This is a genomic window from Alloprevotella sp. OH1205_COT-284 (assembly GCF_003859795.1).
In the GTDB taxonomy this organism is placed as follows: domain Bacteria; phylum Bacteroidota; class Bacteroidia; order Bacteroidales; family Bacteroidaceae; genus Alloprevotella.
Map to the genome: position 1 here is coordinate 1 of NZ_RQYI01000017.1, position 48,782 is coordinate 48,782.

30 protein-coding genes, 1 tRNA gene, 2 pseudogenes and 1 riboswitch are annotated in these 48,782 nt (G+C 51.5%); of the genes and pseudogenes, 13 read left to right on the forward strand and 20 right to left on the reverse strand.

Translation table 11 applies throughout. The annotated features are described in order from the left end of the window. From EII14_RS05460 to ychF, 14 genes and pseudogenes are all read right to left on the reverse strand, one after another. Positions 1-1,869, reverse strand: a pseudogene (locus EII14_RS05460) (hypothetical protein); the annotation flags it as partial. Between the two features lie 339 nt (positions 1,870-2,208). Next, the gene (locus tag EII14_RS05465) at positions 2,209-3,276 is read right to left on the reverse strand and encodes a YncE family protein (RefSeq protein ID WP_124931551.1); all 1,068 of its coding nucleotides are present in this window, start codon (positions 3,274-3,276) and stop codon (positions 2,209-2,211) included. A 22-nt stretch (positions 3,277-3,298) separates the two neighbouring features. Then, a complete protein-coding gene (locus EII14_RS05470) occupies positions 3,299-5,308 on the reverse strand; it encodes a TonB-dependent receptor domain-containing protein (protein ID WP_124931552.1) in 2,010 nt (669 codons plus the stop codon). A 34-nt stretch (positions 5,309-5,342) separates the two neighbouring features. Then, a riboswitch (cobalamin riboswitch) is annotated at positions 5,343-5,642 on the reverse strand. A gap of 968 nt (positions 5,643-6,610) precedes the next feature. Beyond that, positions 6,611-8,434 (reverse strand): aminopeptidase P family protein, encoded by a 1,824-nt coding sequence (locus EII14_RS05475; RefSeq protein WP_124931553.1) that lies wholly within the window; start codon positions 8,432-8,434, stop codon positions 6,611-6,613. Further along, the gene (locus EII14_RS05480; protein WP_124931554.1) at positions 8,431-9,471 is read right to left on the reverse strand and encodes a tRNA-dihydrouridine synthase; all 1,041 of its coding nucleotides are present in this window, start codon (positions 9,469-9,471) and stop codon (positions 8,431-8,433) included. The genes EII14_RS05475 and EII14_RS05480 overlap by 4 nt, the downstream gene beginning before the upstream one ends. Next, positions 9,468-10,238, reverse strand: coding sequence for a CPBP family intramembrane glutamic endopeptidase (locus EII14_RS05485; RefSeq protein ID WP_124931555.1), 771 nt, complete (start codon positions 10,236-10,238; stop codon positions 9,468-9,470). Before EII14_RS05485 ends, EII14_RS05480 begins: the two co-directional genes overlap by 4 nt. Before the next feature lie 29 nt (positions 10,239-10,267). Next, positions 10,268-11,215, reverse strand: coding sequence for a riboflavin biosynthesis protein RibF (gene ribF / locus EII14_RS05490; RefSeq protein ID WP_124931556.1), 948 nt, complete (start codon positions 11,213-11,215; stop codon positions 10,268-10,270). Continuing rightward, positions 11,208-11,831 (reverse strand): HAD family phosphatase, encoded by a 624-nt coding sequence (locus EII14_RS05495; RefSeq protein WP_124931557.1) that lies wholly within the window; start codon positions 11,829-11,831, stop codon positions 11,208-11,210. Before EII14_RS05495 ends, ribF begins: the two co-directional genes overlap by 8 nt. After that, positions 11,815-13,107, reverse strand: coding sequence for a peptidase U32 family protein (locus tag EII14_RS05500; protein WP_233569387.1), 1,293 nt, complete (start codon positions 13,105-13,107; stop codon positions 11,815-11,817). The genes EII14_RS05495 and EII14_RS05500 overlap by 17 nt, the downstream gene beginning before the upstream one ends. Before the next feature lie 825 nt (positions 13,108-13,932). Further along, positions 13,933-16,011: a helix-hairpin-helix domain-containing protein gene (locus EII14_RS05505; RefSeq protein WP_158608333.1), complete on the reverse strand. Its 2,079-nt coding sequence runs from the start codon at positions 16,009-16,011 to the stop codon at positions 13,933-13,935. A gap of 56 nt (positions 16,012-16,067) precedes the next feature. Next, positions 16,068-17,078 (reverse strand): DUF4369 domain-containing protein, encoded by a 1,011-nt coding sequence (locus tag EII14_RS05510; protein WP_124931559.1) that lies wholly within the window; start codon positions 17,076-17,078, stop codon positions 16,068-16,070. A gap of 157 nt (positions 17,079-17,235) precedes the next feature. Next, entirely contained in the window at positions 17,236-18,927 is a 1,692-nt protein-coding gene (locus tag EII14_RS05515) for a lipopolysaccharide assembly protein LapB (RefSeq protein WP_124931560.1), read from the reverse strand. A gap of 68 nt (positions 18,928-18,995) precedes the next feature. Continuing rightward, positions 18,996-19,844: a prolipoprotein diacylglyceryl transferase gene (lgt, locus tag EII14_RS05520; RefSeq protein WP_124931561.1), complete on the reverse strand. Its 849-nt coding sequence runs from the start codon at positions 19,842-19,844 to the stop codon at positions 18,996-18,998. Positions 19,845-19,978: 134 nt separating this feature from the next. After that, positions 19,979-21,082: a redox-regulated ATPase YchF gene (gene ychF, locus EII14_RS05525; protein WP_124931562.1), complete on the reverse strand. Its 1,104-nt coding sequence runs from the start codon at positions 21,080-21,082 to the stop codon at positions 19,979-19,981. Positions 21,083-21,243: 161 nt separating this feature from the next. Between ychF and dapB the strand changes: the two genes are divergently transcribed. The 13 genes from dapB (at position 21,244) to EII14_RS05595 (ending at position 41,793) form a co-directional block, all read left to right on the forward strand. Further along, positions 21,244-21,999 (forward strand): 4-hydroxy-tetrahydrodipicolinate reductase, encoded by a 756-nt coding sequence (gene dapB, locus EII14_RS05530; protein ID WP_124931563.1) that lies wholly within the window; start codon positions 21,244-21,246, stop codon positions 21,997-21,999. Positions 22,000-22,098: 99 nt separating this feature from the next. Continuing rightward, positions 22,099-23,529: a S26 family signal peptidase gene (locus EII14_RS05535; RefSeq protein ID WP_124931564.1), complete on the forward strand. Its 1,431-nt coding sequence runs from the start codon at positions 22,099-22,101 to the stop codon at positions 23,527-23,529. 74 nt (positions 23,530-23,603) lie between these two features. After that, positions 23,604-24,299, forward strand: coding sequence for a WbqC family protein (locus tag EII14_RS05540; RefSeq protein WP_199733878.1), 696 nt, complete (start codon positions 23,604-23,606; stop codon positions 24,297-24,299). Positions 24,300-25,416: 1,117 nt separating this feature from the next. Then, a complete protein-coding gene (locus tag EII14_RS05545; RefSeq protein ID WP_158608334.1) occupies positions 25,417-29,943 on the forward strand; it encodes a LamG-like jellyroll fold domain-containing protein in 4,527 nt (1,508 codons plus the stop codon). A gap of 441 nt (positions 29,944-30,384) precedes the next feature. Further along, positions 30,385-32,622: a formate C-acetyltransferase gene (gene pflB / locus EII14_RS05550; RefSeq protein WP_124931567.1), complete on the forward strand. Its 2,238-nt coding sequence runs from the start codon at positions 30,385-30,387 to the stop codon at positions 32,620-32,622. Positions 32,623-32,812: 190 nt separating this feature from the next. Continuing rightward, a complete protein-coding gene (pflA, locus tag EII14_RS05555) occupies positions 32,813-33,562 on the forward strand; it encodes a pyruvate formate-lyase-activating protein (RefSeq protein WP_124931568.1) in 750 nt (249 codons plus the stop codon). Positions 33,563-33,719: 157 nt separating this feature from the next. After that, positions 33,720-35,306 (forward strand): L-aspartate oxidase, encoded by a 1,587-nt coding sequence (nadB, locus tag EII14_RS05560; RefSeq protein WP_124931569.1) that lies wholly within the window; start codon positions 33,720-33,722, stop codon positions 35,304-35,306. 194 nt (positions 35,307-35,500) lie between these two features. After that, entirely contained in the window at positions 35,501-37,054 is a 1,554-nt protein-coding gene (locus tag EII14_RS05565; RefSeq protein ID WP_124931570.1) for an acyl-CoA carboxylase subunit beta, read from the forward strand. Between the two features lie 12 nt (positions 37,055-37,066). Further along, positions 37,067-37,345 (forward strand): hypothetical protein, encoded by a 279-nt coding sequence (locus EII14_RS05570; RefSeq protein WP_124931571.1) that lies wholly within the window; start codon positions 37,067-37,069, stop codon positions 37,343-37,345. A 6-nt stretch (positions 37,346-37,351) separates the two neighbouring features. Next, positions 37,352-37,810, forward strand: a complete 459-nt coding sequence (locus EII14_RS05575; RefSeq protein ID WP_124931572.1) for a biotin/lipoyl-containing protein — start codon at positions 37,352-37,354, stop codon at positions 37,808-37,810. 1,109 nt (positions 37,811-38,919) lie between these two features. Continuing rightward, entirely contained in the window at positions 38,920-40,461 is a 1,542-nt protein-coding gene (locus EII14_RS05585; protein WP_124931573.1) for a glycine--tRNA ligase, read from the forward strand. Between the two features lie 33 nt (positions 40,462-40,494). Continuing rightward, positions 40,495-41,142: an FKBP-type peptidyl-prolyl cis-trans isomerase gene (locus tag EII14_RS05590; RefSeq protein ID WP_124931574.1), complete on the forward strand. Its 648-nt coding sequence runs from the start codon at positions 40,495-40,497 to the stop codon at positions 41,140-41,142. Between the two features lie 318 nt (positions 41,143-41,460). After that, a complete protein-coding gene (locus EII14_RS05595; RefSeq protein WP_124931575.1) occupies positions 41,461-41,793 on the forward strand; it encodes a Bor family protein in 333 nt (110 codons plus the stop codon). Positions 41,794-42,107: 314 nt separating this feature from the next. On the opposite strand, the gene pnp is transcribed toward EII14_RS05595, so the two are convergent. The 6 genes and pseudogenes from pnp to EII14_RS05625 form a co-directional block, all read right to left on the reverse strand. Further along, entirely contained in the window at positions 42,108-44,318 is a 2,211-nt protein-coding gene (pnp, locus tag EII14_RS05600; protein WP_124931576.1) for a polyribonucleotide nucleotidyltransferase, read from the reverse strand. A gap of 158 nt (positions 44,319-44,476) precedes the next feature. Then, positions 44,477-44,995 (reverse strand): NUDIX domain-containing protein, encoded by a 519-nt coding sequence (locus EII14_RS05605; protein ID WP_124931577.1) that lies wholly within the window; start codon positions 44,993-44,995, stop codon positions 44,477-44,479. A 145-nt stretch (positions 44,996-45,140) separates the two neighbouring features. Then, positions 45,141-46,385, reverse strand: coding sequence for a pitrilysin family protein (locus EII14_RS05610; protein WP_199733879.1), 1,245 nt, complete (start codon positions 46,383-46,385; stop codon positions 45,141-45,143). Between the two features lie 31 nt (positions 46,386-46,416). Next, complete coding sequence (locus tag EII14_RS05615; RefSeq protein WP_124931579.1) at positions 46,417-47,895, reverse strand: lipopolysaccharide biosynthesis protein; 1,479 nt, start codon at positions 47,893-47,895, stop codon at positions 46,417-46,419. A gap of 111 nt (positions 47,896-48,006) precedes the next feature. Beyond that, a tRNA-Gln gene (locus EII14_RS05620) sits at positions 48,007-48,077 on the reverse strand. 425 nt (positions 48,078-48,502) lie between these two features. Further along, positions 48,503-48,782, reverse strand: a pseudogene (locus tag EII14_RS05625) (transposase); the annotation flags it as partial.

Sequence of the window (48,782 nt, forward strand, 5' to 3'; positions counted from 1 at the left end):
CCACTTGAAGAAGAGATCGGTTTCGGGATTGTCGAGTTTGATTTGGAGATAGTGTCCTCCTTTCCAAGCTCCTTCGCCACCGCGCCATGTGGAGTGGAAATAGGTGCTGACGTCGCCATCCAAAAGAGTTCCGATGTTTGCACCTTCGTCGGGGTCGGGCATGGGGCATGCCAATTGGTCGGCTCTGGTCACGAGGCCGTCGACTTCGTAAACATCTCCGCTGGTTGCTCTTTCGATTTTCTTTCCGTCATTGTCAACGGCCATGTAGGCCTTTCCGTCTACAAAAACAGTTTCGGCTTTTTCCACAAGCTTTTTCATGGCTTCGTTGCGCTTGGGTTGCTCCATGTTGGCACGGAGGTTGTCCAACTCCTCTTGGGTAATGGTGCGAACGTGCCATGAAGAGCCGCCCGATCGCCAATCCCATGCCACTACGTTTTCATAGTCGCCGGCACAGTGGATTCCGCCGTATTGAGCACCTGCATTTTTGAAGAGCTTGGGAGAGTAGAAGCTGAAGAATCCGGGGTTTTCGGGGTTGGCTACGATGTTGTAAGATGCTTCCGGCTCTTCGGTCATGGGAATGGCCGTGTTTTGCTTGTCAGTATATCCGATGTATTTTTCGGTTTCAAAGTTTTTGAAGAAGAACAAGCCGGGATTGCTGGGGTCTACAATCACCTGCCAAATGAACTTGGCGGAGTTGTAGTCGAGAGGTGCACTTTTGTCGTAAGTTACTTTTCCGGGACGGCGGTAACGATCGCCTCCGTTCCATGTCCATAACAGGGATTTGTCGGTGGAGATAACCGCAGAACCATCATAAACGGCACCATCGTCGTAGCTGTCGGGGGATGTTTCCGAACGCCAAGAGGTGAGGATGTAGTAGCCTTCTTCCAAACCTTTACCGGAAGTGACAAATGCTTCATAAGCAGGAACGAGTCCTTCTGCCAACTGATCCATTTCCTCGTCGGTGGCTGTTGCTCCATCGTTGAGAATTTGTTGGATACGAGTCCACATGGCGATCAAAGCATCATATTTCTCTTTGGAATATTCGCCGGCCCCGGTTCCAAGTCGATAGTTTTTGAACTTTTCGACGAGATCCACATCGTTGGTCAGTTCTTTCACCACGGCTGCCAAACCTTCTTTTGCAGCAAGCTCGGAAGTGGTGTAAACGTACCATGCATTGCGCATGTAGTGGGTGTCGCGAGCGGCTTTTCCCTGATTGGCTTGTCCATCGGGATAGGTCAGCAGGAAATTATAGTAGCTGTATGGGTTTTCGGCGTCTTTCGGAGTGGCCGAAACGATCACCACAGCCTTTTCTTCGTTTGCAACAGGGTTGAAGCTTAATGCTCCGAAATCGTGAAGATTGGGGTCGTTAGCGTCTTTGGCTTCCCAAAGGTAAGCTTCGAGGCCGGTGTATGTATAGGTGGAATCTTCCGTATTGGCCTTGTTGCGACCGATGTGATCATAGGACTTTTCCCGATCGCCGGCTACGGCAGCTTTCACAACGACTTTCCATGCACGCTCCAATTGGTTGGTGTAGAATTGTCCGTTTTCGGGAACAGCGACATAGCCGAACTTACTTTTAAGATAATAAATCTGGTTGTCGTTCTTGTCTTTTTGTCCTTCCAATGCCTCAAAGGTGTAGACATTGTCGAGGGTCAGATTGGAGGAATGACTAAACGTGCTGCCCGAAAGGAAATGATAATCTCCTGCCGTCACAGAGAACCCTGCCTGCAAGGCATAGTTCGTGCCCGGCTGAATCTGATCCGCTGTGATGGGCGTCGTGTAATCATAAGTCCAATGGCGGGCAAAAGTGCCCACTGCGCCGGAAAAGAACAAAAGTCCGGCCGCAAGCATTTTGTAAACCTTCTTCATTGTGATGTGATATATAAAAGTTAAACATAGAATGATGGGCACAAAGGTAAAGAAAAATACGATAATACAATATTTTTATCTTAATTTATTTTGTTAAAACTGCTTTTTGCTAACTTTGTTCTCCGAAATTGACGATTAAAGAGGTAGATTTTTTAAAAATTGAGCCCGATGTTTGGCAACAATGTGACAACGAATAGGATTCCGTCGCTCTTCCTTCGGACGGAGGAGAGCGTGTCGCTCCGAAGCTGCATTTCGGAAAAGGAGGAAAACATGATGCCGGCGAGAGCTTCCGCAGGGGAAAACTCTCGCCGGATATTTTGCGTATGAGTGTCGGGGAGATCAGAAAAAGAGGATGGCGTAAGGCTCGATGCCGACGTCGTAGCGACGAACGAAGTTGCCGTCTTTGTCGTATTGCAAAACGTGTCCCGGATGGGTGAAGCGGATTTTGGGGTCGAGCGATCCGCGAGAGGTTACAAAGATTTCACCGGTGGAGGGGCGGACGGCCATGGCGACGGGGTCGAGCGGTGTGTGGCCTTTGCCGAAAAGAGTGGTGACGGCTTTTCCGCTGCGGCTGTCGAATACGGCATAGACATCGCTTTGCGAAGAACCGATGACGTAGAGCCGGTCGGCATGTGCTTGTGCGAAAGAGCCGTCAATAAATTCCGAAGCGTGGTTTTGTGCGTCCAATTTCCAGATTTTAGGTTTGACGTCGTTGTAGTCGCCCATGCAGGTCACAAAAATATTGCCATGAGCATCTTGCGTCATCTTTGAGGGGTTCATGCCCACGCGGATGTCGGCCGTTTTTTTGAAAGTGGCCAGATCGATGCAAGCCACTTTGAAGCCGTTTACATATTTGTTGAGGTAATTGTAGCCGTCGCTCACGGTGGCATAGAGGCGTCCGTTGCGCACTTCCATGTCTACGGGGTTGGGGCCGACTTCGATTTTTTCCACAACGGTGTAGGCGAGGGTGTCGATTTTAGACACGAAGCCGTCGTTGTTGGTCACGTAGACGTACCCTCCGTGAGCCGTGATGCCTTCGGGAGAGGAGGTGGAAACGGAGGCCGTTTTTTTGCCCGTTTTGCGATCGATGACCCACACGAGGTTACTTCCGTGCATGGCGAGATAGAGTTTCGAGCCGTGAATCACGCCGTCTTGCACGCCGTGTCCCATTTCGATGCCATTGGTCGTGGAGAAGAAATTGTTTTGCTGCGTGTTGTTTTTGAAATCAAGCAACGTGCAGCTGCTCGAAATAGCGGCATACTGATTGCCTTGGTTGAGGACGAAGGCTCCGTTTTGTCCGACAGGCTCGACGGCGGTGGCGGGCGAGTAGTTGTCTTCGTCGTCGGAACAGGTCGCAAAAGCGAGGGCGGCAAAGAGGAGCAAAGATAGATGTTTTAGGTGTTTCATTGCGGTAAATAAAAATTGAGGATTAGAAATGATAAATCAGAACGTATTGCCAAGCGCGTCCGGGCATGGGGTAACGCCGCAGAATTTCATATTGACGGTCGAAAACGTTGGTGATGTCAAGCCGAAGGTCTGCCCGACGGCGCAAGAAGCGCAGACTCTTGGATAGGGACAGGTTGGTTTCCCAATAAGGCGGCAGCCGTGTGGAAAAAGCGTGCTGATGAGTTGCCCAACGCTCGGAAGCTCCAGAAGTCGAAACGACAATCGGCAACCACGGGTTTTCCCAAGCCAAAGAGAGCGAAGCCGTGTGGCGCGGCGTGTAGGCAAGTTGCAGTCCGTAGGTGGCACCTTCGGGGTGGCTGCGATCGGTCACGTTTTGCAGCGAATAGTGCCCGCGAACGACCAACTGCTGTTGCGCCGAAAATCGAAACCGGCCGTGGGCGGTGAGGTCAAAGCCCAAAGCGCGAACGCGATCGAGATTGACCGTTTGCCAAACGACGGGGTTGAGAGGAATGGCCGTGATGCGGTCGGAAACGCGGTTGGAGTAGGCGTCGAGCGTGATGTCGAAATCGGTGAGGAGGGTTTGTTGCGGAAGCAGACGAAAGGTTGTGCCGATGCCCAGTTGGCGTGTCAGTTCGGGGCGAAGCAGACGGTTTCCGTAGTTGAAATAATAGTTTTCGACAAACGTGGGCATTCTGAATATCTCCTTGTAAAACGTGCGCAAGCGCAGCAGCGAGTGTTGCCGCCGAATGAGCGAGCAGGCTGCGGACAAGGAGGGGGTGAGCCGTCGGACATCGGGAGCGGGAGGGGCTGATGTCCCCGGGAAAAAGAGAGGATGGGGCGCGCCTTTTTCAAGCCGATTGCGGTGGAGGTGGAGCAGCAGGCGGCCGGTGATGTCCCACCGCGAGTGGCGATAGCGCGCCGAAAGACCTTGCTGCCAAGAGTGCCGATGCACCCGTCGATCCACCGAGAGGTCGGAGTTGAGGCCGGCGTGGGTGTAGTCGGTGGCGTAGGCCGCTTGCCATGTCTTGCCGAAATCGCGTTGCACCCCAAGGGTGAGATAGGTTTCCCGTTGCCAATATTGTTGCCGAAACTCTCCGCCGGGATACTGTCGGTCGCGATTGACGTAGCGGCTCTCCTGCCAAGCATGTTTGGCGGCGGCCATCCAAGATACGCGCTCGCTTCGGTGGCGATAGGCGCACTGGGCAAACAGCTGTTGTTCGTCCGAAAATTCCGTTCCGAGTTGTGTGTAGAGGGTGACGGGGCCGGGGAGGTGTCGGTGGTTGGCGCGATAAGCCGCTCTGCCCGACAGTTCGTTGCCGCCGTCAAGATACCGGCCTGCCAATTCGCCGTTCCACGTCTGCATGCGGCTGTGTGATCGCCGCTCGCGTGTGGCAGTTCTGCCGTTTTTGAGCAAAAAGGGATAGTCATTGTCGCCGTGCAGAAAGTCTCCCGACGCCGAAATCGTGGTTTTGCCCCATTGCTCCGCCCACGACACAGACGGATTTAACAGTCCGAATGCCCCCATACGCCAACCGATTTGACGAGGCGAAGCGGTGGGAAGGAGGCTCACGGTGGCTGCGCCGAGTGTCCTGACGGGCACAAGAAGTTCGGGGTTTTCCCCCACGGAGAGAGAGAGCGTTTTGATGCGGGACAAAGTGAAGCGTCCGAAGTCGATTTGGCCGTTTTGGGCATCGCCCACGGGCAGACCGTCGTAGAGCACGACGGTGTGGGGAGATCCGAGACCGCGGACGCTCACCGTTTTCAAACCGCCCGCACCGCCGTAGTCGCGAAGGTTGATGCCCGGCAGGCGGCGCAGAGCGTCGGCCGTGGAAACCGCACCGCTTCCGAGCAGTGTGATGCTGTCCAGCTGCCACAGCGGAGCGGCAGCGGTAAGCGTGCGTTTGGGAGCGACGATCTCGACTTCTCCCGGCGTGCGAAGAACCTCGACGGATTGGGCGGCGGCGGAAACCGACAGAACAGCCGCAACGCCCCACAGCCCGATGCGACGAACCGTAAGACTTGCTGAAATCATGAAAATGGCTTTTCGGGCTCTTTCCTCGAAGAGTGACGAAAACGACGAATGTGGCAGGTCTTCTGACTCGTACCCGATTGCAAACGGCCTTCCCGTCGCGACGAATGTTGGCGACAGTGGCGGAAATCGGTGATTTAACCGCAGGATTTCGAGCATGTCCGCAATGCCGCTCACGGCATTGGGAACATTGCACCGTGGGTTAAAACCGATGGTTTGCAATGCGAAGGGGTACACACAGCAGCGGGACTGTACCCGATTTTCACGGGTTTCCCTTTTCATCGCGACCCGACGCCCGAAGAAGACGCCTCGCGACACCGCATTCCGTATTTTCGGGCGAAAGTACAAAAAAAAACAAAACCGACAAAGTCGGTTGAGGGTTTTGCGTTGATCGAAAAGAAAAGGTTGCCCAAACCCGAACCGTGATGTCTGCTCTGTTTTTTTCATGACCTGTGAGGCTTCTCAAAAATAGCCTCCGTTTGTTCCGTGATGTGCCCGAATGCACCTTTGGGTGCGTAGCAAACGCGGTTTTATGGGAGGAATCGCTCGTTGATGCGGGCTTTCCCGATGATTATTTTGAAAATCGTCGAAAACCTACACTTTTCTTTGAAAATCACTGATTTTCAGAAAAATGGAAGTGTATGTAGCGTTTTTTTATCTACACAGCGGAAAGTTAAGTCGATGATATACAGATGAAAACGAATGTAGACGGTTCTTTTCAAAACCTACACTGCCTACATGGTTGCGGTTTCGGACATCCGCACCCTTTCCCGAAGCAGCGTGTAGGTTGTAGAAACGAATGTAGTTAATCGGTCATGTTGTCTACATTCGCATTAGACTGTATTTCTGTGGTTTAATCAAGAAAGTGCAGACAATGTAGATAAAAAGAAGAAAAACTCCCGGTAGAGGCTGGAAGTTGTGCGTTTTTACGAAAAATGCCCTCACTTTCTTTTCGATTTCTCCGGATAGACTTTAATGCGTCGGAATGCATCTTACCTAAGGAGTAGAAAAAACGGAGTAACGAGTAGAAAATTCTATCACGGACCTAAATTTCACCGGCTCCTGCTCGTTTCTCTTCCCGGTGATTTGAACCTCCCATAATTGTCCGAAAGGTCTTTTATCGTATATGGGTGCCCTTTGCGGCCAAGAAACGGACGGAGCTTGTGCAGGAGGCCGTTTGTTTCGGTTTCATCGGGCTTTAAGCCAAAAAGAGAACGCCTCAAACGTAAGCGTTCTCTTTCGGAGGGCATCAGGTTTCGATGAAATCGTCTTGACGCGATATTTCGCACGGTTTTATCGAAAGGCTCAAATCTCTTTTGTGGCTGCGATGAGCCAATTTCTGTCGGTTTCATCGTTGAGGAGCGGAAGCAAGCGTTCCCGAACCCGTTTATGATAGTCGTTGAGCCAAATTCGCTCGCTTTCTTCGAGCATTTCCCGATGAATGGGGGCAATGTCGATCGGGCAGAGGGTGAGGGTTTCGAAGCGGTGGAAAGTTCCGAAATCGGTGGTTTCGCTTGCACCGACCAGTAAAACGTTTTCGATGCGTACACCGAACTTTCCGGCCACATAAATGCCCGGTTCGTTCGTAATGGTCATGCCGGTTTCAAAAGCAATTCGGGTGGCTTCGCGAAGGTCTTTGCGAATTTGTTGCGGCCCTTCGTGTACGCAGAGATGACTGCCCACGCCGTGTCCGGTGCCATGTCCGAAATCGTAGCCTTCGTGCCACATGGCCATTCGTGCTGCCGTGTCGAGTTGCAGGCCGGTCGTGCCTTTCGGGAAACGTGCGCGCGAGAGCGCGATGTGGCCTTTGAGCACGAGCGTATAAACCTTTTTCTCTTCTTCCGTGAGCCGTCCGAGCGGAATGGTGCGTGTGATGTCGGTCGTTCCGCAGAGGTATTGCGCACCACTGTCGAGCAACAGCAAACCGTGGCTTTGAAGTCGGGCGGCGTGTTCGGCCGTGGCTTCGTAGTGAACGATTGCGCCATTCGCGCCATATCCGGCGATAGTAGCAAAAGAAGAGTCGATGAAATCGTGGTTTTGAGCGCGAAAGTCTTTCAGACGTTGTGCAAGGGAGTGTTCGGTTTCATCGGCGATTGTTCCGTTTTCGATTTTCTCGTCGAGCCATCGATGAAAGCGCACCAATGCAACGCCGTCTTGAAGCATGGCTTGTCGAAATCCCTCTTTTTCGGCTTCGTTCTTGATCGACCGCAGGAGCGGCAGGGGATTGTGAAGATAAACGTGCGGGATATGGAGTTTGTCGGCAAGTGTCGAGCAAATCCACTGAGGGGTTTGGGGCGTGATACCGATTGTGGCGGATTCATCGGTGAGCCTTCCGATGAAATCGATCAAACCGTCGTAAGCAGCCACCTCTGTGTGTTGAGCATAGAGATAGGATTTGATTTCTTCGGAAACACGCGAAAGATCGGTGAAAAGGATTGATTTGTTGCGCCCGATCAGCAAATAGGAGATGAAGACGGGGTTGTATTCCACGTCTGAGGCGCGGAGATTGAGCACCCAGGCTATTTCCGACAAATCACTGACCAAAAAATAGTCTGCACAGGTTGTTTCTCCGGTGAAATCGGACATATTTTCGAGTTTGCTCCATATCTTCTCGATTTTCTCCGCAACACTCTCGCCCGTGAACCTTTCCGGCTGTCGATAGACGGGGGTGGAGGGTATGGCGGGGCGGTCTTTCCACAGTTCGGCAAATGGATCGCAACTTTCTGCGAAACGGTAGGAACAGGCCTCATTGTTGAAACTGTCGTAGGCGGATTTGGTGAAAACCTCTTCGTTGCAGGCCACAAATCCTGTGCCGACTTCTTTTTCGAGCCATTCTTGCGGCGTCGGAGTTTCGGGCAATCCTTCGCGCATGAGCACGAAAGGGGTGTTGTTTAATTGCTGTTCGGCCTGCAAGAAGTAGCGTGAGTCCGTCCAAAGCGCGGCGGCGTTGAGCGTCACGACGGCCAAGCCTGCCGACCCGTCGAAGCCGGAAATCCATTCCCGGCATTTCCAATGTTCGGCGGTGTATTCGCTGTTGTGCGGATCACTGCTCGGAATGATGAAAGCGGCGATTTCGCGTTGTTTCATCCACTCCCGAAGGGCGCGGACACGTTCCGTAATGTTTTTCATGACGTTTGATGTTGGGCGTTGGCGTTGATGAGCGGCCGTGTGGTTTCCATGATGGCATACAGCTCTTCGAGGGTTTCGGCTCGAAGCATGTCGATGCGTGTTTGTCGGAAGTTGGGCAGTCCTTTGAAAATCGGCGTTGCCGCGAGGTGTCGTCGCACGTGCAATATGCCGCGATATTCGTCGATGTGTTCCACGCTTTGGCGCACCTGTTCTTTCAAAACGTCGAGCATCCAGTCGGGCGACATGGGGGCGTGTTGCGAAGGAATGATCCGATCGACCGAAAAAGGAACGGCATCGAGCACATCGCGTATTTCTTTGAAAATCCACGGACGGCCGAAAGTGGCGCGTCCCACCATAACGGCATCCACACCGAAGTGCTCGAAAGCGCGTGCCGCATCTTCTCCCGAAGCGATGTCGCCGTTTCCGATAATCGGAATACGGATGCGCGGATTTCTTTTCACGGCTCCAATGAGTGACCAGTCGGCCGTGCCGGTGTACATCTGGCAGCGCGTTCGGCCGTGGATGGTGAGTGCTTCCGCTCCTGCGTCTTGAATCCGCTCGGCCAAATCGGAGATGATGAGGTTTCGTTCATCCCATCCCAATCTCGTTTTGACCGTGACGGGGGTTGTGTGGCCGACCCGATCTGCCACGGCGCGGACGATGTCGATGAGCAGGTCGGGGGTTTGGAGCATGCCCGAACCAGCACCTTTTCCGGCCACTTTTTTCACCGGGCACCCGAAGTTGAGATCCAACACGTCGGGGCGGGCTTTTTCTACCACGATTTCCGCCGCTTCGGCCACGGCACCCGGATCGCGCCCGTAGATTTGAATGACCACGGGGCGTTCGTCGTCGCAAACGGTGAGCTTCTGCAAACTTTTATTGACCATGCGCACAAGTGCGTCGGCGGCCACAAATTCGGAGTACACCATTGATGCCCCCAAACGGCGACAGAGCAGTCGAAACCCGATGTCGGTCACGTCTTCCATGGGAGCCAGCAGGACGGGGCGTTCTCCCAAATCGATATTTCTGATTTTCATTTTTGAATACTGCGATAAAATGCCGCGCCGCCTCCCAACAGAAAAAGAAGCCCGACGGTGAGGCTGAACCACAAGGAGAAACCCGACATCGTTTCTTGCATTTCGGGGAGATGGAAAAGCAACATTCCCAAAGAATTGTTGATGATGTGAGCCGGCAGGCAGAGGCGGAGGTCGCCTGTTTTATGGTAGAGCAATCCGAGGAGAATGCCGAGCAAAAAGGCCGGAACGGCTTGCGCGGCATTCATGTGGACAATGGCGAAAACGGCCGAGCTCGTCGGGATGGCCAACCATGGCGAAAGACCGGAGCGCATGAGGTGTCTTTGGATGCCGTCGCGGAAAATCACTTCTTCCAAGAAAGGGCCGATGACACACACCGCACTCACCGCAATGATGTTGCCTTGCATCTTTTCAAACAATCGCATCATTTGTCCGTCTTCCAAATGGAGCGGTTCGAGCAGGAAGGAAAGCCCGAAACCGATGAAGATAAAGCTAATGACAGCCATGCCGCCGCCCGTGGGAATGCCTTTGGCGAATTTGCCCAACAGATGCTTGCTCGTCAAACGCAGTCGCCAAAGCACGAAAAATATAAAAAGGTTGGCGATCCAAAGCCCCAAACCGATACCGGTGGGAGTGAACGAGGAGAGAGACAGCGAGCCGAGCGAGCCGCCTTGAAAAAGAAAGTCGGAGTTGTCCCACAGCAGAGTGATGACGGAACTGAGCACTTGCGCGCAGAGGAAAAGAAGAAAAATAACAATAGCTTTCAGCATGAGAAGGGGGATGGGTGATTTTCGAGGGTTTATTGGGGCGAACGGCCGCCAAGCAGACGACGTGCTTCCGCTTCGTCCTGTCGCAGTTGGTTTTGCAGTGCTTCGATCGACGGAAAGCGCATTTCCGATCGCAACCGTTCCACAAATTGCAACTCCAAGGTCTGTCCGTAGAGGTTTTGGTTGAAATCAAACAAGTGTGTTTCAATCGTAATGTCCGTTCCGTTGTCAAGGGTCGGTCTTTCTCCGATGTTGGTCATGGCGGCATAGCTTTGGTTGCCGATGCCCACGCGTGTGGCATAAACCCCTTTTGAGGGAACGAGCTTCTCGGTTGCCAAAGGGCGAATGTTGGCCGTCGGAAATCCCAACTTTCTGCCGTTTTTTCGGCCTTCGACAACGATGCCCGACAATCCATAAGGGTGCGTGAGCAACCGCGCTGCCGCTGCCACGTTGCCCTTTTCGAGCAACTCGCGCACGGCCGAAGAAGACAACCGCTCCTCCATGGGATACCGATCGGCATTGAGCACATCGATCCCCAGCGCACGGCCGTATTCGGCATATTGCGCAAAACCCTCGTTCGGATCGGGGCGGCCGAAACGATGATCGTAGCCGATGAGCAGGGTGCGAATGTGCAAACGCTCATATAGGCAGGACTCCATGAATTGGCGCGCGGTGAGGGCGGCCGTTTCGCAAGAAAATCGGAGCATCACGCAAGCATCTATACCACATTCGGCCAGAAGCGCGAGTTTTTCCTCGTTGGTATTGAGCAGCTTCGGCGCATGGTCGTGGCCGAGCACGTGTCGCGGATGTCGCTCGAAAGTCACGACCATGGTGTTTTGTTCCCGTTTCGCGGCCTCTTGTTTGAGCAGGGACAAAACGTGGCGATGTCCGAGGTGGACACCGTCGAAAAAGCCGATGGTGGCAGCAAAGGGCTTGTGCTGCGCATGAGGTTGGAGGGAGATGAGGGTAAAGTCAGTCATTGGTCAGTCGTCCGTCGGCGTCAAAGAATTTCGTCCAACTGCCGCCTGCCGGAGCGAGTCGGGCTTGCAAACCGCATTGGCGCGCAGCTTCGCAATTGGCTTCGGAATCGTCGAAAAACAAGATTTCCTCCGCCGCACAGTCCATGCCTCCGACCACGGCTTTGAAGATGTCAGGGTCGGGCTTTTGCAAGTGCATTTCAAAGGAAAGGAAACATCCGTCGAAAAAGTCTTCGAGGCGATGTCCCTGCCAAGAGAAAAAGTCGCGTTTGCCTTGCTCCCAGTGTACGACGTTTGTGTTCGACAGTACATAGGTGGGATAATGCCGCCGGATGTTGAGCAGCAGTTGCAGCCGTTCTGCGGGGATGCCGACGAGAAAGGCCTCCCAAGCTGCGATGATTTCGGCGTTTTCGAGTTCCGGCCGTCCGGCCAACTTGCGCACCTCGTGGCAGAAACGATCGAGCGAGATGTCGCCGTTTTCGAGTGCCGAAAAAATGCCGCTTTGTCGGAACGTGCCCAAAAAGGGGCGAATGTCCAACCCCAAATTTTCAAAAGCGGCAATGGCGGCATCTTTTCGGAGGTCGACGATGACGCCGCCGAAGTCAAAGAGTAGTTTCATTGCTCACGAGTTTGTAGAGTTTGTCGCTCGGACGCACTTTGTCGGTCACGGGAATGGATACGTACATGCCTTTTTCGGCCGTTTCGATGGCTCCGTTGTTGCCGTGGATGCTGTCGGCTCGGAGATACATGGCACCCGTCGTGGGGCCGATGACCACCAGTTTGTCGCCCACGGAGATTGTGCCGGCTTCGATGAGAAATTCCGCCACGCCGAGTTTTGAAAAATACTTCATGCCCTTGCCCACATAGACTTTTTTCTCCGTGGCCGACGATCCGTATTTTTTGCTCCACTCACCCAGTTTTTGCCCTTGATAGTAGCCGTCCCAGAAACCTCGGTTGAAGACCGTGGCCAATCGTTTGTTCCAATTTTCAACCATTTCATCGCAAAAAGTGCCGTTTTCCACGGCGCGTATGGCCTCTTTGTAGCACTGCACGACGGTATAGACGTATTCGGCCGAACGAGCGCGTCCTTCGATTTTGAACACTGTGACGCCGGCCTTGATCATTTTGTCGATGAAACCGATGGTTTTCAAATCCTTCGGGCTCATGATATATTGGTTGTCGATGTCCAGTTCGACGCCCGTTTCCTTGTCTTTCACGGTGTAGCTTCTGCGACATTGCTGCATGCACTCGCCGCGGTTGGCCGATCGGCCTTGGTTGTCGAGCGAGAGATAGCATTTTCCGCTGACGGCCATGCAGAGTGCGCCGTGGCAGAACATTTCAATGCGCACCTTCTCGCTCGAAGGGCCGTAAATGTTGTTTTTGTCGATGAAATCGGCAATTCGGCGCACCTGTTGCAGGTTGAGTTCGCGCGCCAAAACCACCACGTCGGCAAATCGGGCGTAGAAGCGCAGGGCTTCTTCGTTGGAAATATTGAGTTGCGTGGAGAGATGCACCTCCTGCCCGATCGTGCTGCAATAGCTCAACACGGCGACATCGGCGGCGATGACGGCAGAAATTCCGGCGGCTTTGGCGGCGTCGCAAATGGTGCGCATCATGTCGAGATCTTCGTCGTAGATGATCGTATTGACCGTGAGATAGCTTTTCACGCCGTGTTCGTCACACAGACGAGCGATTTCGTGCAGGTCGTTGATTGTGAAACGGCTCGCCGAGTGTGCCCTCATGTTGAGTGCCTCGATACCGAAATAGATAGAGTCGGCTCCGGCTTTGAGGGCAGCGGCGAGGGATTCGCGCGAGCCCGCGGGAGCCATGACCTCGTATGGCATGGATGGGTTATGTCGGGAGGAGTTGTCGAAAGAAAAAGAAGATGTTGTCATAAGCAAAAAACAAGAATCCAAAGCCGCCGGCCACAGGCGTGGGCTTGCCAAGTCTATATCTCTGCAAATATAGTGAATATTCTCCGAACAAACAATCGGGAGCGATCAAAAGTAAAACCGTCGAATTCTTTTTGCGATTTCGGCCGGAGCTCCGGGGTTGGGGAGAGAACCTCTCCCTCGGCGGACGCTGGGAAAATATCGGGCGGAGCAATGCAGTCTTGCAGGGGCGCACTACATTGGAGGTAGAAAAAACGGAGTCTTAGGCAGACGCGACGGGCTCAGAGGTAGTGAGCGGCAGGAAGTAGGCAAAGCCGATTCTCGCGTACGCGCGCGCGCTTCCCTTATGGTTTGTTTTGCTTTCACTCCTTCCGCTTTTTTGTTTATCTATTTGATATTCCGACACTTATTTGCGAAGGCAAGTGAAGGCAAAAGATGAAACAGATTTTCAAGACACTGATATTCATCGGTTTATGGCGCATTTTTGCCTTCACCTGCCGGATTTTATGAGGCGTGGTGCAGAAAATAGCGGAAGTGAGTGAAAGCAAGTGAAAGGAGAAAGAAATTTTGCCTCCGCTAATGGAGTTCTGATTTTCAGTGCTTTGGATTTTTGAAAAAGGCTTTGCCTTCACTTGCCTTCGCACGGAAACACCAAATAATCAGACGCATAGGCGTTTTTGCGAAGGCAAAACGGCAAAAACAAAAAAAACGGGGGCGGAGAGCACAAAAACAGCCGATTTCATCGACTTCGGGCGATAAGCGTTTTCGAGAGAAGAGGCGGAGGGAAGCAATCGGTGTGAAACGATGCGGAGAAAGGACGAAACGCGATCAGAAAATGTGGCGAAGCTGAAAGGAGAGATCGTTTTGCGAAGAAGCGTCTATGCGTTGCATGCCGGTGCCGATGTGAGGCCGGTCGAACAAGCGGACGAAACTCCACTTTCCGCCCATTTCCCAACGTCGCCCGAAGGAGGCGAATGTTGTGAGAACGGTGGCAACTCCCGTGTGGGCGAAAGCCGAAAAAGCGGTGACGCCTTTGAGTTGCGGCGTGTAGGCATAGAGGCGCGTGTCGTGATCGTGAGAGGAGAAGAGCGAGGCGAAGGCCGAGAGGTGTATGCGTGGCGAGAGCCGGCAGCGCAGACGGGAGGAGAGCATCGCACCCCACACGGGCGTCGGGCGGGTTTGACGGTGGTGGGCTGCGGCGTCGAGTGCCCATTGCCACATCAGACGGCCGAGCGTATGGAGCTGTTGATAGCGCAGGCGATGAGTGGAGATATATTCCAAGTGGCCGCGATGCCCGGTGATGTTGCGCTGACGGGTGCGAAACGAATAGAGAAAACGGCGTGTGACGAGAGGATGCCCCGACCATTCGTATTCGAGGCGTCCGTTCATGCCCGACGAGGGAAGGTCGGCTCGAAAAGTAGGCGAAGGATGATGAAAAACATCGATGAAACCGCTTATTTCGCTCTTTTCGGAAAGACGATGACTGGCTGCGACGGAAAGGCCGTTTTCGTTTTGAACGGTGCTGCCGGCTTGCTCTGTTTGAGCGGAGGGGGCGACGAAACGAGGAGAGAAACTGCGCCCTTGCAACAGCAGTGTCCAGCGAGAATGGGGAGAGAAGCGGAGGCGTTGGGAAATGGCGTGGCGGCCGTGGTCGTCGATGGCGACTTCCCCCTGCCATGCCGTGCCGTTTCGGTAAAATCCGTGGTCGAAGCTCACGCCCGACGCGTAATGTCCGCGAAGGCCGTATCGGTTGTGGAGGCGCGGCGCGGGGCAGATCGGACGGCCGTAGCGCAGGTGCAGGAGGTTGAAGGCGAGATGAAGGCGTCGCGTGCGCCATTCGCCGTGTGCGCCCACGGAGGTGAGCGTCACGTTGCGGCGTCGCTCGATTTCCGTGAGCGATCGGTGCAGACCGCTCGTCTGAAAGGAACGCACGGTGTCGGCTTCGAGTCGCGCGTCGAGCCGGCGGTGAGAAACGAAGGTTTGCCAATGCCATTGCCTCCATTTGCCCGAATAGGCTGCGCCGCGCAGAAATTTCACTTCGTCGGCTGAGGTATGGGGGCGGAGGCGGGTGGGCAGGACGGGAAGGTTTTGAAGACCTTGGAAAGGATGAAAAAAACGGGTACTGCCTTGCAGCAGTCCCAAACCGAAATGGGCGCGAAAATCGCCGAACAGGAGGTGGGCGGAGTTGTCGGGGCGACGATGCGAAAAATAAATCGAGGTGTGGTCGTAGGGGCGATTGCCGTAAGCGGCGAAAGGTTCGCCAATATCGTTTTGCAGCGTGAAACCGTAGCGAATGGTGTTACGCCAAGAATATCGGTGGCGCAAGGTGTTGCCCATGGGAGCACCGAGGTAGTGGCGGCGAGGATTTTTCTTGAATTCATCGACGTTTTTTACGATGAAACCCGCCCTTTTATAGAGCGGGAGGTCGATACGGCCGTCGAGGGTGTGGCGTCCGCCAAGAAAACGCTGCCGCCACGAAGAAGAGGGACGGAGGGTGTCGCCCACGACGACAAAAAGCGAGAGCCAACGGCGGTGTTTGTGGTGAAGGCCGTGGACGAGCATAAGGTCGCCCAAAGAGGAAAAAGCACGAAGTTTTTGCCGATAAGAGAGAATGGAGTCGATTTGGGCGGTCGTTAGGAAATCGAGCGTGAGGAGGTCCTCGCGAGTGGCGGTATTGAGGTTGAAGGGGGAGAGGTATCGCTCTTCGAGGGTTTCGAGGAGTTGGGAGGCAGGGCGGTGCAAAGGCGTTTCGATGTGGTCTTCTTCTTCAAAATCGTCGGCAAGGTATTCGGCCGCGAAGTCTTCCCATGAAATGAAAGTTTCCCGCCATGGCGGCCGTTGGGCGTTGGCGGAAGCGGAGAGAAACGCGAAGCCGCAGACGAAAACGAGCAAAAAGGAAAACTTCATTGTACGGTTGGGGGAGAAGCTACGATGTGCTTTTTGGGAAAAGGATGAGGAAGACGCTATTTCGCGTGCTTTTTCAGCTCGTCGATCCATTGATCGAAAGGAATGTCGCGCGCCACGATCTTTCCTTTGGCATCGACGAAAATGCAACCGGGCACAAAGCGCACTCCGAAAGTGCGGACGAGCGGTGAGTCGAAGCCCTTGCCTTGGCAAATGACGTTGCGAAGGGTATCTCTCTCGGCGGCCTCTTTGATGTGGTCGGGCTTGTGGTCGATCGAAACCAATATCGTTTCCGCTTTTTTGCCGAAGGTGGAGCGGATTTTCCGGAGCTGTTGAAAGAGGACGTAGTTGTTGCCGTCCCAAGAGGCGGAAAAGGCGATGACGGCCGGGCGGCCTTTGAAAGTGGCGTTGTCAATACGTTTGCCGTCAATGTTTTTTGCCGAAAAACGGGGGAGCGGCGAGCCGACCGAGGCTTTCAGCTGCGGACGAAGCCGTCGGTCGAGTTGTTTGAGATAATGATTTTGAGGTTGCGATCGGCGCAAGAGGTCGAGCAAAGCGAGGGCGGGTTGCTGCTTGGGCGTTTTCTGACCGTCGAAATAGTCGTGGAAAACGGCCACGGCGGCCGGCGACGCGGGGTGGGTGCGCACGAATGTGGCGGCTTCCATTTCAGCATCGTTGGGAGATTTTTGGATCAGACGAAGTCGAAATTCGGTGAGCAGTTCGTTGGTGGGCGTTCCGTCTATTTCTATCTCTTTCAGTCGGTTGGCATCTCCGCTGAGGTGAATTGTGGCGCCGGGTTCGGCCACAAGTGTGGTGGTGGAGAAGTTGGGATAGACAAGGGTGAGGAGGGTGGGTTCTTCGAGATGTCGCTCATAGGAGAATTTTCCCCTTTCTATCGTGATGCTGTCGATCCCTCCGCCGTTTCGGGGAGAAGCGTCGTCGGTGTAGGCCATGATGACGGCTTGATTGACACCGTCGATTTTTCCTTCGATGCGTACGGTCTGTCGGTCAGGACGACAGGACGAGAGCAGTAAAGCTATCAGTGGAAAGAGTAAAAACAAAGGTTTCATGCGGAAACGAAACAAATGGAAGAGTGGACAGATGGAAAGATGAGGAAAGAAACCGATGTGAGGGAATGCATACGCCGGTTCGGTCGATGTCTTTGTGAGAAAAAGAGGAACGCAAAGAGCTGTTGCTTTGCGTTCCTCGTATGTTCACATGAGGGGGTTATTTGACAAGATTGCGGAACGCGGCATTGCCGGAGAGCTTGACAAATTCAAGATCTCGGGCGGCTTTGGCTGCCAGCGTGCCGTCGAGCGAAATGGCTTTTCGGAGAGCCGCCACTGCCTCTTCGGCTTGATTGGAGCGAGCGGCGACAATGGCCGAAAGATAGGCCGTGAGGGCATCTGCATGGGCAACGGAGGCCAATGTCTGACGAGCGGCATTGTAGTCCTTGTTGAGAATTTGCGCGAGGGCGGCACTGTTGCTCTTCACGTCCGAAAGGCTTTGGGCGGCTTGTGCATAGTTGCCGCGAGCGATTTGGATGTTGCCCAACACTTCGTTGTAGTTGGCGGCGGTGAGGGCTTTTCCGATGAGGCTTTCGGCTTGGTCGAGATGACCTTCTTTCAGTGCGAGGAGGGCGGCATTGGCGTTGGCTTCCGTGAGATTGCCGGCTTGCGGCAAAATGGTTTTGGCCGCCGCATAATCGCCCTTGGCATAAGCCACCTGTGCAAGGCCGTTGTAAGCGCGCTTGTCGGTGGGATAGATTTGAGTGGTGGTCTCGAAAATGGATTTGCGTTCGTCGAGATCGGAGGTGAGCGTGGCGGCATAGAGAAGCTCTTCCACACTTAGTTTACCCGGTTCGTCTTTGTATTGTTGGCGAATTTCGTCGTCGGTGCGTCCGATCAGGCGGTAGTTGATCGTGAGGCGTGCGCGGCGGAGTTCGGGCAACACTTCGTCAGCCAATTCGCGGAAAGCGAGCGAGAGGTTTTTGATTTGCTGTTCGCGCTCTTCGGGATCTTTATACATGGAAAGAACACGAATGATCACGTCTTTGTCTTGGATGTTGCTTTGTGCGACCAATTCTTGAAAACCCTCCCAGTCTTCGGCTGTGTATTTGGCATCAATGTGGGTGTTGAGTTTGGTGCGTTTGAGCTGTTCCTCCACATATTTGGCGGCGGTGTTTTGGCGATTTTCGGCCAAAGTGGTGTTGAAGTTCAGTGCACCGTCGGGAGAGGCATAAGCCGACACCTGAATGTTGTCGAGGGCATAGCCTTTCTGATCGGCTTTGATTTCTCGAAGCACCTTGACGAAATCTTGTACGGAAGTGGCGTTCAGTTCGCTGGTGCGGATTTTCGCTTGGTTGATGAAGTATTTGATTTGTGCATCTTGCTGTTGTACGATCTGACGTTGGTAGGCGTCGGCGGCCACGGCGGTGTTGGCACTTTCCACCGTGCGGTAAACGAGCTGCGAGGTGGAAACGACACCGTCGGCCACTTTCACGGCCGGAATTTGTACGGATTTCTTGCCAATTTTGGCATCGAAGGTGAGATAGAGTTCGCTTTGCGACATTTCGGGCGTGTAGGCGAAGTTTGACTTCATCACGTAGTTGCCGCCCATTTTATAGGAAATGGTCTGTTCGTTGCCAACGACTTTCTCGCCTTGGAAAGTAGCGGGTTGTCCCACGGCTTTTCCGCCGGCATAGCGAAGTTCGGGAGTGACGGTGACAACGGCTTTTTTCTTCATGTATTTTTCGGGAAAGCGTCCGTTGATGGTGGTTGGCACTTCCTTACCGACGGCTTCGAGGGGAGAGGGGGTAATGGTGAAGTTGTCGGCCGTAAGGGGATTCAGCTTACTGCTGCAAGAGCTCAAAGCTGTGATGCCTATCACGGCCAGAGCGGCGTAAAGGTTTGTTCTCATGTATGTTTGTATTGAGTTTGATTTGCGAAAATGTCCGATGTGAGGAACTTTGGTCGTGTGCAACGCCATCAGGCGGTGTAGCCGTTGTCGCCCCACTTCTTGCCGAGCTTACCGCCCAACAGAAAGTATAGTCCGATGAGGATAAAGGGGATAGAGAGCAGTTGCCCCTGATTGAGACCGATGGCACTTTGCATACCGATTTCCCATGCTTCCTGCACTTCTTTGAAAAACTCGACAAAGAAACGGAATGTGAAAATCGAGGTGAGACAGAAACCGAAATAAAAGCCCGTGCCCACTTTTCGAGGCCATATTTTATAAAAAACCATTCCCACCACGAAAAATACGAAATAAGCAACAGCCTCGTAAAGCTGCCCCGGATGCCGGGGAAGTGTCTCTCCGAGTTTTGCAAAGACCATACCGTATTCGTTTCCGGTGTATTTGCCGACAATTTCGGAGTTCATCAGATTGCCCAATCGAATGCAGCAGGCGGTAATAGGAGTGGCGATGGCGATGTTGTCGAGCACACGCATGAGGCTGATGTGCGTTTTGCGCATATAGATCCAGAGGGCAATCATCAAGCCGAGCGTTCCTCCGTGAGAGGCGAGGCCGGAGTAGCCTGAGAAGTGCCAATTTCCGCCACCGTCCTGACGGATCGGGAGCAGCATCTCAATGGGATGTGCCAAGAAATAGCCCGGATCATAGAGCAGGCAGTGACCGAGACGCGCGCCTATAAGAATGCCAAGGAAGCAATAGAAAAAGAGCGGGTCGAATTTCTCTTGCGGAATGCGTTGCTGTTTGTAGAGACGATAGACGATGACGTAAGCAGCTCCCAATCCGATTGTCCAAAACAGAGAGTACCATCGTATGGCCAAAGGGCCGAAATGAAGTGCCACTTCGTCGGGATTCCAAATCACCATGTTGATATTGTTTTTATGAGGTTGTCGGATGCGGTAGCGAAACGTGTGAAACGTGTGCGAGGTATCCGTAAGGTGAAATATGGGTTGTCGTTACGACTGCGCGTTGATGAAATCAGCGTGCGCGATGGGTAGGTTTATACGTTGAAAAGGAAGTGCATGATGTCACCGTCTTGCACTACGTAGTCCTTGCCTTCGATGTGGAGCAATCCCGCTTCGCGCACGGCGGCTTCACTACCATATTTGATAAAGTCGTCGTATTTGATGACCTGTGCGCGAATGAAACCCTTTTCAAAATCGGTGTGAATGACGCCTGCGCATTGCGGTGCTTTCCAACCGCGCTTATATGTCCAAGCGCGCACTTCCACTTGCCCGGCCGTGATGTAGGTTTCGAGGTCAAGCATTTTGTAGGCCGCTTTGATGAGACGGTTCACACCACTCTCTTCCAAACCCACGTCTTTCAAGAACTCCTGTCTTTCCTCATAGGTTTCGAGTTCGGCGATGTCGGCTTCGGTTTGCCCGGCCACCACGAGGATTTCGGCGTCTTCGTCTTTCACCGCTTCGCGCACCCGTTCCACGTATTCGTTGCCCGTGGCGGCACTACCCTCGTCCACGTTGCACACGTAGAGCACCGGCTTTGAGGTGAGCAAAAACAGATTTTTGGCCGCAATTTGTTCGTCTTTTGTGTCAAACTCCACACTGCGGGCATTTTTTCCTTCGAGCAATGCCGCTCGGATGGCCGTCAGCACCTCATATTCCACTTTCGCGTTTTTGTCGTTTCCCACTTGGGCGATTTTCTCCACGCGTTTGATACGGTTTTCTACCGTTTCCAAATCTTTGAGTTGCAATTCGGTGTCGATGATCTCTTTGTCGCGCACAGGATCCACGCTTCCGTCCACGTGCACCACATTTCCGTCGTCGAAGCATCGCAAGACGTGGATAATGGCATCGGTTTCGCGAATGTTGCCCAAAAACTGGTTGCCCAGTCCTTCGCCTTTCGACGCCCCTTTGACCAATCCGGCAATGTCTACGATTTCCACCGTGGTGGGAATGATTTTCGTCGTTTTCACCAATTCGGCCAATTTGGGAAGCCGTTCATCGGGCACGGTGATCACCCCCACGTTGGGTTCGATGGTGCAAAAAGGGAAGTTGGCACTTTGTGCTTTGGCGTTGCTCAGGCAGTTGAAAAGAGTCGATTTGCCCACGTTGGGCAGACCGACGATACCACATTGTAAACTCATTTAATTTGAAAAATCTTTTTATATATGCGGCAAAGTTACCATAAAAGCGTTGATTTGCCAAATTTCGGCTTTATAAAACCCTCCGCCGTCGCACAAAAATGATTAAAGGCTTGCAAATCTGCCGTTAAACGTGTAATTTTGCTCACAAAATTTATGTAAATATGAAGTTAGCACTAATCGGATATGGCAAGATGGGGCGCATGATCGAGCAGATCGCTCTCAGTCGCGGCCATGAGATTGTTTCGATCATTGACGTGGACAATCCGCAAGATTTCGAGAGCGAAGCCTTTCGCTCGGCCGAAGTGGCGATCGAGTTCACCAACCCCACGGCGGCCTATGGCAATTATCTTCGTGCTTGGGCGCAGGGTGTGAAGGTGGTGAGCGGTTCCACCGGCTGGCTTGATGATCATGAGGGCGATGTTCGGCGTGCTTGTCTTGAAGAGGGGAAGACCCTTTTTTGGGCATCCAACTTCTCGCTCGGCGTAGCCATATTTTCTGCGGTCAATAAGTTTCTCGCCCGCATCATGAACAGTTATCCCGACTACGATGTTTCGATGACCGAAACCCACCACGTCCACAAGCTCGATGCTCCTTCCGGCACGGCCATCACCCTTGCCGAGCAAATCGTAGCCCGACTTGATCGTAAAACCGCTTGGACGAAAGGCGAGGTACACGAGGCTGACGGAAGCATCGGCGGAACTAAGGAGAATGCCCCCTCCGCACTGCGCATCGATGCCGTTCGTCGCGACGAAGTGCCCGGCATTCATACCGTTGTCTACGATTCTCCGGCCGACAGCATCACCCTCACCCACGACGCCCACTCTCGCAGCGGTTTTGCTTTGGGCGCGGTGTTGGCGGCCGAGTTTACCGCCACTCGCAGCGGTCTTCTTTCCACCGACGATTTGTTTAATTTCTAAATATTGCGGTTTCATCGATATTTTTGCAACATTCCTTTCTGCTTTCACCGATTGTCGGATGTTGCTTTTGCTTCGATGAAATCGTTCGTTTTATCTCTCATGAAGCCCGAACGTAAATCTCAATCCCCCCAATGGGTGGCCTTCTCCGTCGTCACCGTTCTCTACCTGCTCTTTCTTTTTTGGGTCGGTTCGTGGTGGGGACTGCTTGTTTTGCCCTTTATCTTTGACCTCTACATCACCCATAAGATCAACTGGGGTTGGTGGCGCACCTCTCCCAATTCGCTCGTTCGTTTTGCAATGAGTTGGGTCGATGCCATCGTGTTTGCCCTTGTGGCCATTTATTTCATCAATCAGTTTTTCTTTCAAAACTTTGTCATTCCCTCCTCTTCGCTCGAAAAAACATTGCTCACGGGCGACTACCTTCTCGTTTCCAAGGTGAGCTATGGTCCCCGCATTCCCAACACCCCGCTCACCATGCCCTTGACGCAACACAATCTCCCTGCCATTTTGGGCGGTGGAAAGAGCTATATCGAGTGGCCGAAGTGGGACTATCGTCGTGTCAAGGGATTGGGGCAAGTCGAAGTGGGCGACATCGTCGTCTTCAATTACCCTTCGGGCGACACCGTCGCCACCAATTTCCCCAATCAGGATTTCTACAACATGGTCTACACCACGGGAGCCCAGGTGCTCGGAGTCGATGAGCCTTCCGCCTCCCTTTCTCCCGAACGTCAGCGCGAAACCTATTCGCTCATCTATGCCGCCGGTCGTTCCGTGTTGGGCAAGGAGTCTGCCGTGGGCGAAATCATCAGCCGCCCAGTGGATCGTCGTGAAAACTACGTCAAGCGTTGTGTCGGCAAGGCCGGTCAGACCCTTCAAATCAAGAACAATCGCATTTATCTCGACGGCAAACCGCAAGCCGATCCCGAAAACGTGCAATATGTTCACTCCGTGCGTTTCAAGCAGCCCCCCACGGTCGATTTTCTCAAAGAAAACCGCATCACGGTCGAAGACCTCTCTCGCAACAGCGAAGGTTTGTTCAGCATGCCCCTCACCCAATCCGTGAAAAACAAACTCAAATCGCTTCCCGAGTTGGGCGAGGTGGTCGCCAAAGAACCCTCTTACGGACAATGGCTCTTTCCGCTCAACATGGCCAAGAACTGGACGGTGTCGGACTACGGCCCCGTTTGGATACCCAAAAAGGGAGCCAAGATTGCTCTCAATCTGTCTAATCTCCCGATCTACGAGCGTTGCATCGCCGTCTACGAAAACAATCGTCTTGAAGTGCGCGACGCACAAATCTACATCAACGGCAAACTCGCTTACGAGTACACCTTCAAAATGGACTACTTTTGGATGATGGGCGACAATCGCGACTGTTCCTCCGACTCTCGGTTTTGGGGATTTGTTCCCGAAGACCACATCGTCGGAAAGCCTCTTTTTGTTTGGCTGTCGCTCGACCCCGACTATGGCCTTTTTGACGGAAAAATTCGATGGAACCGCACATTTAAGTGGGTAGCCGATATTAAATGAATGAAATGAGTTGGAGGAGGACAAGCCCCTCCAACTTTCTTTTTACCCTGCCTGTCGTTTGTTTTCGTTCTTTTTTGACCATGTATCTCCTCTCTTCCGCCTATCTCGCCCCCATTCACTATTACACGAAACTCATCGGCGACCGGCCCGTTGTCGAAGAGCGTTGCGAGCACTATGTCAAGCAAACCTATCGCAACCGCTGTTTGATCGCCACACCCGACGGCATTTTGCCGCTCACCATTCCCGTTGAAGGACGCCCGAAATCGGAGGGCGGAACTTCCAAAACCCCGATGCGCGACATTCGTATTTCGCAACACGGCCGTTGGCGCGACCTTCATTGGAACGCCCTTGTTTCCGCCTACGAGAACAGTCCGTTTTTTCAATATTACGCCGACGATTTTTGGGAAATCTATCGTCGCCCCCATGCGTTTTTGGTCGATTTCAACGAAGCCTTGCAGCATCTCGTCTTGGATTTGCTCAACTATCGCCCCTCTCTGAGCGTCAATCTCGACGGCTACATCGACGCCCGCGCTCTCGGCGACTCCGTGGCAGATTTTCGCGAAACGATTCATCCCAAACGCTCTTTCGCCTTTGATCCTTCTTTTCGCATCATCCCCTATTATCAAGTGTTTGCCGCTCGCACGGGATTTTTGCCCAATCTCTCCGTTGTCGATCTCCTTTTCAACATGGGCTCCGAAAGTCGCATCGTGCTTCGTCAAAGCCTCGTTGCTTCCGTTTCCTCCTCCGCCCCTGCCGTTGTCGAGAGGTAGCATCGGGGGGTAAATCTCCGGATCGGCTGCCGGCGCAACCGTGCTTCCGTGCAATCTTCGGGTGTCGTGTCGATTTTCGGCGCGGATCTTCGTCTTTCGAGTGCCTCCCACACCCTGTTTTTTTGTTTTTTGCGTTTTGCCTTCGCTAAAACACCTATATATTTGATATACAGCGAGTCTTGTGCGAAGGCAAGTGAAGGCAACGCGTTTTTCGAAATGATAACCAATTGAATGTCAGCATGTTTTCGTGAAGGCAAAAATCGTTTTTGCTTTCACCTGCTTCCGCCGTTTGAGAGGGAAAAGGGCGCATTTCGGAGGGTGTGAAAGCAAAATTTGATTTTAAGAGGCTGTTTTTCAGACATTTTGCGGATCTTGCCTTCACTCTCCTTTCACTTGCCTTCGCACAAGACTCGCTGTATATCAAATATATAGGTATTTTAGCGGAGGCAGTGAAGGCAAAAATATGAACATAGGTAACGCGCGTGCGCGCGAGAAAGCCGTTGCGCAAAGATGGAGGAACAGTGGTGAACGAGTGTCGTTTGCGGAAAAAGGTAGGAGGTGGATTTTTTTAGATCAGAGGTAAACGAAACCGGATAAGACCTAAAAACGAAACGAACGCCGATGAGGTTTTCCGTGAAAAGAAAGGCGGAACAAACGGGATCGTTTTTTGCACAGCGAAAAGGCCGTGAAAACAATGCCCGATGAAGGAAATCTTGACAAAGATGAGGAACGGAAAGAGTGATCTTGTCGGTCATGTCTGTGTATCCTTCGCGGAAATGCAAGGCTTTTTGCCGAAGAAAAATTGCCATGATGTTAAAATGCGGGAGCCGAAACAGTAAAAAACAAGTTTTTTTCTTTCTCTATTGTTATATTTGCTGTAAATTTGCTCCCAACATGCTGATTGCTCGAAGAAACCAGACATTGGTGTCGCGGTGAGAGCGAAGTCTTGCCATATCCCGAACTATTCCGAAGAGTTTTTTTTCTATTGAAAACTTTCGTGTTCAACCTTTTGTTGCTTAATCATTCTAACACATCAAAACAATACTTTCTATTTGCTTCGATGACGAGACGGCTTGTTGCCCCTCCGTCGGACATTGAATTCAATCATTCCTTTTTTATGAAAGACATTTTCAAACTTGCACTATTGGCCTGCATCGCAGTTCCCTCAGCGATGCAGGCACAAATGGTTGTCGATCGAAAGATGTATCCGGATTATAGCACAGTGATCCGCCCTGATTCCTCGTTGCTCCGCTATACTCCCAAACGTTCTTCGAGAGGTGTAGTTGCGTCCCCCATCAGTGAACGTCCCATGATGGTGAATAATGCGAATACGAAGCATTTTCCACCTATCTTCAACCAAGATGGCGGATCGTGCGGATCGGCTTCTCGTATCGGTTATATGTTTACTCACGAAATAAACTCTTACCGAGACGCCGATGCTTCTTCTATGCTTAATCGATACCCCACGCACTTCGTTTGGCTGCATACAAGTGGCAACTCGGGCAAGGATCAATTCGTGCAGTTCATCGGTGTCCCCTCGGCACAGACTTATGGCAGCCAAACCTATTCTCCTCTGTTCGGTTATCAAGAGGAAACAAATAACAATTTTGGCTGGATGACCGGTTATGAAAAGTGGTTTGAAGCTATGCACAACCGCATGCTGCAACCCTTTAATCTTCCCATGTCGGTAGAAACGGAAGAAGGTCGTGAGATACTCAAAAATTGGCTTTGGAATCATAACGGTGATCCTGATTTTCATTCCGGAGGTATTGTGGGGATCGGAGTGGCTTCCGGTGGTAATTGGAAAAAAATTCCTGCAACTGATGCCAACAACGCTGCCCATGTAAGTGGAATGTGGTATGTGAAAGAGTGGGGTAAGTCCGTGGATCATGCTCTCACGATTGTGGGCTACGATGATCGCATTGAGTTTGACCTTGACGACAATGGAATAGCCGGTGAAGTCGACAAAGACGAAGTCGGCGCATGGATTGTGGCCAACTCGTGGGGTAACGGTTGGTGTAACCGCGGATTTATCTATTGCCCATATGCTCGGGCAACTCCTGTTCAGACAGAAAATGGAAAAGTGCGCGGCTGGTATCAACCGGAAATCTATCGTGTGCGCAAAAACTATCGTCCGCTTCGCACCATTAAGGTGAAAATGGATTACAGTCACCGATCGGAAATTATGCTCACAGTGGGAGTTGCTTCCGATCTCAATGCCAAAGTACCGGAACGTACTCTTGAATTGGAATATTTTCGTTTTGCCGGCGATGGTAAAAACGGCGATGACATTCCTGCACCGGCGATTCCGATGCTCGGTCGATGGGCTGACGGCAAGTTGCATGACGAACCGATGGAATTCGGTTATGATTTGACCGATCTGACTACCGGATTTGATAAGTCCAAACCTTTGAAGTATTTCTTCAATGTTCATGCCACCACTCGTAGAGATCGAAATAAAACGTCTTCTAATTTGGCAAAAGGTTCGGGACACATCCATTATGCCGCAATTTTGGATTACGAACACGATCATCAAGGTGTGGAAACTCCTTTTTTCCCGGGAGAAAACAAAGTGGTGGAAGTACCCGGTGGCAAAATCACCACCATCACCGCTATTGTATATGGTGAACAATACTATGCACCTCGAAATCTCACTCTCGTTGATGGAAAACTGAATTGGCAAAAGCCAATAAAAAGCAGTCATGCCATAAAGCATTATAATATTTATAAAGATGGCGTTAAAATTGGTACTTCCGAACAGAATACTTATGATTTCTCCGGAGCCGGTTTGTATGCCGTTTCTGCCATATATGAAAACAATGTAGAGAGTTCTAAAATCGTATTCATGGCTCCCGTTCAACCTCAAATAACCAATGTGGCTGCCGATTTGAAAACGAATGGATTTGTTATACCTGATATTTTCAGTAAACATTTCGATCAAGTAACCATAGAATATTGGATAAAACCTCGCAAACTCGTCGATTGGAATAACTCGGCAGGACCGGGATGGGGAAATTTTCTTTGTCATGCAGATCGGTCGGGTGGTTTCTCTGCCGGCTGGAACACCAATGGAGATCGTGTAAGAACGGCCGATGGAACCTTGCGTAAGAATGTTTGGACGCATGTTGCTATGGTCGTGGCACGCAGCACTTTCCGTGTTCACATCAATGGTGGAACTGCCACTTATATCACAAGCCGAAAATACTCGGGTTTGGGAGGATTCGGAAATCTCGTTTTCCATGCCGGAGGCAATTCTGCCAACGACGCTGTTTATGATGAAATCCGCATTTGGAGCACTGCTCGCTCCGGCTACCACATCCGTGATGCCTACAAGAGTGAATTTAGCGGAGAGGTTATGCCTACTGGACTTTTGGCTTATTATAAAGGTGATATCATCGACATCAACGGTGTGCCTCACTTGCGTGATTGTGTAGGCGGACATCATGCTCCCATTAGCAATGAGATGGCTTCGAATTATGAGCAAGTAAACAATGAAAACGTCTTCAAGAAGGGTGTAGATGCGAGTGTCAACCAGAGCAACACCAAAATTGTTACGGCCAATAAAATTATAGCCGGACAGCCTACCGAAATTTCTGCCACATATTCCGATGCTGTCAGCTCTCTTGTGTGGACGATAGAAGCCGCAGGTTTGCACAATGTCAAGACTGCTGCACCTATGGTTGTCTTTCCGAAATCCGGTAATTATACCGTTACACTCACTGCATCCAGTTTCGATGGTAAACAAAAAGTGATTGTGAACAAAGAAGTAAAAGTTGAGGAGGCTCCTGCACCAGATGCTACATTTGTGGCCTCAATGTCGCAAGTCGCAGCCGGGCAACGCATCAGTTTTATTCCCAACAAATCAATCGACGGTTATTTTTATCAATGGGATATGCCCGGGGCAGAACTTACATCGTCAAATGCCATAACAGCTGCAACTCAGTATAATCTATTTGGTGAATACACTGTTACTTTGACCGTAACATCTCCCTCCGGAGAAACTGCCACTTCTTCTCAAAAAGTGAAAGTACTAAAAGTTGCTCCTGAGGCCGATTTTCGCATAAAAGATCCAGTTGTACTCAAAGAACAAAAAACCGGCTTTATCGATGCTTCCAAGTTTAATCCCTCCTCTTGGACGTGGTTGATCAAGAGTAACGGCATGAGCTATGCCGCAAATGGGCAAAACCCCAATTTCTCAATCGATGCTCCCGGCGTCTATGATGTAACCCTGATGGTCAAGAATGAGGCAGGTGTCAGCACTAAAACAATGGAAAGAGCTTTGACCGTAGTAAACGCTCTGTCTAAAAATGGTTTGAGTTTTGGGCAGAATGCTCGAATCAAAATGGAGCAAGTGCCCATCGCCAAAGATTCCGAAAATATCACCGTGGAATGGTGGATGAATCCCGGAAAACTGGTCGACGACTGCTGTGGTATAGGTGACCAAGAAAGCACTTTCTTTATCAAAGTCGATGCCATCGGAAAACTCATTGTGTATCGCAACGGACGCAGTGTGATGTCCTATACCGATGTGGTGATTCCCGGTCAGTGGCATCATTATGCTGTGACCTTTGAAAAGAATATTGTACGCATCTATCGTGATGGCGTTCAAATGCGCCAAGGCGTCATTGTGGGCAAATTCCCCGATATGACTCAATTCAACATCAGCAGCGATGCCGCCCCGATGAATGGACAAATCGATGAGTTCCGCATTTGGGGGACTGCACTTAGTGTGGAGAAGATTAGAACCTATGCCAATGAACCTATCATCGACACGAAAGCCGCAGAAGAAGGAAAAGACAAACTCTTGCTTTACTATGATTTTAATCAGAACGGAGGTGCTGTAGAAGATCGTACCTCGACCGGCAACAAGGGAATTCGCACCGGATTCGGCCCTGATGGAGATGCATGGGGACTTTCGAACGGAGTATTTAGTTTGAATTACGAGGCCACCGTGGAAGACGTTACCTCCAAGTATCTGGTTAATTATAGAAAATCGTTTGCCCACACAACCAAGCAAATCAACAATACACAAAGCGGTCGCTGGTATGAGTTGAAAGATTGGAAATTGGAGAACACCGCCACAACGGAAGACGGAAAGATCATTTCGGGTGTGCATATGGACAAACAAAAGAACAATTGCTTCACCTTTACTACCGGATGGGATAACTTCCCTAATTTGGCCAATCACAAAGCCTATCAGGTGGTGACTCTTCCTGCCGGAACTTATACATTCGTTTCGATTTACGATGGTCAATATGGCGGTTCGGCCATGGCTTCCTATTTGGTTGCGGCCATAGGAGGAACATTGCCTGACACCGACATGCTTGACAGTAAGGCTCTTGCCTACGGTGAAATGACGAGTGCGGGATCGAATGCCGTAAATTCCGTAACGTTTACCTTGCCGGAAGAAACGGAAGTGGCTCTCGGGCTTGTGATCAACATGAGCGGCAATAGTATTGCTTCCATACAGCAATTCAAACTCATGTACACACCGCTCGGCCAGCTGAATGCCATCGGAGAAGTAGAGGCAGATATTTTGAAGAACGGTCGTGGCGAATTGTATGATTTGAGTGGTCGCCGCATTGCTCAACCACAAAAGGGACATATCTATATTCAAAACGGACAACGCATCTTCGTGAAATGATCCCTGACAAACTGCAACTTGGGTTGTAGTTGATAAGAAACTTTCGCAGAGGCTGTGTCGCAATCCATTGACGATTCGACACAGCCTCTTTTCTTGTCCGTTTGAGACAAAGAACACGATGCCGTAGCACTCCTTTTTGTTGTATTAATTTCATTCTTGCATTTATTCATAAATCCCGTATATCCATTTTGCTACTTTTAGAGTTTGCAAAATGAGGAGATACGGAGAGTCGCCGAACGAAAATTGCTCAAAATAGCTCAATTTGCGCAGTCCACTGCTCACAAAGGCAATTAAAATATCGGAAAGTGCTCTTTTTAGGCTTTTTCCCTTGGCAATTATATTGTAAAAAGTACTTTTGCAATACAATTGGAAAAACATAAACCGCTTTCTTTATTATATTCTACGCGATTTAATACACATTTACCACATAAAATTACAATTATGAAATTATCCAATACCGTTGATAACTTCGAAGGTTTCACTTGGAAGCGCGAAATCAATGTACGCGACTTCATCCAGCACAACTATACGCCTTACGAAGGTGACGAGTCTTTTCTTGCAGGTCCCACCGCCAACACCACCGCTCTTTGGGATAAGCTCAGCGAGATGTTCAAAGTGGAAAGAGAAAAGGGACTCTATGACGTGGAAACCCGTCTTCCCCAAAGCGTGACGACCTACGGTGCCGGATATATCGACAAAGATAAGGAAGTGGTGGTAGGTTTGCAAACCGACGCTCCTCTCAAACGCGGTATCTTCCCCAAAGGCGGTGTGCGCATGGTGGAAAACGCCCTCAAAGCCTATGGCTATGAGTTGGATGCTTGGACGAAGGAAATCTACACCAAATACCGCAAGACGCACAACGAAGGTGTGTTCTCGGCTTACACTGCCGACGTGCGTGCCGCACGCAGCAGCCACATCATCACCGGACTGCCCGACGCTTACGGCCGCGGCCGCATCATCGGCGACTATCGTCGTGTTCCCCTCTATGGTGTGAACAACCTTATCGAAGAAAGACAACGCTTCATGGAGCGTCTTGACATCCAAGAGATGACCGACGACTGCATCCGTCAGCGCGAAGAGGTGACAGAGCAAATCAATGCGCTCAAAGAACTCATCAAGCTCGGCGAAATCTATGGCTTCGACCTCACCCGTCCTGCACAAAACGCTCGCGAAGCCGTGCAATATCTCTATTTGGCTTATCTCGCTGCCATTAAGGATCAGGATGGAGCTGCCATGTCTGTCGGTCGAGTGTCTACGTTCCTCGACATCTACATCGAACGCGATCTTCAAGCCGGAACGCTCACCGAAGAAGAAGCGCAAGAACTCATCGACCAATTCGTGATGAAGTTGCGCATCGTTCGCTTCCTCCGCACTCCCGAATACAATGCCCTCTTCTCCGGCGACCCCGTTTGGGTGACCGAGTCGATCGGCGGTATGGGTATCGACGGACGCACCATGGTGACCAAAACTAGCTTCCGCATTCTGCATACCCTCACCAACCTCGGCCCCGCTCCCGAACCGAACCTCACCGTGTTGTGGAGCACCCGTCTTCCCCAAACGTGGAAGGATTACTGCGCGAAGATGTCTATCGCCACTTCGGCCATTCAATACGAAAACGACGACCTTATGCGCCCCGACTTCGGCGACGACTACGGTATCGCCTGCTGCGTGTCTCCCATGAAGATCGGTAAGCAAATGCAGTTCTTCGGTGCTCGCGCCAACTTGGCCAAGTGCTTGCTCTATGCCATCAACGGTGGTCGCGACGAAATCAGCGGAAAGCAAGTTTCACCCATCTTCACGCCCATCACGAGCGAATACCTCGAATACGATGAGGTGATGGAGAAATTCGAGCAGATGATGCGTTGGCTCTCCAAAGTGTATTGCAACGCCCTTCGCATCATTCACTACATGCACGACAAGTACAGCTACGAAGCGCTTGAAATGGCTCTTCACGATGGCGACGTCATTCGTACCCGTGCCAGCGGTATCGCCGGTCTTTCCATTGTCACCGACTCTTTGGCCGCCATTAAGTTCGGTAAGGTCAAGGTGGTACGTGACGAACGCGGCTTGGCTGTCGACTTCATTCAAGAAGGAAGCTACGTGCCCTTCGGCAACAACGACGACAACACCGATGCCATTGCCCTCATGGTGACTGAGAAATTTATGGAATACATGCGTCAGCACGACACCTATCGCAACTCCATTCCCACGCAGTCGCTCCTCACCATTACTTCCAACGTGGTGTACGGAAAGCACACCGGCAACACGCCTTGCGGCCGTCGTTCGGGAACACCTTTCGCACCCGGTGCCAACCCCATGAACGGACGCGACACCAAGGGAGCCGTTGCTTCGCTTGCTTCTGTGGCCAAACTTCCCTTCCACCACTCACACGACGGTATCTCCTATACTTGGGCCATCTCTCCCGCCACACTCGGTAAGGACAAGGGACAACAAGTGGAAAACCTCGTCAATCTCATGGACGGCTACTTCACTCCCGACGGTGGTCAGCACCTCAATGTGAACGTCTTCGACCGCGACTTGCTCTACGATGCAATGGAACACCCCGAGAAATATCCTCAGCTCACCATTCGCGTATCGGGCTACGCCGTGAACTTCATCAAGCTCACTCGCGAACAACAGCTTGATGTTATCTCCCGCACCATCAGCAGCTGCTGCTAATCCGCGCTGCTCATCTCTGATAAAGCCGACACCCAAGCGCAAATCGTGCTTGGGTGTTGTCTTGCTCGCTTTTTGGCTTTTCCTTTGCGTTTCTGTTTTTCGTTTCTCTTTTCTCCTGCTCCTTTTCTCTTTCGATCCTCTTTTTGTAGTCGAAAAGTTATACACACCTCTCTATTCTGCATAGCATAACATGTCTGACCAACCCATTATCGGCCGCATACACTCTTTTGAATCCATGGGCACCGTTGACGGCCCCGGACTTCGTTTCGTCACTTTCCTGCAAGGTTGCCCCATGCGTTGCCAGTTCTGCCACAATCCCGATACTTGGGAAATAGGCGGAGAAGCCAAACATCTGTTCACCCCCGAACAGCTGATGAAGGAAGTTCGCAAATACAAAAACTTCATCAAGTCCGGCGGCGTCACCTGCACCGGCGGCGAACCCTTGGTGCAAGCCGAATTTGTGGAGGCTTTCTTCAAACTCTGTCATGCCGAAGGGCTTCACACTGCCCTCGACACTGCCGGAGCGGTGTGGAACGAAGCGGCACGTCGCGCTGCCGCCGAAGCCGATCTCATTCTGTTCGACGTTAAAACCGTTGATGATACGCTCCACAAATCCTACATCGGTGTTTCTCGAAAGAACAACGCCGCCTTTCTCGATTATCTTCTCGACATTCGCAAGCCCGTTTGGATACGCCACGTCGTCGTACCCGGCATCACCGATCGCGACGATCGCCTGCATGCCGTCGGTGCGTATTTGGAGAAATACGCCTCCATTATCGAGCGCATCGAAGTGCTGCCTTATCACATTATGGGAAGCTACAAATATGAAAGTATGGGCATGAAGTATCCGCTCGAAGGTGTCGAACCGCTTTCTCGTGAACGTGCCGACAATGCCGTGCGTATCTTCCGTGAGCATCTCGATGTGAAAGTAGTGGGTTGATTGTGCGGATGTCGGTTCGTTTCATGTGGTTCACATGGGGTTGAGGCGTTTCCGAATGTGAAAAGAACTTGTCTTTCGGACAGCTTATCGGTCTTAATGTATAAGAATAAGCAGTTTTATCCCTAAATTTGCAGCTGAAACTCATTCTTCTCTCTTCATGATTCATCAATATGATTTTCTTGTCGTCGGTTCGGGTGTTGCCGGCATGAGTTATGCCTTGCAAGTGGCCGAAGAGCGTCCCGATTGCCGAGTCGCATTGATCTGCAAAACAAACATCGAAACCTCCAACACCTCCAAAGCCCAAGGCGGTGTTTCGGCAGTGACGAATTTCGAGGTCGATAATTTTGAAAAGCATATCCAAGACACCCTTGTTGCCGGTGATCATCTGAATGATCCCGACGCGGTGAGGTTGGTGGTGGAGAGAGGTCCCTCCGGCATCGGTCGTCTTGTGTGTTGGGGCGTCAATTTCGACCGCAAGAAAGACGGAACTTATGATCTGCACAGAGAGGGCGGCCATTCCGAATTTCGCATTCTGCACCATGCCGACGACACGGGGTTTGAAATACAGCGCGGACTCATCGAAGCCGTTCGTCGGCAAGCGAACATATCGGTGCTTGAACGTCATTTCGCCGTAGAAATCATCACGCAACACCATTTGGGCATTGAGGTGACGCGTCGCACTCCCGACATCGAATGTTACGGTGCTTATATTCTCAACGAAAGCACCGGCAAGATCGACACCTTCCTTTCGCGTGTCACCGTTTTGGCCACCGGAGGTTGCGGTGCGGTCTATGCCAATACCAGCAATCCGACGATAGCCACCGGCGACGGCGTGGCCATGGCTTATCGTGCAAAAGCAACCGTGCAAGACATGGAGTTTGTGCAATTTCATCCCACCGTACTCTATAATCCTGCCGAAACTCACCCGGCCTATCTCATCACCGAAGCCATGAGAGGCTATGGCGGTATTCTCCGGCTGCCCACAGGCGAGGAGTTCATGCAGAAATATGACGAACGCCTTTCGCTTGCTCCGCGCGACATTGTGGCGCGTGCCATTGATGCCGAGATGAAGCGTTGCGGTCTTGACCACGTTTGTCTCGACGTCACCCACAAAGATCCGGAAGAAACAAAACGTCATTTCCCCAATATCTACGCCAAGTGTATGAGTCTTGGCATCGACATCACGCAGCAATACATTCCCGTTGCGCCTGCCGCCCACTATCTTTGCGGCGGCATCAAGGTCGATCTTTCCGCCCGTTCGAGCATCAAGCGGCTGTATGCCGTCGGCGAGTGTGCCTGCACAGGCCTTCACGGTGGAAATCGTTTGGCCTCCAATTCGCTCATCGAAGCCGTGGTCTATGCCGAAACCGCCGCCGCACATTCATTAGAACATCTTGACGAATATCGGTTTCATGAGCACATTCCGGAGTGGAATGACGAGGGAACGCTCTCCAATGATGAGCGCGTGCTGATCACCCAAGCCGCTCGTGAAGTCGGCCAGATCATGTCGGCCTATGTGGGCATTGTGCGTTCCGATCTCCGTTTGCGTCGGGCGTGGGTGCGACTCGATCTGCTCTACGAAGAAACGGAGGAGCTGTTCAAGCGCGTCACCGCCACCCCCGAACTTTGCGAACTGCGCAACATGATCAACGTGGGCTATCTCATTGCCCGGCAAGCCATGGAGCGCAAGGAAAGCAGAGGTTTACACTACACCATAGACTACCTCAAACCCCAACGTCCGTAAGTCCCCTTTCCCCGCCCCGAAAGAACAATGTCCGCCCTCCCCCGATGCGTTGCAAATGCACCGTCGTTTGTGCGCCGTTTCTTTTCGGATAGTTGTTTTTTGTCCACGTCAAAAGAAATCTGTATTTTTGCTCCGCTGAAATTGCACACAAATACTATTTTTGCGCCAAAAGAATAATCAACACATCAATCGATATGAGTGAACAATTAAAGAAAATCAAGCAGCTCGTCGAGCTTCGTGAGAAAGCCCGTCTTGGTGGCGGCGAAGTGGCTATCGACAAGCAGCATGCCAAAGGCAAAGCCACGGCACGCGAACGCATCGCCCTCCTCGTGGACGAAGGAAGTTTTGAAGAAATGGATATGTTCAAGCTTCACCGTTGTCATGATTTCGGCATGGAGAAGAAGCAATATTTCGGCGACGGCGTGGTGTGCGGCAGTGCCACGATCAATGGCCGTTTGGTTTATGTTTATGCCCAAGACTTCACCGTAAACGGCGGTTCTCTTTCCGAGACGATGGCCGAAAAGATATGTAAGGTGATGGATCAGTCGATGAAAATGGGTGCTCCCTGCATCGGCTTGAACGACTCCGGCGGCGCACGCATTCAAGAAGGTGTGAATGCCCTTGCCGGTTTTGCCGAAATTTTCCAACGCAATATCGAAGCATCGGGCGTTGTTCCTCAGATTTCGGGCATTTGCGGTCCTTGTGCCGGCGGTGCGGTTTATTCGCCTGCCTTGACTGACTTCATCGTCATGCTCGAAGGCATCTCCTATATGTTCCTCACCGGCCCCAAGGTGGTGAAGACCGTGACGGGCGAAGATGTTACCCAAGAAGATCTTGGAGGTGCCGGTGTGCACGCTAAGAAGAGCGGTGTGGCACATTTCACCGCCAAAAACGAAGAAGAGTTTGCCGCTCTCATTCGCAAATTGCTTTCGTTCATCCCTCAAAACAATCATGAACGTGCGCCTCGCTTGGAGTGCAACGACCCCATTGACCGAAAGGAAGACCGTCTGAACAGCATCATCCCCGACAACCCCAACCAGGCCTATGACATGTATGAAGTCATCGGTGCCGTGGTAGACAACGGAGAGTTTCTCGAAGTGCAACGCGATTTCGCACAAAACATCATCATCGGTTTCGCCCGTTTCAATGGCGAGAGCGTCGGTGTCGTGGCCAATCAGCCCAAGGTCTACGCCGGTGTGCTCGATGTCAATGCCAGCCGTAAGGCCGCTCGTTTCGTGCGTTTCTGCGATGCGTTCAACATTCCCATCGTCAGCCTTGTGGATGTGCCCGGTTTCCTCCCCGGAACCGGACAGGAGTACAACGCTGTCATTTCTCACGGTGCCAAACTTCTTTATGCCTACGGCGAAGCCACTGTCCCCAAGGTGACCGTCACCCTTCGTAAGAGCTATGGCGGCAGCCACATCGTGATGGGCAGCAAGCAGCTCAAAACCGACCTCAACTACGCATGGCCTTCGGCCGAAATCGCAGTGATGGGAGCCGGCGGTGCCGTGGCCATTCTCAGTGCCAAAGCCGCCAAAGAGCAAGAAGACCCCAAAGCCTATCTGGCTCAAAAGGAGAAAGAATACAACGACCTCTTCACCAATCCTTACAAAGCGGCCGAATACGGATACATCGACGATGTCATCGAACCGCGCAACACCCGTTTCCGCATCTGCCGCGCCCTTGCGCAACTCGCCACCAAGAGCGAGAGCCGTCCGGCCAAGAAGCATGGCAATGTTCCTCTTTAATCCGTTGTCGCAATGAAAACTTTTGAATACAATTTCGGAGGCAAAACGGTGCGCATCACTTTCAATGAGCGTCGCGGCATCGTCACGGCAGTCGAAGAAGACGGCCGGCCTTTCACTCCCTGTGAGGATCGCATGCCTATCTATGCCGGTTTGATCTGTCTTGCCCTCGCCCAATATGAGATAGAGGAAGTACACGACGATGAAACCGAAATCATCACCCTCGACCACAAACGAACGCCTTGGAACAATCCCACGCGTCAGTTCAATAACGATTCCTACTTTAACCGATAAGAAACCATGAGAACATATAGCTATAACGTAAACGGCGCACGCTACGATGTGACCATCGAGTCCATTCGCGATCAAGTGGCCAAGTTCAACGTCAACGGCGTGGCTTTCGATGTGGAAATTCTCGGTGCTCCGCTCACCGAAGGCGATTTGCCCGAAGTGAGTGCCGCCGCTCCTGCCGCCTCAGTTTCGGCTCCCGTCCCTGCTGCCGCTTCGACTCCCGCCGCTCCTGCGGCCAAAGGTGCCGCCGGCGCCGGCACACCCGTCAAAGCTCCGCTTCCCGGCGTAGTGACCAAGGTGCTTGTAGCCGCAGGTCAAGCCGTCAAAAAGGGAGAAACCGTCGTTGTCTTGGAAGCCATGAAAATGGAAAACAATATCACCGCCGAATGCGACGGTACCGTGACCGGCATTTGTGTTGCCGCCGGCGACAGCGTGATGGAAGGCACGACGCTCGTCACCATTGAATAAACAAACGGCTCTGTCGCTTTCGAGCCTGCGGACTACCGCTTGTTCTCGTGGAGCAATTCTGCCGACAGCATTCGCAATCGTGTCGAAATCGAAAGGTTTCGACACGATTTTTTTTAATTTGCATCGGACTCTGTGTCGACGATGCCTTCTTTCGCTTAGCTTGATTTTCCGACATGGAGAGGCCGCAGCAATATCTCTCAAAGCAACCCCAAGCAAGACATCAATGGGCGAACGACCTCCAATCCGGCGAACACCACCTTTGAGGTAGAATTTTCTGCCTCTGAGCTAAGAACAGCTACCTCCCGGAAAAGTAGAAAAACAACTCCCCCTCGCGCGCACGCGCGCGTTCCCATAGCATCACTTTTTGCCTTCACTGCCTTCGCAAAACAACGCAATCCCATGAGTATCAGCTTGTTTTTAGCGAAGGCAAAGTGAAGGCAAAACAAAAAACATTTTCACAAACGTCTGTCCTTCAATCCATTGGCTCGTTTTTTTGCTTTCACCGCCCCGAAATTGAGTGTTTTTTCTCCTCAACAGTGAAAGCAGGTGAAAGCAAAAGGGTGATTTTGCCTTCACCGTACATACTCTGATTTTCAACTATTTGAAAAATCCTCCAAACTTTTGCCTTCACTTGCCTTCGCAAGAAACGCACTAAAAATCAAAATGATAATCGTTTTTGCGAAGGCAAAACGGCAAAAACAAAAATATAAGGGAAGAATACAGCCAAAAAGGGCGGTTTCATCGGAAAGGCAACAATGCCGGAAACGGTATCCGGAAGTCGGAACGGGTAACGAGAACTTATTGTTGGGAAAAGAGGCAGCATTGGGGAAGCACAGCACGGCTTATTGGGGGATTTTGCAGAGGCCTCATAGATAAAAGAATTGCTCAAATACAGAAGAAGATAAACAGAAGGCCAAGACAAAAACTCGATTTTGAAACACCCAAAGCTGAGTTCTACAAAAGAATATCATAATTTTGCACTTGCTGGTTGACTCGACGAAGACAGTACACTCTCCCACTCTTTCAACATTCTCTTCCTTTCTTCGTATCTTTTCGTATCTTTTCGTATCTTTGCAGCAATCATATACAAAAACAACACATACTTAATAATGGCACAAGAAGACGTTTTCAAAAAAATCGTATCCCACTGCAAGGAATACGGTTTTGTATTCCCTTCCAGTGAAATCTACGACGGTCTCGGCGCGGTGTACGACTACGGACAACTCGGCGTCGAGTTGAAAAACAATATCAAACAATATTGGTGGCAATCCATGACCCTGCTCAACGAAAACATCGTGGGCATCGATTCCGCCATCTTTATGCACCCCACGATCTGGAAAGCCTCCGGACACGTCGATGCTTTCAACGACCCCCTCATTGACAACCGCGATTCCAAAAAGCGTTATCGCGCCGATGTGCTCATCGAAGATCAAATCGCCAAATACGACGAGAAAGTCGAAAAGGAAGTGGCCAAAGGTCGTAAACGTTTCAAAGAAAGTTTCGACGAAGCACAGTTTCGCGCCACCAACGGCCGCGTGCTCGAAATCATCGCCAAGCGCGACGCCCTCCATGCTCGTTTTGCAGAAGCCATGAACGCTTCTGACCTCGACGGACTCAAACAAATCATCGTCGATGAAGAAATTGTCTGCCCCATCAGCGGCACTCGTAACTGGACGGACGTGCGGCAGTTCAACCTCATGTTCAAAACCGAAATGGGCTCCACCAACGAGGGGGCAAGCACCATTTATCTCCGTCCCGAAACCGCACAGGGCATCTTCGTAAACTACCTCAACGTGCAGAAAACGGGACGCATGAAGATACCTTTCGGCATCGCCCAAATCGGAAAGGCTTTCCGCAACGAAATCGTGGCACGGCAGTTCATCTTCCGCATGCGCGAATTTGAACAGATGGAAATGCAATTCTTCGTCAAACCCGGCACCGAGCTCCAATGGTTCGAACATTGGAAAAACAGCCGCATGGCTTGGCATCAGGCACTCGGTTTCGGAGCGGAAAACTATCGTTTTCACGACCACGAAAAACTGGCTCACTACGCCAATGCGGCCAGCGACGTGGAATTTCGCATGCCTTTCGGTTTCAAAGAGGTTGAAGGCATCCACTCGCGCACTAATTTCGACCTCTCCCAACATGCCAAGTTCTGCGGAAAGAAAATCGAATATTTCGATCCCGAAACCAACGAGAGCTACACGCCCTATGTGGTCGAAACCTCTATCGGCGTCGATCGCATGTTCCTCAGCGTGATGTGTCACAGTTACGAGGAAGAAGCACTCGAAAACGGCGAAACCCGCACCCTCCTCCGTTTGCCGGCAGCACTTGCTCCTGTCAAACTCGCTATTTTCCCCCTCGTCAAAAAAGACGGACTGCCCGAAAAAGCACGCGAAATCATGCACGATCTGCAATTCCACTTCAAGTGTGCCTACGAGGAAAAAGACTCTATCGGTAAACGCTATCGCCGACACGACGCAATCGGCACTCCTTTCTGCATCACCATTGATCACGACACGCTCAAAGACAACTGCGTCACCATTCGCGAACGCGACACCATGCGCCAGGAGCGCGTCAAAATCGAAGATCTGCGCGGCATCATCGAAGAGAAAGTGTCGATCACGACCCTGCTCAAAAAGTTGAAATAAAAACCGCGCCTCTCCTGCCCAACCTCATCGGTCATGAAAAAAATCTTTCTTTTTCTTCTCCCTGCTCTCCTGCTGCTGACGGCATGCTCCGAAAGCGACAACAGTTCCACCGAATACGACAACTGGAAGGCTCGCAACGAAGCCGCTTTCATCGACACCCTCCGCATGGCCACACAAACCATTGCCGCGGCCAAAGCCCAATGGGGGGAAAATTGGGAGCAACACTGCGATTGGCGCACTCTGCGCAGCTACACCCTCGGCACGGGAGCACAAGCCACATGGAAAGACTCCGTGGCCGTCCGCGTGATCCGCACCGGAACGGGCAGCGGCACACCGCTCTACACCGACACGGTGAGCGTGGTCTATGTCGGTCGCCTTATGTCCACCCCTCAAACGCCTTCCGGTTTGCTCTTCGACCACTCGCCTCACGTAAACAGCCTGACCTCGGGCTATCGCCCCGAACTGGCCTCTCCCGTCCGCTTTGCCGTCGGCAATCTGGTGGAAGGTTTCAGCACTGCACTTCAACACATGCACATCGGCGACCGTTGGCGTGTGTTCATGCCTGCCGACATGGCCTATGGTTCGCGCAGTGTGGGCAAGGTAATTCCTCATTCGATGCTCGTTTTCGACCTCGAATTGCGTGCCTATTGGCGTGCCGGCACCCGTCCCGACCTGCCGTGACCTCCTCTTTCGCGACGGTCATTGGCGAGAAGTCACTATGATACTGTCTACACACTTCATCTGTTTCGCTTTCATAATAAACAGATGAAGTGTGTTGTTTTTTGCTCGAAATCCTCTTGAAGTCAAGCCGACTCTACCCTGCCTGACTTATCGCCGCTCTTTTCAACAGGCCTGTTCTCGTTGTCGGGAGCGACACTTGTCTTTTCGACGAATAAGGTTTATCCAATCCTTTTTTCCATATATCCTTCTTCCTTTCTTGCAAAAATGAATTTAACGATGTACCTTTTTCGTAGACTTATCATCTTTATTTTATACTTTATGAACTATCCTAAAAAAATGGTCGGCAAGTTTCTCGCCGCAGCAATCGTTGTAACCTCTCTCACTTCTTGTTATTCTACGACAACTTGCGTGGGTACGCTTCCCGCCGACGCTCCCATGGTGAAAGTTAATTCAACCAAGAATCATTTCTTGATTTATGGCCTTGTGCCCATATCCAACACGAAGATAGAAGACAGTAAGTACGTTGGCAAAAGCAAGAACTATCAAGTAAAGAAAAGTCTAACCTTCATTGACGGTCTGATCAATGTGCTCACTTGGGGAATTTACACCCCCAGCACCACGTATTATTACCTGCCTTATGAAGGACGCTAATCCGCAGAATTAAAACCCAAAGAAGAGGATGCCTCAAAACTAAAACAAGTGAAATCCAATCTTTCATATTATTAGTTTTCACTCCTCACATCAACAAAAAGACAACCGCAAACATCGAGTTCCACTCTTTGATTGCGGTTGTTTTTTTACAAAGATAAGTTTGGTTTTATTGCTGTCCGGTAAACGTCAAAGCCGAAGCAGATGGGACGGCAAATAAAATGAAAGGAAACAAAACAACAAAAAACAGAAAGGCGGAAAACAAAACGTGTCCGATTCGGTTACGACCCAATCGGACACGTTGTCATTTTGTTTGCTTATTCTTCGCGGCGGCGAGGACGACGCTCACCCTCCCCTTCACGACGGGGGCGACGAGCAGGACGCTCCTCCCAGCCTTCGGGTTTCTCGGTGAGCACCTTGTGAGAAAGGCGGAACTTACCGGTCTTTTCATCGATTTCGAGAAGTTTCACCTTAATGGTGTCGCCTTCGCTGATACCGGCGTCTTCCACCGTTTCAAGGCGATTCCAAGAAATCTCCGAGATGTGGAGCAGGCCTTCTTTCGAGGGCATAAATTCCACGAAACAGCCATAAGGCATGATGCTCACCACTTTGGCATCATACACTTCTCCCACTTCGGGAATGGCCACGATGGCACGAATTTTTGCCACGGCGGCATCGATGCTGTCTTTGCAGGGTGCGGAAACTTGAATTTTGCCTACACCGTCCACTTCGTCGATAGTGATCGTAGCTCCCGTTTCCTCTTGCATGCCTTGAATGATCTTTCCGCCGGGGCCGATGACGGCACCGATAAATTCTTTCGGAATTTCAAAAGCCTCGATGCGGGGCACGTGGGGTTTGTAGTCTTCGCGGGGCGCATCCATAGTCTTCATCATTTCGCCGAGGATGTGTTCGCGTCCGGCCTTGGCTTGTGCAAGTGCACGTTCGAGGATTTCGTAAGAAAGTCCGTCACACTTGATGTCCATTTGCGTTGCGGTGAGTCCTTTCAGCGTACCGGTCGTTTTGAAGTCCATGTCTCCGAGGTGGTCTTCGTCGCCCAATATATCGGAAAGCACGGCATATTTTTCTTCACCGGGATTTTTGATCAATCCCATGGCAATGCCCGAAACAGGTGCCGTGATGGGCACACCGGCATCCATAAGGGAAAGCGTTCCGGCACACACCGTGGCCATTGATGACGAGCCGTTGGATTCGAGAATGTCGCTCACCACACGCACGGTGTAGGGGAAGTCGGCGGGAATTTGTCCCTTCAAACCGCGCCAAGCCAAGTTTCCGTGGCCGATTTCGCGACGACCGATGCCGCGCGATGCGCGAGCCTCTCCGGTAGAGAAGGGAGGGAAGTTGTAGTGCAACAAGAAACGCTGATAGCTCTTGTCGAGCACGTCGTCCACCATTTTCTCGTCAAGTTTCGTTCCGAGCGTGGTGGTGGTCAGGCTTTGGGTTTCTCCGCGGGTGAAAATAGCCGATCCGTGGGGGCCGGGGAGCGGATTGACTTCACACCAAATGGGGCGGATGTCGGTGGTTTTGCGTCCGTCAAGACGAATGCCTTCATCGAGAATGCAACGGCGCATCGCATCTTTCTCCACATCGTGATAGTAGCGGTCGATGAGTGCGTTCTTTTCTGCCAACTCGTCCGCAGTCAGTTCGGTGGCCGTTTCGGCATAAGCCACTTTGAATTCTTCGCGCACCGCTTCAAAGGCTTCCGCGCGAGCGTGTTTTTCGAGTGCTTGTTTCGTGATGTCGTAGCATTTCTGATAGCAAGTCGTTTTCACTTGTTCGCGCAGAGCTTCGTCATTCACTTCGTGGCAGTATTCGCGCTTCACATCCTTGCCGAGTTCTTTCGACAATTCGATTTGGAGGCGGCACATGGGCTTAATGGCTTCGTGTGCCACTTTGAGAGCTTCGAGCAATGCGCTTTCGGGCACTTCTTTCATTTCGCCTTCCACCATCATGATGTTTTCTTCGGTGGCGGCCACGATGAGTTCCATGTCCGCACCTTCGAGCTGTTGGAAGGTGGGGTTGATGATGTATTCACCGTTGATGCGTGCCACGCGAACTTCCGAAATCGGAGCTTCAAACGGAATATCGGTGCAAGCCAAAGCAGCCGAAGCGGCAAATCCGGCCAGAGCGTCGGGCATATCCACGCCGTCGGCACTGTAAAGGGTGATATTTACATATACTTCGGCATGGTAGTCGGAGGGGAAGAGCGGACGAAGCGCACGGTCTACAAGTCGAGAGGTGAGAATCTCGTAATCGCCGGCACGGCCTTCGCGCTTCGTAAATCCTCCGGGGAAACGACCCACGGCCGAATACTTTTCTTTATAATCGCATTGGAGAGGCATGAAATCGGTGCCGGGGGCAGCTTCTTTGGCACCGCATACGGTAGCAAGAAGCATCGTGTTGTTCATGCGCAGCATCACTGCGCCATCCGCCTGCTTCGCGAGCTTACCGGTCTCGATACTGATGGTGCGCCCATCGGGCAAAGAGACTGTTTTTGTGATAACGTTCATCTAAATGTATAAATTAAATATGTAAAGGTAGCTGAGTTGTATCGAAAAGACAGACTTTCTCTCGGAGAAAAGCAAGAAAAAACAGCTCTTTTCGGTTTCGACAGGTAAATCTCCGCAAAAATACTAATTATATTTGAAAATCAGAGGCTTTACGAGTATTATTTTTTGAAGATACGTTCCAATCCTTTCCGAATGGATTTCATTGCAATTTGCGCAGGATCGATGAAATCGGGATCTGCCCAAAACAGCATTTCCACGTCATCTCCTGCAAAAAGGTCGGTTTCATCGTCGATTTCGACTTCAAAAAACGAATCCACCGTGTGCACGTCAAAACCTCCGTAAGGATAGACATTGGGCAGGGAGAAAAGATGGCGCACGATACGCCCCTCCGCTCCTGTTTCTTCTTTCACTTCGCGCAAACATCCCTCTTCCAAACTCTCGTTCAAATCCACGAAACCACCGGGCAGATCGAGCAATCCCTTTCCCGGCTGTCGGTCGCGACGTGCAAAGAGCACTTCGCCTTTTGCATTGCGAATTACCGCCACCGTGGCCGCAGAAGCATTGCAATAGAAATTGAAGCCGCAATCCGTGCAGCGTTTCGACCGATCGTCGTGACACACGAATCGATCACTGCCGCAAACGGGACAAAAACGAAAATCTCGAAGAGGGTGTTTCATGAGAAGGTGTTTCAAAAGAAGAAAGGAAATAAAAGACCGAACATCGGCGGATATTGGAAAGAACGACACTTCTTCGCAGGCAGTTGCTTTCTCTTTTGAGCTCATCCGTTCATGCCCAACGCCTGCTTATCTCCGATGAAACCGACTATTTATAGATCAAAACGGAAATATTCTCGCGGGCATACACTTCCGCGGCCAATGCCTGCAATTCTTCGGCCGTCACGGCTTCGATACCTTTCATCACGGCCGCCACATCACGATATTTTCCAAAATGCGCATACGTCTTGGCCAAAGCTACCGAATGCCCTTCCCGATTATCGCAAGAAATGCCGATTTGACCGCATATTTGTGCTTTTGCCGCTTTGAGTCCGGCGGTGCCAAGCGGTTTGCCGATCAAGCGTTCCATTTCGCGCATCACCAGTTTTCGGCATCGCTCCACATCGGCGGCGTCGCAACCGAAGTAAATCGTCCAATATCCCGTGTCGGGATAAGAATTGAGATAAGCGTCGATGCTGTACACCAAACCATGCTTTTCCCTCACCGCCATGTTGAGGCGCGAAGTCATGCCCGGGCCGCCCAAGATGTTGTTTAAGAGCAAAAGCGCGAAACGCCTCCGATCTCCGCTTCCGAAAGTCGGTGCTCCCATTACCACATGCGCCTGATGCGTTCCTTTTTCCACGACGCGAAAGAAAGGTTTGACCGGATGGGCAAAAGGGTGTGTCTTCTCGATGAAATCATTGTATTCCGTCTTCTCGTCCGTTTTCATGCGGCGAGGAGAACGGTGGGCTTTTTCGAGCGCACGAACGATTTTCCCGAAATCGCAACGTCCATACAGGTAAAACACACAGTTGTCGGGACGATAATGCGCATCGACAAATCGCCGGGCATCGGCCGTGGTATATTGCCGAAGCCGATCGGGCGTGCCTAAAATATCTCTTCCCAGCGAGCTTCCTTCAAAGAGCATTTGCTCGAATTCATCGAAGATCAGTTCCGAGGGAGAATCTCGATAACTATCGATTTCATCGACAATCACCTCCACTTCCTTGTTGATTTCGTTTTGCGGATAGATGCTGTGAAACACCATGTCGGTGAGCAAATCGACCGCTTTCAAGGCATCTTTTCGCAAAACGGTGGCGCAATACACCGTTTCTTGCTTGTTGGTAAAGGCGTTGAGATCGCCTCCCACCCGTTCGAGATAACGGTTCACTTGCGACGCACGGCGGCGGTGAGTGCCTTTGAAAGAAACATGCTCGATGAAATGCGCCATTCCATGGTCGGCCTCATCTTCGTGACGTGTGCCGGCACACACCAGATAGCCGCAATAGACCACTTCCGAGTCTGAGGGTTCAAAGATGATGCGAAGGCCGTTTTCAAGCGTTGCGGTAGACATTAGTTTTATGATGAAATCGAAGTTTTTGAAATCAGTGACGAAAGTATTTCCCGACGACGGGGAGCGATGAAATCGGCAAATCCCGCTTCACCACATAAACGGCGAAAGCAATCAAGCAAACACTGTTGAGCGCGATTTCAAGCCATTTTTCGCCGATAAATTCACCGAAAAAGAGCATAAGCGAGAACAAGATTGCCGCCAAGGCAAGATAGCCGAAGATAGCGCGCAACGGGTAGGGAATGGGAAAATATCGCTGTCCCACGAAATAGCTCAACAACATCGCCGTGCCGTATCCGGCCACCCCTGCCCAAGCACATGCCATATAGCCGTAGAGAGGAATGAAAAAAAAGTTGCTCGCCAACAGCACCGCGCAGCCTGCGCCCGAAAACCATGCGCCCCAAATCGTGCGATCGGTGAGTTTATACCAAAACGAGAGGTTGAAATACACGCCCATCAGTATTTCGGCCGCCATGACGACAGGCACGACTTTAAGCCCCTCCCAATAGTCGGAACCCATGAGATATTTCAGCACATCGAGATAGGCCATGACGGCAAGAAAGGCAAACAGCGCAAAAATGATGAAATACTTCATCGTCAGTGCATACAACCTCTTATTGTCGGTGGAATCGCCATTTTTAGACGCGGCAAACACAAATGGCTCGTAAGCATAGCGAAAGGCTTGCATGATAATGGCCATGATCATGGCAATCTTGACGGCCGCACCGTAGATGCCGAGTTGCACCTTGCCCTCATGTTCGGGCACCAAACGGGGGAATATCATTTTGTCGGCCGTTTGATTAAGAATGCCGGCCAAGCCCAACACGAGTATCGGCCACGAATAGCCCAACATGCGCTTCAACAACGAGAAGTCGATGCGCCAACGCACTCCCGCCAACTCTCGACGAAAACCGAAAGTCACCAACGACGTGCAAACGAGATTGATGGCAAAAACATGCCCCACCTCCACCTGCCAACCATCAACGACAGCCGGGAGGAGCAAAAACACAATGAGGTTGAGCACGACGTTCATCCCGATGAAACCGAGTTTCAAAGCCGCAAACTTGATCGGGCGACGCAAATAGCGCAAATAACAGAAGGGTATGGCCTGAAAGGCGTCGATTGCCACAACGGCGGCCATCATGCCGATATATTCGGGGTGGGCGGCAAAACCCAAAGCGGCGGCCACATCACGGAGATTGAGCAACACCATGCCGACAAACGTCAGCGACACCGCTCCCACGGCAATGAGCGCAGTGGTATAGACACGCTCGGGATCGGGCTCATCGCTGCGATTGAGAAACCGAAACAAGGTCGTTTCCATTCCGAAAGTGAGCATCACCAACAAAAAGGCCGTGTAGGCATACACCTCGGTGATCACCCCGTTGCCGCCGCTGGCTGCCGCAATGACATGGGTGTAGAGCGGAAAAAGCAAATAGTTCAAAAAACGCCCGACAATGGAGCTAAGGCCGTAGATAGCCGTGTCTTTGGCCAACGATTGAAGAGAAGCCACGCGAATAGTGCAAATTTAGGAAATAAGAACGAGCCCCCGAAACCGGTTGCCAAACAAAAGAAAATGCGCTAATCGCCGGCGTCGAGGACGCAGCCAATCAGCGCATTGAAGTTGGGTCACCGGGATTCGAACCCAGAATGACAGAACCAAAACCTGTAGTGTTACCATTACACCATGACCCAATTGCGAGTGCAAAAGTACGACATTCTTCGCAATCTTCCAAATTTTATTTCTTCTTTTTTTACGCCCAAGGCCAAAATTCGTGGTCTGGCTGGGGAAACCGTCAAGTGCGACACCATTTTTCTTGATTAAGGCCTCTGTGAAATCCTCCTAATATATTTGAACACATTTCACCAAGGAGATAATTCAAAAGGAGTAAAAAGTAGAAAAACTATTACTAAGATCGTGGACTATACGGAATACCTACTAATGTTCGCTAACAGAGACCTCTGCAAAATCCCAATGTTGTCCTAAACGTTTTTCGAGAAAAACCCAAAAAGGAAGTAAAGCTAAGGCAGAATGAACTACCTTAGCAAAGAGCACCACCTCTTTTACTTCCTATGGCAAATATAACACTTTTCGCACAAGCAATCGGTAGACTCCCGAAATTGCGGAAACGGCATATCGTGGTGCTGTCGGGAACGCTGTCCTCCAAAGATAATCCCAAAACCGCATGAAAGAAAGGCGGTCTTTGATTTGCTCCTCCACTTCCGGATCGCTCAAACCATACCAAGTGCGCAGAAATTCTATCTTGAAGAGAAGGATACCCTCATAAGAGGGACGTCCCGTTGAGGAACTTCCTTTCGTATAGACTTGCTCGATCAATCGGGCAAGAGGTTTCCAATCGATGAGTTGATTGATTTGAGAAAAGAATACATCTTTTACTT

Excerpts from the sequence above, each read along its gene's own strand:
- EII14_RS05465 (WP_124931551.1), bottom strand. The coding sequence starts at position 3,276 with ATGAAACACCTAAAACATCTATCTTTGCTCCTCTTTGCCGCCCTCGCT.
- EII14_RS05470 (WP_124931552.1), bottom strand. The coding sequence starts at position 5,308 with ATGATTTCAGCAAGTCTTACGGTTCGTCGCATCGGGCTGTGGGGCGTT.
- EII14_RS05475 (WP_124931553.1), bottom strand. The coding sequence starts at position 8,434 with ATGAAAAACATTACGGAACGTGTCCGCGCCCTTCGGGAGTGGATGAAA.
- EII14_RS05480 (WP_124931554.1), bottom strand. The coding sequence starts at position 9,471 with ATGAAAATCAGAAATATCGATTTGGGAGAACGCCCCGTCCTGCTGGCT.
- EII14_RS05485 (WP_124931555.1), bottom strand. The coding sequence starts at position 10,238 with ATGCTGAAAGCTATTGTTATTTTTCTTCTTTTCCTCTGCGCGCAAGTG.
- ribF (WP_124931556.1), bottom strand. The coding sequence starts at position 11,215 with ATGACTGACTTTACCCTCATCTCCCTCCAACCTCATGCGCAGCACAAG.
- EII14_RS05495 (WP_124931557.1), bottom strand. The coding sequence starts at position 11,831 with ATGAAACTACTCTTTGACTTCGGCGGCGTCATCGTCGACCTCCGAAAA.
- EII14_RS05500 (WP_233569387.1), bottom strand. The coding sequence starts at position 13,107 with ATGACAACATCTTCTTTTTCTTTCGACAACTCCTCCCGACATAACCCA.
- EII14_RS05505 (WP_158608333.1), bottom strand. The coding sequence starts at position 16,011 with ATGAAGTTTTCCTTTTTGCTCGTTTTCGTCTGCGGCTTCGCGTTTCTC.
- EII14_RS05510 (WP_124931559.1), bottom strand. The coding sequence starts at position 17,078 with ATGAAACCTTTGTTTTTACTCTTTCCACTGATAGCTTTACTGCTCTCG.
- EII14_RS05515 (WP_124931560.1), bottom strand. The coding sequence starts at position 18,927 with ATGAGAACAAACCTTTACGCCGCTCTGGCCGTGATAGGCATCACAGCT.
- lgt (WP_124931561.1), bottom strand. The coding sequence starts at position 19,844 with ATGGTGATTTGGAATCCCGACGAAGTGGCACTTCATTTCGGCCCTTTG.
- ychF (WP_124931562.1), bottom strand. The coding sequence starts at position 21,082 with ATGAGTTTACAATGTGGTATCGTCGGTCTGCCCAACGTGGGCAAATCG.
- dapB (WP_124931563.1), top strand. The coding sequence starts at position 21,244 with ATGAAGTTAGCACTAATCGGATATGGCAAGATGGGGCGCATGATCGAG.
- EII14_RS05535 (WP_124931564.1), top strand. The coding sequence starts at position 22,099 with ATGAAGCCCGAACGTAAATCTCAATCCCCCCAATGGGTGGCCTTCTCC.
- EII14_RS05545 (WP_158608334.1), top strand. The coding sequence starts at position 25,417 with ATGAAAGACATTTTCAAACTTGCACTATTGGCCTGCATCGCAGTTCCC.
- pflB (WP_124931567.1), top strand. The coding sequence starts at position 30,385 with ATGAAATTATCCAATACCGTTGATAACTTCGAAGGTTTCACTTGGAAG.
- pflA (WP_124931568.1), top strand. The coding sequence starts at position 32,813 with ATGTCTGACCAACCCATTATCGGCCGCATACACTCTTTTGAATCCATG.
- nadB (WP_124931569.1), top strand. The coding sequence starts at position 33,720 with ATGATTCATCAATATGATTTTCTTGTCGTCGGTTCGGGTGTTGCCGGC.
- EII14_RS05565 (WP_124931570.1), top strand. The coding sequence starts at position 35,501 with ATGAGTGAACAATTAAAGAAAATCAAGCAGCTCGTCGAGCTTCGTGAG.
- EII14_RS05570 (WP_124931571.1), top strand. The coding sequence starts at position 37,067 with ATGAAAACTTTTGAATACAATTTCGGAGGCAAAACGGTGCGCATCACT.
- EII14_RS05575 (WP_124931572.1), top strand. The coding sequence starts at position 37,352 with ATGAGAACATATAGCTATAACGTAAACGGCGCACGCTACGATGTGACC.
- EII14_RS05585 (WP_124931573.1), top strand. The coding sequence starts at position 38,920 with ATGGCACAAGAAGACGTTTTCAAAAAAATCGTATCCCACTGCAAGGAA.
- EII14_RS05590 (WP_124931574.1), top strand. The coding sequence starts at position 40,495 with ATGAAAAAAATCTTTCTTTTTCTTCTCCCTGCTCTCCTGCTGCTGACG.
- EII14_RS05595 (WP_124931575.1), top strand. The coding sequence starts at position 41,461 with ATGAACTATCCTAAAAAAATGGTCGGCAAGTTTCTCGCCGCAGCAATC.
- pnp (WP_124931576.1), bottom strand. The coding sequence starts at position 44,318 with ATGAACGTTATCACAAAAACAGTCTCTTTGCCCGATGGGCGCACCATC.
- EII14_RS05605 (WP_124931577.1), bottom strand. The coding sequence starts at position 44,995 with ATGAAACACCCTCTTCGAGATTTTCGTTTTTGTCCCGTTTGCGGCAGT.
- EII14_RS05610 (WP_199733879.1), bottom strand. The coding sequence starts at position 46,385 with ATGTCTACCGCAACGCTTGAAAACGGCCTTCGCATCATCTTTGAACCC.